At 69.6% G+C, this 56,547-nt stretch carries 54 protein-coding genes, 1 tRNA gene and 3 pseudogenes (1 of these 58 only partly in view); 26 read left to right on the top strand and 32 right to left on the bottom strand.

What is annotated here, in order from left to right:
• Together GPY60_RS05590 and GPY60_RS05585 are read left to right on the top strand one after the other, a co-directional pair.
• Positions 1-228, top strand: partial view of an LCP family protein gene (locus GPY60_RS05590; RefSeq protein WP_156686640.1) — the end only. Its footprint begins 1,380 nt before the window's first position; only the last 228 of its 1,608 coding nucleotides appear in the window; its start codon lies beyond the left edge, outside the window; the stop codon is at positions 226-228.
• A 50-nt stretch (positions 229-278) separates the two neighbouring features.
• The gene (locus tag GPY60_RS05585; RefSeq protein ID WP_156686639.1) at positions 279-1,805 is read left to right on the top strand and encodes a molybdopterin-dependent oxidoreductase; all 1,527 of its coding nucleotides are present in this window, start codon (positions 279-281) and stop codon (positions 1,803-1,805) included.
• 9 nt (positions 1,806-1,814) lie between these two features.
• Here GPY60_RS05585 and GPY60_RS05580 read toward each other — a convergent pair whose 3' ends face one another.
• Positions 1,815-2,015 carry a hypothetical protein gene (locus tag GPY60_RS05580; protein ID WP_156686638.1) on the bottom strand — a complete coding sequence of 67 codons (201 nt, stop codon included), beginning with the start codon at positions 2,013-2,015 and terminating at the stop codon, positions 1,815-1,817.
• Positions 2,016-2,155: 140 nt separating this feature from the next.
• Between GPY60_RS05580 and GPY60_RS05575 the strand changes: the two are divergent.
• Positions 2,156-3,384 (top strand): annotated as a pseudogene (locus GPY60_RS05575) (cytochrome P450).
• A 138-nt stretch (positions 3,385-3,522) separates the two neighbouring features.
• Here the strand turns inward: GPY60_RS05575 and GPY60_RS05570 are convergent.
• From GPY60_RS05570 to GPY60_RS05545, 6 genes are all read right to left on the bottom strand, one after another.
• Positions 3,523-4,113 (bottom strand): TetR-like C-terminal domain-containing protein, encoded by a 591-nt coding sequence (locus tag GPY60_RS05570; RefSeq protein ID WP_231639362.1) that lies wholly within the window; start codon positions 4,111-4,113, stop codon positions 3,523-3,525.
• 80 nt (positions 4,114-4,193) lie between these two features.
• Positions 4,194-5,300 (bottom strand): bifunctional RNase H/acid phosphatase, encoded by a 1,107-nt coding sequence (locus GPY60_RS05565; RefSeq protein ID WP_156686636.1) that lies wholly within the window; start codon positions 5,298-5,300, stop codon positions 4,194-4,196.
• Positions 5,297-6,034: a zinc ribbon domain-containing protein gene (locus tag GPY60_RS05560; RefSeq protein ID WP_156686635.1), complete on the bottom strand. Its 738-nt coding sequence runs from the start codon at positions 6,032-6,034 to the stop codon at positions 5,297-5,299. Before GPY60_RS05560 ends, GPY60_RS05565 begins: the two co-directional genes overlap by 4 nt.
• Complete coding sequence (locus GPY60_RS05555) at positions 6,031-7,179, bottom strand: Nif3-like dinuclear metal center hexameric protein (protein ID WP_156686634.1); 1,149 nt, start codon at positions 7,177-7,179, stop codon at positions 6,031-6,033. Before GPY60_RS05555 ends, GPY60_RS05560 begins: the two co-directional genes overlap by 4 nt.
• Positions 7,176-8,204, bottom strand: coding sequence for an Rv2231c family pyridoxal phosphate-dependent protein CobC (gene cobC / locus GPY60_RS05550; RefSeq protein ID WP_156686633.1), 1,029 nt, complete (start codon positions 8,202-8,204; stop codon positions 7,176-7,178). The genes GPY60_RS05555 and cobC overlap by 4 nt, the downstream gene beginning before the upstream one ends.
• A 65-nt stretch (positions 8,205-8,269) precedes the next feature.
• On the bottom strand, positions 8,270-10,201 hold the full coding sequence (locus GPY60_RS05545) for a serine/threonine-protein kinase PknD (protein ID WP_156686632.1): 1,932 nt from the start codon (positions 10,199-10,201) through the stop codon (positions 8,270-8,272).
• 238 nt (positions 10,202-10,439) lie between these two features.
• Here GPY60_RS05545 and GPY60_RS05540 point away from each other — a divergent pair, with 238 nt between their 5' ends.
• From GPY60_RS05540 to GPY60_RS05530, 3 genes are read left to right on the top strand one after another with little or no spacing between them, the layout of a single operon-like run.
• Positions 10,440-11,069: an HAD-IA family hydrolase gene (locus GPY60_RS05540; protein ID WP_304610691.1), complete on the top strand. Its 630-nt coding sequence runs from the start codon at positions 10,440-10,442 to the stop codon at positions 11,067-11,069.
• Positions 11,062-11,550, top strand: coding sequence for a low molecular weight protein-tyrosine-phosphatase (locus GPY60_RS05535; RefSeq protein WP_156686631.1), 489 nt, complete (start codon positions 11,062-11,064; stop codon positions 11,548-11,550). Before GPY60_RS05540 ends, GPY60_RS05535 begins: the two co-directional genes overlap by 8 nt.
• Positions 11,551-11,558: 8 nt before the next feature.
• Positions 11,559-12,374 (top strand): SURF1 family cytochrome oxidase biogenesis protein, encoded by an 816-nt coding sequence (locus GPY60_RS05530; RefSeq protein WP_156686719.1) that lies wholly within the window; start codon positions 11,559-11,561, stop codon positions 12,372-12,374.
• 93 nt (positions 12,375-12,467) lie between these two features.
• On the opposite strand, the gene GPY60_RS05525 is transcribed toward GPY60_RS05530, so the two are convergent.
• Entirely contained in the window at positions 12,468-13,391 is a 924-nt protein-coding gene (locus tag GPY60_RS05525) for a cobalamin biosynthesis protein (protein ID WP_370462655.1), read from the bottom strand.
• A gap of 523 nt (positions 13,392-13,914) precedes the next feature.
• Between GPY60_RS05525 and GPY60_RS05515 the strand changes: the two genes are divergently transcribed.
• Complete coding sequence (locus GPY60_RS05515) at positions 13,915-14,460, top strand: cupin domain-containing protein (protein ID WP_156686629.1); 546 nt, start codon at positions 13,915-13,917, stop codon at positions 14,458-14,460.
• 57 nt (positions 14,461-14,517) lie between these two features.
• A complete protein-coding gene (locus tag GPY60_RS05510) occupies positions 14,518-14,976 on the top strand; it encodes a nitroreductase/quinone reductase family protein (protein WP_231639360.1) in 459 nt (152 codons plus the stop codon).
• An 8-nt stretch (positions 14,977-14,984) separates the two neighbouring features.
• Here the strand turns inward: GPY60_RS05510 and GPY60_RS26540 are convergent, their stop codons facing one another.
• Entirely contained in the window at positions 14,985-15,473 is a 489-nt protein-coding gene (locus GPY60_RS26540; RefSeq protein WP_197283548.1) for a MarR family winged helix-turn-helix transcriptional regulator, read from the bottom strand.
• A gap of 193 nt (positions 15,474-15,666) precedes the next feature.
• On the opposite strand from GPY60_RS26540, the gene GPY60_RS05500 reads away from it, so the two are divergent.
• A complete protein-coding gene (locus tag GPY60_RS05500; RefSeq protein WP_197283547.1) occupies positions 15,667-16,482 on the top strand; it encodes an oxygenase MpaB family protein in 816 nt (271 codons plus the stop codon).
• A 15-nt stretch (positions 16,483-16,497) separates the two neighbouring features.
• Here the strand turns inward: GPY60_RS05500 and GPY60_RS05495 are convergent, their stop codons facing one another.
• From GPY60_RS05495 to GPY60_RS05480, 4 genes and pseudogenes are all read right to left on the bottom strand, one after another.
• Positions 16,498-17,616, bottom strand: coding sequence for an epoxide hydrolase family protein (locus GPY60_RS05495; RefSeq protein ID WP_156686627.1), 1,119 nt, complete (start codon positions 17,614-17,616; stop codon positions 16,498-16,500).
• On the bottom strand, positions 17,613-17,840 hold the full coding sequence (locus GPY60_RS05490; protein WP_156686626.1) for a hypothetical protein: 228 nt from the start codon (positions 17,838-17,840) through the stop codon (positions 17,613-17,615). The genes GPY60_RS05495 and GPY60_RS05490 overlap by 4 nt, the downstream gene beginning before the upstream one ends.
• Positions 17,841-17,938: 98 nt before the next feature.
• Positions 17,939-18,790 (bottom strand): annotated as a pseudogene (locus GPY60_RS27500) (PE family protein); the annotation flags it as partial.
• Positions 18,791-19,006: 216 nt separating this feature from the next.
• Positions 19,007-19,399 carry a DUF1330 domain-containing protein gene (locus GPY60_RS05480; protein ID WP_156686624.1) on the bottom strand — a complete coding sequence of 131 codons (393 nt, stop codon included), beginning with the start codon at positions 19,397-19,399 and terminating at the stop codon, positions 19,007-19,009.
• Between the two features lie 139 nt (positions 19,400-19,538).
• Here GPY60_RS05480 and GPY60_RS05475 point away from each other — a divergent pair, with 139 nt between their 5' ends.
• The gene (locus GPY60_RS05475; RefSeq protein ID WP_156686623.1) at positions 19,539-20,564 is read left to right on the top strand and encodes an AraC family transcriptional regulator; all 1,026 of its coding nucleotides are present in this window, start codon (positions 19,539-19,541) and stop codon (positions 20,562-20,564) included.
• A gap of 37 nt (positions 20,565-20,601) precedes the next feature.
• Here GPY60_RS05475 and GPY60_RS05470 read toward each other — a convergent pair whose 3' ends face one another.
• From GPY60_RS05470 to GPY60_RS05440, 7 genes are all read right to left on the bottom strand, one after another.
• A complete protein-coding gene (locus GPY60_RS05470; RefSeq protein WP_197283546.1) occupies positions 20,602-21,531 on the bottom strand; it encodes an alpha/beta fold hydrolase in 930 nt (309 codons plus the stop codon).
• A 111-nt stretch (positions 21,532-21,642) separates the two neighbouring features.
• Positions 21,643-24,033 (bottom strand): arylsulfatase, encoded by a 2,391-nt coding sequence (locus tag GPY60_RS05465; RefSeq protein WP_156686621.1) that lies wholly within the window; start codon positions 24,031-24,033, stop codon positions 21,643-21,645.
• A 106-nt stretch (positions 24,034-24,139) separates the two neighbouring features.
• Positions 24,140-24,964 carry an SDR family oxidoreductase gene (locus GPY60_RS05460; protein ID WP_156686620.1) on the bottom strand — a complete coding sequence of 275 codons (825 nt, stop codon included), beginning with the start codon at positions 24,962-24,964 and terminating at the stop codon, positions 24,140-24,142.
• 183 nt (positions 24,965-25,147) lie between these two features.
• Complete coding sequence (locus tag GPY60_RS05455) at positions 25,148-25,441, bottom strand: DUF4235 domain-containing protein (protein ID WP_156686619.1); 294 nt, start codon at positions 25,439-25,441, stop codon at positions 25,148-25,150.
• A complete protein-coding gene (locus GPY60_RS05450; protein WP_156686618.1) occupies positions 25,441-25,764 on the bottom strand; it encodes a DUF3618 domain-containing protein in 324 nt (107 codons plus the stop codon). Before GPY60_RS05450 ends, GPY60_RS05455 begins: the two co-directional genes overlap by 1 nt.
• Complete coding sequence (locus tag GPY60_RS05445) at positions 25,751-26,158, bottom strand: phage holin family protein (protein WP_156686617.1); 408 nt, start codon at positions 26,156-26,158, stop codon at positions 25,751-25,753. Before GPY60_RS05445 ends, GPY60_RS05450 begins: the two co-directional genes overlap by 14 nt.
• Positions 26,159-26,191: 33 nt before the next feature.
• Positions 26,192-27,244 (bottom strand): YihY/virulence factor BrkB family protein, encoded by a 1,053-nt coding sequence (locus tag GPY60_RS05440; RefSeq protein WP_231639358.1) that lies wholly within the window; start codon positions 27,242-27,244, stop codon positions 26,192-26,194.
• Positions 27,245-27,683: 439 nt separating this feature from the next.
• Between GPY60_RS05440 and GPY60_RS05435 the strand changes: the two genes are divergently transcribed.
• The gene (locus GPY60_RS05435; protein WP_156686616.1) at positions 27,684-28,847 is read left to right on the top strand and encodes a hypothetical protein; all 1,164 of its coding nucleotides are present in this window, start codon (positions 27,684-27,686) and stop codon (positions 28,845-28,847) included.
• A gap of 267 nt (positions 28,848-29,114) precedes the next feature.
• On the opposite strand, the gene GPY60_RS05430 is transcribed toward GPY60_RS05435, so the two are convergent.
• The 4 genes from GPY60_RS05430 to GPY60_RS05415 form a co-directional block, all read right to left on the bottom strand.
• Positions 29,115-29,189 (bottom strand) — tRNA-Val (locus GPY60_RS05430).
• A gap of 58 nt (positions 29,190-29,247) precedes the next feature.
• Complete coding sequence (locus tag GPY60_RS05425) at positions 29,248-29,709, bottom strand: peroxiredoxin (protein WP_156686615.1); 462 nt, start codon at positions 29,707-29,709, stop codon at positions 29,248-29,250.
• Complete coding sequence (locus GPY60_RS05420; RefSeq protein ID WP_156686614.1) at positions 29,709-30,131, bottom strand: DUF3052 domain-containing protein; 423 nt, start codon at positions 30,129-30,131, stop codon at positions 29,709-29,711. The genes GPY60_RS05425 and GPY60_RS05420 overlap by 1 nt, the downstream gene beginning before the upstream one ends.
• Positions 30,132-30,222: 91 nt before the next feature.
• On the bottom strand, positions 30,223-30,816 hold the full coding sequence (locus tag GPY60_RS05415) for a hypothetical protein (protein ID WP_370462650.1): 594 nt from the start codon (positions 30,814-30,816) through the stop codon (positions 30,223-30,225).
• A gap of 152 nt (positions 30,817-30,968) precedes the next feature.
• Between GPY60_RS05415 and aceE the strand changes: the two genes are divergently transcribed.
• The 7 genes from aceE to GPY60_RS05380 all read left to right on the top strand — a co-directional run bounded on the left by aceE (position 30,969) and on the right by GPY60_RS05380 (position 40,733).
• On the top strand, positions 30,969-33,761 hold the full coding sequence (gene aceE / locus GPY60_RS05410) for a pyruvate dehydrogenase (acetyl-transferring), homodimeric type (protein ID WP_156686613.1): 2,793 nt from the start codon (positions 30,969-30,971) through the stop codon (positions 33,759-33,761).
• A 137-nt stretch (positions 33,762-33,898) separates the two neighbouring features.
• Positions 33,899-35,245, top strand: coding sequence for a PucR family transcriptional regulator (locus GPY60_RS05405; protein ID WP_156686612.1), 1,347 nt, complete (start codon positions 33,899-33,901; stop codon positions 35,243-35,245).
• A gap of 137 nt (positions 35,246-35,382) precedes the next feature.
• The gene (locus tag GPY60_RS05400; protein WP_156686611.1) at positions 35,383-36,291 is read left to right on the top strand and encodes an ACP S-malonyltransferase; all 909 of its coding nucleotides are present in this window, start codon (positions 35,383-35,385) and stop codon (positions 36,289-36,291) included.
• Positions 36,292-36,379: 88 nt separating this feature from the next.
• Complete coding sequence (gene acpM / locus GPY60_RS05395; RefSeq protein ID WP_156686610.1) at positions 36,380-36,727, top strand: meromycolate extension acyl carrier protein AcpM; 348 nt, start codon at positions 36,380-36,382, stop codon at positions 36,725-36,727.
• Positions 36,724-37,974 carry a 3-oxoacyl-ACP synthase KasA gene (kasA, locus tag GPY60_RS05390; RefSeq protein ID WP_156686609.1) on the top strand — a complete coding sequence of 417 codons (1,251 nt, stop codon included), beginning with the start codon at positions 36,724-36,726 and terminating at the stop codon, positions 37,972-37,974. The genes acpM and kasA overlap by 4 nt, the downstream gene beginning before the upstream one ends.
• A 45-nt stretch (positions 37,975-38,019) precedes the next feature.
• Complete coding sequence (gene kasB / locus GPY60_RS05385) at positions 38,020-39,279, top strand: 3-oxoacyl-ACP synthase KasB (protein WP_156686608.1); 1,260 nt, start codon at positions 38,020-38,022, stop codon at positions 39,277-39,279.
• A gap of 32 nt (positions 39,280-39,311) precedes the next feature.
• The gene (locus GPY60_RS05380; protein ID WP_156686607.1) at positions 39,312-40,733 is read left to right on the top strand and encodes an acyl-CoA carboxylase subunit beta; all 1,422 of its coding nucleotides are present in this window, start codon (positions 39,312-39,314) and stop codon (positions 40,731-40,733) included.
• Positions 40,734-40,839: 106 nt separating this feature from the next.
• On the opposite strand, the gene GPY60_RS05375 is transcribed toward GPY60_RS05380, so the two are convergent.
• Genes GPY60_RS05375 through GPY60_RS05365 form a run of 3 tightly spaced genes read right to left on the bottom strand, consistent with a single transcriptional unit; the run spans position 40,840 to position 44,542 of the window.
• The gene (locus tag GPY60_RS05375; RefSeq protein ID WP_156686606.1) at positions 40,840-42,405 is read right to left on the bottom strand and encodes an FAD-dependent monooxygenase; all 1,566 of its coding nucleotides are present in this window, start codon (positions 42,403-42,405) and stop codon (positions 40,840-40,842) included.
• Positions 42,406-42,461: 56 nt separating this feature from the next.
• Positions 42,462-43,985, bottom strand: a complete 1,524-nt coding sequence (locus GPY60_RS05370; RefSeq protein WP_156686713.1) for a glycerol-3-phosphate dehydrogenase/oxidase — start codon at positions 43,983-43,985, stop codon at positions 42,462-42,464.
• The gene (locus tag GPY60_RS05365; protein WP_156686605.1) at positions 43,973-44,542 is read right to left on the bottom strand and encodes a TetR/AcrR family transcriptional regulator; all 570 of its coding nucleotides are present in this window, start codon (positions 44,540-44,542) and stop codon (positions 43,973-43,975) included. The genes GPY60_RS05370 and GPY60_RS05365 overlap by 13 nt, the downstream gene beginning before the upstream one ends.
• Before the next feature lie 47 nt (positions 44,543-44,589).
• Here GPY60_RS05365 and GPY60_RS05360 point away from each other — a divergent pair, with 47 nt between their 5' ends.
• Complete coding sequence (locus GPY60_RS05360) at positions 44,590-46,170, top strand: FAD-binding oxidoreductase (RefSeq protein WP_156686714.1); 1,581 nt, start codon at positions 44,590-44,592, stop codon at positions 46,168-46,170.
• A complete protein-coding gene (locus GPY60_RS05355; RefSeq protein ID WP_156686604.1) occupies positions 46,167-47,072 on the top strand; it encodes a diacylglycerol kinase in 906 nt (301 codons plus the stop codon). Before GPY60_RS05360 ends, GPY60_RS05355 begins: the two co-directional genes overlap by 4 nt.
• 77 nt (positions 47,073-47,149) lie before the next feature.
• Here the strand turns inward: GPY60_RS05355 and GPY60_RS05350 are convergent, their stop codons facing one another.
• From GPY60_RS05350 to GPY60_RS05340, 3 genes are all read right to left on the bottom strand, one after another.
• Positions 47,150-47,662 (bottom strand): DUF3145 domain-containing protein, encoded by a 513-nt coding sequence (locus GPY60_RS05350; protein WP_156686603.1) that lies wholly within the window; start codon positions 47,660-47,662, stop codon positions 47,150-47,152.
• Between the two features lie 140 nt (positions 47,663-47,802).
• The gene (locus GPY60_RS05345) at positions 47,803-48,615 is read right to left on the bottom strand and encodes a serine hydrolase domain-containing protein (protein ID WP_370462654.1); all 813 of its coding nucleotides are present in this window, start codon (positions 48,613-48,615) and stop codon (positions 47,803-47,805) included.
• Between the two features lie 8 nt (positions 48,616-48,623).
• Positions 48,624-49,682: a class I SAM-dependent methyltransferase gene (locus GPY60_RS05340; RefSeq protein WP_156686601.1), complete on the bottom strand. Its 1,059-nt coding sequence runs from the start codon at positions 49,680-49,682 to the stop codon at positions 48,624-48,626.
• 135 nt (positions 49,683-49,817) lie between these two features.
• Here GPY60_RS05340 and GPY60_RS05335 point away from each other — a divergent pair, with 135 nt between their 5' ends.
• Entirely contained in the window at positions 49,818-50,903 is a 1,086-nt protein-coding gene (locus GPY60_RS05335; protein ID WP_156686600.1) for an S-(hydroxymethyl)mycothiol dehydrogenase, read from the top strand.
• Positions 50,900-51,517, top strand: coding sequence for an MBL fold metallo-hydrolase (locus tag GPY60_RS05330; protein WP_156686599.1), 618 nt, complete (start codon positions 50,900-50,902; stop codon positions 51,515-51,517). The genes GPY60_RS05335 and GPY60_RS05330 overlap by 4 nt, the downstream gene beginning before the upstream one ends.
• A 1-nt stretch (position 51,518) precedes the next feature.
• On the opposite strand, the gene GPY60_RS05325 is transcribed toward GPY60_RS05330, so the two are convergent.
• Both GPY60_RS05325 and lnt read right to left on the bottom strand, forming a co-directional pair.
• Positions 51,519-52,091, bottom strand: coding sequence for an SHOCT domain-containing protein (locus GPY60_RS05325; protein ID WP_156686598.1), 573 nt, complete (start codon positions 52,089-52,091; stop codon positions 51,519-51,521).
• The gene (lnt, locus tag GPY60_RS05320; protein WP_156686712.1) at positions 52,092-53,531 is read right to left on the bottom strand and encodes an apolipoprotein N-acyltransferase; all 1,440 of its coding nucleotides are present in this window, start codon (positions 53,529-53,531) and stop codon (positions 52,092-52,094) included. It abuts the gene before it with no gap.
• A gap of 95 nt (positions 53,532-53,626) precedes the next feature.
• On the opposite strand from lnt, the gene GPY60_RS05315 reads away from it, so the two are divergent.
• From GPY60_RS05315 to GPY60_RS05300, 4 genes and pseudogenes are all read left to right on the top strand, one after another.
• Positions 53,627-54,583, top strand: a complete 957-nt coding sequence (locus GPY60_RS05315) for an SDR family oxidoreductase (protein ID WP_156686597.1) — start codon at positions 53,627-53,629, stop codon at positions 54,581-54,583.
• 14 nt (positions 54,584-54,597) lie between these two features.
• Positions 54,598-55,692, top strand: a complete 1,095-nt coding sequence (locus GPY60_RS05310; RefSeq protein WP_156686596.1) for an SAM-dependent methyltransferase — start codon at positions 54,598-54,600, stop codon at positions 55,690-55,692.
• Between the two features lie 252 nt (positions 55,693-55,944).
• Positions 55,945-56,208: a hypothetical protein gene (locus tag GPY60_RS27670; RefSeq protein WP_370462653.1), complete on the top strand. Its 264-nt coding sequence runs from the start codon at positions 55,945-55,947 to the stop codon at positions 56,206-56,208.
• Positions 56,209-56,426: 218 nt separating this feature from the next.
• Positions 56,427-56,547 (top strand): annotated as a pseudogene (locus GPY60_RS05300) (twin-arginine translocase subunit TatC); the annotation flags it as partial.

Genomic DNA, 56,547 nt, shown 5'->3' with positions numbered 1-56,547 from the left:
GGCCTGAGCGCCGTCGCGTCCGACGCCGTCGCGCGCAACACGGTGCGCCTCACCGTCGGGACCGACTCGTCGAAGTTCGAGGGCGGCACGCGCACGTCGACGTCGTCGGTAACCACCACGGCGGCGGCACCCGTTACGACCGTGCCCGCGACCGGTACCGGCACCCAGGAGCCCGCGCCCACCAACCTCACGCGCATGTCCGCCGACGGCATCCCCTGCGTCAAATGACCTGTGCCGCAGCGGTCATCGCCGCCCCGGCACGAGTACAGTAAGCGCGCATGGCCGCGAACAACGAGCGGATGATCGCCGGCGTCGCCGCCGCGGCCGTCTCGCTCGGCGTGGCCGAGTTGGTGGGCATCCCGTTCGGTGCGCGGGCCAACGCCCGCACCGCGATCGGCTCGGCGGCCGTCGACCTGACACCGGGGCCCGTCAAAGAGTGGGCCATTCAGACGCTGGGCTCGCTCGACAAACTCTTCCTGGCGATCGTCGTGCTGGTGGTGATCGCCGCGCTCGCCGCGATCGCCGGGACCCTCGAGACGCGGCGCCGCCCCTACGGCAGCGCCCTGATCGCCGCGGCGGGCGTCCTCGGCTGCATCGCGGTCCTGTCGCGCCCGGGCGCGACGGCGCTCGACACGATCCCCACCGTCGCCGGCGCCGTGTGCGGCGTGACGGCGCTGCGTCTGCTCACCCGGCGGTCCGGACCCGGGCAATCCGAAGACGGCGCCGACCACGCGCCGGATGAGGGAAGGCGCAAGCTGCTCGTGCTCGGAATGCTCGGGTTCGGGGTGCTGAGCGGCGTCGCGGGTGCCGTCGTCACGCGGTTGGCGCATTCGGTCGCCGCCGAGCGCAACGGCGTCGCGCTGCCCCGGCCCCGCGCGGCGGCGCCCCCGATACCCGCCGACGCGCAACCCGCGGGCGTCGCGCTGCCGAGCTTCATCACCCCCAGCGGCGACTTCTACCGGGTGGACACCGCGCTCGTCGTCCCCCAACTCAGCCATCGCGACTGGCGGCTGCGCATCCACGGCATGGTGGACCGCGAAGCCACCTACGGCTTCGACGACCTCGCGCGCTTCGACGTCGTCGAAACGGTGACGACGCTGACCTGTGTGTCGAATCCGGTTGGCGGAGAACTGATTTCGACGGGAGTCTGGACGGGCTACCGGGTGGCAGATCTGCTGGCCGCGGTTGGCGTGCACAAGGACGCCGACATGGTGCTGTCGACATCGATCGACGGGTTCACCGCCGGGACGCCGGTGGACGCGCTCACCGACGGCCGCGACGCGCTGCTGGCGGTCGGCCTCAACGGTCAGCCGTTGCCCATCGAGCACGGCTACCCCGCGCGCCTGGTGGTGCCGGGCCTGTACGGGTATGTGTCGGCCACAAAGTGGGTGGTCGATCTCGAACTGACCCGCTTCGACCGGGCGAAGGCCTACTGGACGCGGCAGGGGTGGGCGGCGCGCGCGCCCATCAAGACGGAGTCGCGGATCGATGTTCCGAAAGCCGGCCAGCAGGTGCCGCGGGGGCCCGTGGTCTTCGGCGGCGTCGCGTGGGCACAGAATCGCGGGGTGCGGGCGGTCGAAGTCCGCATCGGGGAGGGCGCGTGGCAGCCCGCGCAACTGGGCGCGGCCTACTCCAACGCGACGTGGCGGTTGTGGCGCTTCCCCTGGCGGGCCGAAAGCGTTGGGCGGCAGACGATTACCGTGCGCGCCACCGACAACACCGGCGCCACGCAGACTGCCGACCGGGTTCCTCCGGCCCCCGACGGGGCCACGGGCTGGCACACCGTCGAGTTCACCGTGACTTAGGCGTGAGCCCTACTTTGACGAGAGTTTCCGCCAACTGAACACCGCGACCGCGATGCCGACGAGCGCGGTGATCGGGCCGATGACCGACCAGGTGGTGGTGTTGCTCATCGGGCTGCCCTGTAGGACTCCGAAGCCCTGCAGCGCCCAGATCAGGCCGAACAGCGCGACGATCAACCCGGCCGCGAGCGTGATGACGAAAGTCCGCCTCATACGCGGATCCTACGGGCGCGGCCGGTTGACCGCCTCGCCGAGCATGCCGCCAAGATGAGGTAGCGAACTACGCATGTGCTCAGCCGTCGCCGCCGCGAAACTCCGAAGTGAAAGCAGTCCGGCGACCTCTGGGGGCCACCATGACGATCACAGTCGACGCGCCGACCGTATTCGAGGTCGGCCTCCCCCGCATCGACTACGAGCACTGCCAAAGCCCGGCCGAGGCCCACGCGATCATCAGTCGGGCGCGCCGGGAGGCGCCGATCGCGATCGGTCCACACGGGCCGGAGTTCCTGACCTACGACCTCGTGCGCGCCGTGCTGCGCGACCCGCGGTTTCGCGTACCCCAGGGCATGTTCCTCGCCGGTCAGGGCATCACCAGCGGCCCGCTGTGGGAGCGGGTCGCGACCAACCTGATCAGCCTCGACGGCCCCGCTCATCACCGGCTGCGTCGGCTGGTGTGCCAGGCCTTCACGCCGCGGGCCACCGCACGGCTGCGCACGACGATCATCGACGTGATCACCGAACTCGTGGAGCGTCACATATCGAGGGGCCGCTGCGAGGTGGTTGCCGACATCGCCCGCCAATTCCCGATCCCGATCATCTGCGCGCTGTTGGGCGCCCCGGCCGACGACTGGAAGCTGTTTTCGGACTGGACCGACGACATCTTCAAGGCGTTCAGCTGGGAGGCCGCGGCCCACCAGCCGGCCATCTTGGCGGCGTGGGACGAACTCGACGCGTACATCGACGACATGGTCGCCCAGCGTCGGCATGCGCTGACCGACGACCTGCTCTCCGATCTGATTCGCGCCGAGGACGGCGGCGACCGCCTCAGCGCCGACGACCTGCGCATGTTGGCGGCGGGCCTGCTGATGGCCGGTACCGACACCACCCGCAACCAGCTCGCCGCGTCGGTGCACGTCCTGTGCGATCACCCCGAGCAGTGGGCTTTACTGGCTCGGCAGCCGGAGCTGGCGAACAACGCGGTCGAGGAGACCATGCGGCATTCGCCGATTGTCGCGGCCACCCTGCGCACCGCCCGCGAGGACGTCGAGATCGCCGGGGTGATGATTCCCGCCGGCACGCTGGTGATCGCCAACACCGCCGCGGCCAACCGCGATCCCGTCATGTACGACGACCCCGATCGACTCGACATCACGCGCGAAGGAGCGCCACCGATGCAGACGTTCGGCGCCGGGATGCACTACTGCCTGGGCTCGAACCTGGCCAGGCTCGAGCTCGCCGAAGCCCTCGCCGTGATGGCGCGCCGGATGCCCAATCCGCACCGCACCGGGCCGGCCCCGTGGAAGCCCCTCACGGAATCAGCGGACCCGTCACGCTGACGATCAAATTCGACCCCGGGCACTAGGAGTCATGGCGTCGCCTCGCCAATAGTCGCGCACATTCGAGCCTGAGCTGGGCGCATCGAGCCTGCACCCAGCGTGCGAATCCGCCCGAAATCACGCGCTGGGTGCAGGATCGAAGCCCAGGTTGCAGTCTCGGCGGCCTACCGGGGGGCGAGCGCGTGCCACGCGAGGTCGGCGACGGCCTCGCAGTAGGTGTCGTCGACGGGGGCGTCGGAGTAGAGGGCGCGGATGTTCAACGGCGCCAGCACCATCTGCACGGCGGCGAGCGTGCTCACCCCGTCACGAACTTCGCCGCGCTCCCTGCCCCGGTCCACCACCGCCCGCACGAGCGCGAAATGCGCCCGCCAGAACCGAACCCGGACCGCTTCGTCGTGATACCCGCGTCGGTCCATGACCAGGGCCCGCAGCAACGTCCGGCCGACCTCGCTGTTGGCGCGGTCGGTGACGCTGCGGGCCAGCGCCAGCAGGTCGCCCCGCAACGAGCCCGTGTCGCGGGGGACCGTGTAGTTCTCGACGTCCGCCAGGGCGGCGTCGACGATCAGTCGTTCCCGGTCACCCCAATACCGGTAGATCAGCGCGGGATCGAGGCGGTGGCGCTCCGCCAGCGCCTCGACGCTGAATCGCTCGACCCCCCAGCGTGACAGCTCGTCGATCACCGCCGGCATCACTCGCGCCCGGACGTCCGCGGAAACGACGTCCGGGTGCTCCTCGGGAGGTCGAGACGGTTGCACAAGTCTCCTTCACCGGACCGCTTTCGGGTAGCTACTTAACCCGAAATCGGTCCCTGAAGGGTCGAATGCGCAAAAGAGCACTAAAGATATCCGGTCTGATTCACCAGCCGCACCGAGGACGCCCCGTCGGGGTAGAACTCCGCGATGCTCAGCGAGGCCAGATCCAGGTGCAGCCGGTACAGGATGCCCGGCCCGGCGTCGAGGGCGAGCCGCAGCAGCATCTTGATCGGCGTGACGTGCGAGACCACCAGCACCGTCGAGCCCCGGTGGCCGGCCTCGATGCGTCCGCGCGCCCGGAGGACACGGTCGAGGACGTCGTCGAAGCTCTCCCCGCCCGGCGGCGTGATGCTGGTGTCGCGCAGCCAACGGCCGTGCAGGTCGGGGTCGCGCTCGGCGGCCTCGTTGAAGGTCAGCCCGTCCCAGGCCCCGAAGTCGGTTTCGATCAGGTCGTCGTCGACGGTCACATCCAGGCCCAGCGCCTTGGCGGCCGTCGCGGCCGTGTCGTAGGCCCGCTGCAGCGGCGAGGCGAACACCGCCGCGATCCCGCCCCGCTCGGCCAGGTAGCGCGCCGCGGCGGCGGCCTGTTGCCGGCCGACGTCGGTGAGCGCCGGGTTGCCCCGCCCGGAGTAGCGCCGCTGCGCCGACAACTCGGTCTGGCCGTGCCGCAGCAGCAGGAGCCTGGTCGGAGTGCCGCGGGCGCCGGTCCAGCCGGGCCCCGTCTTAGCCTGTGCGGCAATGTCTTTCACAGCCTCCGCCTCGATCCGCTCCGGCGGGTCGTCAGTTGCCGCGGCCGCGTCCATCGCCTCGTTGGCGAGCCGGTCGGCGTGCGTGTTGCGCTCGCGCGGGATCCAGGTGTAACTGATCCGCTCGAACCGTGACGCCAGCCGGCGCGCCTGCGCGTGCAGTTCGACCAGATCGGGGTGTTTGACCTTCCACCGCCCGGACATCTGCTCGACCAGCAGCTTGGAGTCCAGGAAGACAGCGGCCTCGGTGGCCCCCAGTTCCAGCGCGTGGTCAAGACCGGCGATCAGGCCCCGGTATTCGGCGACGTTGTTGGTCGCCCGCCCGATGGCCTGCTTGGCTTCCGCGAGCACGCTCGAGCGGTCGGCGCTCAGCACGACGGCGCCGTACCCGGCCGGCCCGGGGTTTCCGCGCGAGCCGCCGTCGGCCTCGATGATCACCTTCACTGCTCGGAGCCCATGACGCGCAACAAGATTGCGCCACACTCGGGGCAGCGCACCACGTCGTCCTCGGCCGCGGCCGAGATGCGCGCCAGCTCCCCCCGGTCGATCTCGAGCCGGCAGGCGCCGCAGCGCCGGCCCAGCAGTTGTGCGGCGCCGGGCCCGCCGCCGGCGCGCTGCCGCTCGTACAGCGTGGACAGGGCAGGCTCCAGCGCGGCCGCCAGCTCGTCGCGCCGGGACGATTGCTGGCGGCGCGCCTCGTCGATCTCGGCGGCGGCCGCGTCGAGGGCCTGCCGGGCGGCGGCCAGGTCGGACTCGAGCGCCTCGACCTTCCCCTCCTCGGTGGCCAGCCGCGCCTGCAGTTCCTCGCGGCGCTCCATGACCTCGAGCAGCACGTCCTCGAGGCTCGACTGGCGTCGCTCCAGCGTCTCCAGTTCGTGCTGCAGGTCCGACAGCTGCTTGGCGTCGATCGCTCCGGACTGCAGCATCGACCGGTCGCGTTCTTCGCGCTGACGCACCGCCTCGATGTCCGACTCGAACCTCGCCACCTCCGCGTCGAGGTCCGCCAGCGCGACGCGGCTCGCGGCGGCCCGATCGCCGGCGGCGGTGTGCTCCACCCGCATCCGGTCGTAGGCCTCCTGCTCGGGCAGGTGGGCGGCGCGGTGCGCCAGGCGCGACAGCTCCGCGTCCAGCTTGGACAGCTCGAGCAGCGAACGCTGCTGTGCAACATCGGCTTTCATGACCGCCCTGCCTCCGCCTCGTCGCCCACGTCGCCCACGTTCCAAGGGTCGGTGCGCAGCGTGCACACGCGCACGGGCAGCGCCGCGCCGAACCGCGACCGCAGGAGACCGGCGACCTGCTCGCACCAGGGGAATTCGCTCGCCCAGTGGGCCACGTCGACCAGGGCCACGTCCGAGGCCCGGCGATGCTCGTCGGCCGGATGGTGGCGCAGGTCGGCGGTGACGTAGGCCTGCACGCCGGCGCGGGCCACCGCGCCGAGCAGGGAATCGCCGGCGCCGCCGCACACCGCCACCCGGGAGACGGGCGCGTCCGGGTCCCCCGCCGCCCGTACGCCCCACGACGTCCGGGGCAGCGCCGCCTCGACGCGAGAAACAAGAGCGCGCAACGGCTCCGGACGCGGCAGCGTGCCGATGCGGCCCAGCCCGGTGTCACCGGGGGGCGGCACCAGCGCGAGGATGTCGAACGCGGGCTCCTCGTACGGGTGGGCCCCGCGCATCGCGGCCAGCACGGCGCCACGGGCCCGCGCCGGCGCGACCACCTCGACGCGGTCCTCGGGCACCTGCTCGACAGTGCCGACGCTGCCCACCGCGGGCGAGGCCCCCTCGTGGGGCAGGAACTGCCCGATCCCGGCGACGCTCCAGCTGCAGTGAGAGTAGTCGCCGATGTGGCCGGCGCCGGCCTCGAACACCGCGGCCCGCACGGCGTCGGCGTTGTCGCTGGGGACGTAGATCACCCACTTGTCCAGGTCGGCCGCCGCGTGGGCGGGTTGGAGCACGGCGTCGACGGTCAGGCCCAGCGCCTCGGCGAGCGCGTCGGACACGCCGGGCCTGGCCGAGTCCGCGTTCGTGTGCGCCGTGAAAAGCGAACGCCCGGTGCGGATCAGGCGGTGCACCAGCGCGCCCTTCGGCGTGCTGGCCGCCACCGTGTCCACCCCGCGCAGCAGCAACGGGTGGTGAGCCAGCAGCAGTCCGGCCTCGGGGACGCCGTCGACGACGGCGGGCGTCGCATCGACCGCGACGGTCACCGAGTCGAGGACGTCGTCGGGGTCGCCGCACACCAGTCCGACCGAATCCCACGATTCGGCGAGGCCCGGCGGGTAGGCCTCGTCCAGCACCTCGATGACCTCGGCCAGGCGCACGCTCATCGCGTCGCCTCTGCGATCGTCTGCACCAGCAGCGGCCATTCCCGGCGCACCGCGGCCCGCAGGTAGCGGCCGTCGAGGCCGACGAAGGTGTCGCAGCGCCGCACCGCGATCCCCTTGCCCCGCAGCGTCTTCCGCAGTTCCTCGGCGTCCGGTCGGCGGAACAGGATGAACGGCGCCCGGCCGTCGACCACGTCGGTGCCGACCGACGCCAGGCCCGCGGCCATCTGGTCGCGCACCGCCGCGAGCCGCGCCGCGTCGGCGGCGGCGTCGGCGACGGCACCGGGTTCACAGCAGGCCGCGATCGCGGTCAGCTGCAGGGTGCCCACCGGCCAGTGGGCACGCTGAGCGGTCAACCGCGCCAACAGTTTTGGCGCGCCCAGGGCGTAGCCCACCCGCAGCCCCGCCAGCGCCCACGTCTTGGTCAGGCTGCGTAGCACCAACACGTCGGGCAGGGGGTCGCCGGCCAGCGACTCCGGTTCGCCGGGAACCGCGTCGGCGAACGCCTCGTCGACCACGAGGATCCGCCCGGGCCGCCGCAGCCTCAACAGCTCCGCCCGCCCGTGCAGCACGGACGTGGGATTCGTCGGATTGCCGACCACCACGAGGTCGGCGTCATCGGGCACGCCAACACCGTCGAGGCGAAACGGCGGGTCGAGGACGACGTGGTGGACGGGCACCCCGGCGGCGGCCAGCGCCGCGGCGGGCTCGGTGAACGAGGGCGCGACGACGGCCGCGCGCGCCGGACGCAGGTTGGCCAGCAACGCGAACCCCTCGGCCGCACCGGCCAGCGGCAGGACCTCGTTGCGGGCGCGGCCGTGGCGGGCGGCCACCGCGTCCTGGGCGCGGCGCACGTCGTCGTCGCTCGGGTAGCGCGCGAGGTCCGGCAGCCGCGCGGCCAGCCGCCGCATCAGCCACTCCGGGGGCTGCGCGTGCCGGACGTTGACGGCGAAGTCGAGCATTCCCGGCGCGACGGCCTGATCGCCGTGATACCGCACCGGAGGCGGGCTTGAGTCCACGGTCGCCATCCGAGAAACACTAGTGCGCCGCCATCATCGGGAGCGGACGACCCGATCCGGCGGCTCGGACCCGCTCAGCGCACCGCCACTTTGAGCACCCGGTTGTTGTTGTGGTCGGCGACGTACAGGTTGCCGCTCCCGTCGAGGATTACGCCGCAGGGATTGCTGAGGCCGGTGAACGGCAACTCGGTGGCGGTCGACGAGCCGGCCGGCAGCTTGATGACCCGGTCCAGGTTGCCCTCGCTCACGTACAGGGTTCCGGCCTCGTCCACCGCGACATCGGTGGGGTCATTGATGCCCGTGGAGGGCGGTATGGTCGCGGCGGGCTCCCCCGCCGGCAGCTTGACCACCCTGTTGCTGTCGGCGACGTAGACGGTGCCCGTGCCTGACACCGCCAGGCCCACCGGGGCGACCAGCCCGGTGAGGGGCAGCACGTTCGGCGCGGACGAGCCCGGTGCCAGTTTCAGCACCCGGCTGTTTCGATGGTCGGCGACGTACAGATTTCCGGCACCGTCCACCGCCAGAGCGGCGGGAGTGCCCAGTCCCGACATGCGGACGGTGGGTGTGGTCGAGCCCGGTGCCAGCTCCAGCACCCGGTCGTGGCCGAAGTCGGCGACGTAGACGTTCCCGGTGCCGTCCACCGCCACGCCCTCCGGACTCGCGAGGTCGGTGAACGGCAGGGCGGTCGGGGGTGCACCCTCCGCCAGCTTCATCACCCGGTTGTTGCTGGTGTCGGTGACGTAGACGACGCCGCCACCGTCCACCGCCACCGCCGAGGGACCGTTGAGATCGGTGAACGGCAACACCACCTGAGGGCTGGGCGCCGGGGTCGGCGGCGCGGGCGGTTGTGACGGCGGCGGTGCGGCCGGGGGTTTGGTGGTGAGTGCCGGTATGCCCAACGCCGCCACGATCACCGCGACCACGGCGACGCCGCCCGCGACGAGGGCGATCCTCGTGCGCCGCCCGCGCGCCGTCGGCGCGTCCTCCGGTGTGGGCGCGTCGTCCTCCGGCGCCTCGACGGTCGGCCGGTCGTGCATGCCGGGCGAACCCGCAGCCGCCGCCTCCCCGACGAGCGGCCCCGCGCCGCCCAGGACCTCCGTGGGAGCCGACGCGTTCACCATCGCCTGCTGACGTACGCCCTGGTCGATCACCTGGGTCCGGGCCTGATCGGCCGTCGCCAGCGGCTGACCCGCGGCGTCAATCGCTTCGCGCGCGGCGTCGGCGAGCTCGGCCGTCGTCGCGTAACGCGCGTCGGGGTCCTTCGCCATGCCGCGCGCGATCACCTCATCGAATTGCGCGGGCACGCCGGCGTTGATCAGCGACGGCCGCGGCGGCGGCGAGTTCAGGTGGGCGGCGACCAGTTGTGCCAGCGTTTCGCCCACGAACGGCTGCTCGCCGGTCAGGCACTCGTACAGCACGCACGTGAGCGAATAGATGTCGGCGCGGGCGTCTTCTTCCGCCCGCGTGCCGAGCCGCTCGGGCGCGACGTAGTTGAAGGTGCCGACGGTGTTGCCGGACTGGGTCAGCCTTGTCTCGTCGGCGGCGCGGGCGATGCCGAAGTCGATCAGGTAGGCGAAGTCGTCGTCGTTGAGCAGGATGTTGGCGGGTTTGATGTCGCGGTGGATCAGACCGACCTTGTGTGCGGCGTGCAACGCCTTCGCGATCTGGTCGATGATGTGCACCGCCCGCGCAGGCTCCAGCGGTCCCCCGGCCAGCTCGGCGCCCAGGTCGCGGCCCTCGATCAGCCGCATGTCGACGTAGAGGCGGCCGTTGATTTCGCCGTAGTGATGGATCGGGATGACGTGGGGGTCGTTCAACCGCGCCGCCGCGTGCGCTTCCCGGCGGAAACGGACCTGGAAGTCCTCGTCCTCGGACAGGTTCGGGGGCAACAGCTTGAGCGCGACGATGCGGTCGGTCTCGCTGTCGTAAGCGCACCAGACTTCGCCCATCCCGCCGCGCCGCAGCAGTTCCAGCAAGCGGTAGCGTCCGAACGGAGTCCCGTCCACATCAGCCTCCCGAGGCCTCCCGGCGTCAAAGGATCCACACACGATAAGCCCGGCGATGACATGGCAACGGCAAAAGCGCCGCACAGGCCATACGCAGGGGCGTTCCCATGCGCCTCCCGGTTGGTGATCGCGGGTCATCACCGACAATGGAACGGTGACAGACACGATGCGGGCGGGAGGCGAGTGGCGTCCCGGGGTCGACGCCACACCGTCAGGCACCGCTGCGCTCCCGCAGCTGGTGATCTTCGATCTCGACGGCACGCTGACCGACTCGGCGGAAGGGATCGTCGCCAGCTTCCTGCACGCGCTGTCCCACATCGGCGCACCCGTGCCGGACGGCGACCTGGTCGCGCGGATCGTCGGGCCGCCGATGGACGACACCTTCCGCTCCATGCTCGGGGAGGACGCCGAGGACGCGATCGCGGCGTTTCGCGCCGAGTACGGCTCGCGGGGCTGGGCGATGAACACGCTGTTCGACGGCATCGAGCCGCTGCTGGCCGACCTGCGCGCGAACGGGGTGCGGCTGGCCGTGGCGACCTCCAAGCTCGAACCCACGGCGCGGCGCGTCCTGGCGCATTTCGGGCTGGACGGGTATTTCGAGGTCGTCGCCGGCGCGGCACCCGACGGCTCGCGCAAGACCAAGGTCGACGTGCTGGCCCACGCGCTCGACCAACTGAAGCCGCTGCCCGAGCGGGTGCTGATGGTCGGCGATCGCAGCCACGACGTAGACGGGGCGGCCGCCCACGGCATCGACACCGTGGTCGTCGGCTGGGGCTACGGCAGGGACGACTTCCCCGACGGCTTCGCGCCCACCGGCGTCACCCACGCCGCCACCGTCGACGAGTTGCGGAGGGCCCTCGGTGTCTGAGCTGCACGTCACGTTCGTCTGCACCGGCAACATCTGCCGCTCGGTGATGGCCGAGAAGATGTTCGCCGATCAGGTGCGCCGCCGCGGCCTGGGCGACGTGGTGCGGGTGACCAGCGCCGGGACGGGCAACTGGCACGTCGGCAGTTGCGCGGACGAGCGGGCCAGCAAGGTGCTGCGCGAGCACGGCTACCCGACCGATCACTGCGCCGCCCAGGTGGACACCGACCACCTGGAAGCCGACCTGGTGGTGGCCCTCGCGCGCAACCATGTGCGCATGCTGCGCCAGTTGGGTGTCGACGAGCACCGCATCCGCATGCTGCGCTCGTTCGACCCCCGCTCGGGCGCCCACGCCCCCGACGTCGACGACCCCTACTACGGCGACGCGGCCGACTTCGAGGAGGCATTCGCCGTCATCGAGGCCGCGCTGCCCGGCCTGCACGACTGGGTCGACGCGCGGCTCGCGGAGAACGGATCGGGCTGATGCCCAGCATCAGAAGGCTCGGATTCCTGTTGCGGCCGGGGTGGATAGCGCTGGCGCTGGTCATCGTCGCCTTCACCTATCTGTGCTTCATGGTGCTGGCGCCCTGGCAGCTGGGAAAGCATTACCGGACGTCGCGGGAGAACCACCAGATCGAAACCTCGCTGAACACGGCCCCGGTTGCCGTGACGACCCTTCTGCCGCACCAGGATTCGTCGGCCCCCGCTGCGCAGTGGCGCCGGGTGACCGCGACCGGGCACTATCTGCCCGACGTGCAGGTGCTGGCGCGGCTGCGGGTGGTCGAGGGCAGGCCGGCATTCGAGGTGTTGGCCCCCTTCGCCGTCGACAACGGGCCCACCGTCCTGGTCGACCGGGGCTACGTGCGTCCCGAGGAGGGCTCCCGCGTGCCGCCGATACCGCGCCCGCCGGCCGACACCGTGACGATCACGGCGCGACTTCGGGACTCCGAGGGCACCGCGCCCGGCAAGGATCCCTTCTTCGCCGACGGTGTGCCGCAGGTGTATTCGATCAACACCGCCCAGGTCGCGACGCTGACCAGGGTCCCGTTGACCGGTTCCTATTTGCAGCTGACCGACGATCAGCCCGGCGGCCTCGGCGTGCTCGGCGTGCCGCACCTGGACGCCGGACCGTTTCTCTCCTATGGCATCCAGTGGATCTCGTTCGGCATCCTGGCGCCGATCGGCCTGAGCTACTTCGCCTACTCCGAGATCCGCGCCCGCCGTCGGGAGAAGGAACAGGCACCGTCGCGGGCTGCCCCGGCCACCGTCGACGAGAAGCTGGCCGACCGCTACGGGCGCCGGCGGTAGGGCCCTTCCGCTGACCCTGCGCCCGGCGCGCCGAGCCTGCGCTAAGCGCGCGTTTGACGGCTCACACGCGCTCTGTGTGCAGTTTCGATGCCGTCAACGCAGGCTCGGTGAGCGCGCCGACCGCACTTGCCGCCGGTACGACAACGCCGCCGCCAGCAGAGCGGCGCCGGCCTGCACCAGCCGCGACAGCGCGACGGCGCGGCGCAGGTCGGCCACGCTGGGCGGCCTCCCGTCGCCGAGGGTCGGCCGGATCTGCAGCTCGTGGTGATACTGGGTCGGCCCGCCGAGCCGAACCCCCAGCGCGCCCGCGAACGCCGCCTCGACGACGCCAGCGTTGGGGCTGGGATGGCGCGCCGCGTCGCGGCGCCAGGCGCGCAGCGCGCCGGCCGGTGACCCGCTGACGAACGGCGCGCACACCACCACCAGGGCCGCGGTGACCCGCGCGGCGGCATAGTTGGCTGCGTCGTCCAATCGCGCTGCGGCCCAACCGAATCTCCGATAGCGTGCGGTTCGGTACCCGATCATCGAGTCCAGAGTATTGACCGCCCGGTAGGCCAGCACGCCAGGCACGCCGCCGACCGCCGCGCACAGCAGCGGCGCCACCTCGGCGTCGGACGTGTTCTCCGCCACCGATTCCAGCGCCGCGCGGGTGAGCCCCGCCGCGTCCAGCCGCGCGGGATCTCGCCCGCACAGCGACGGCAACAGCCGCCGCGCGGCCCCCACGTCGCCGCCCTCGAGCAGGTCTGCCATGGCCAACCCCGTGCGCGCGAGCGAGGTGCCGCCCAGCGATATCCAGGTGGCGGCGGCCAGACACCAGGGACCCCGACGGGCGGCCGCGCCCAGGAGCGTCACCGCGCCGACCAGAAGGCCCACGTGCAGCACGCCCGCGGTCTTGGTGTCCCGGTACGTGATGCGCTCCCACGCCGCGGCGGCCCGCCCGAACACGGCGACCGGATGGCCCCGCCGCGGGTCGCCGAGTGCGACGTCGGCCGCGTACCCGACGAGCACGCCGATCATTTGGGGTTGGGCCGCGAACACCCCGGCAGCGTCTCATACGGCGTGGGGGCGCCGACGTCGGCCGCGCGATGGCGGCGAGTGTGGCGCGCGACCCGGCGAGCCCCGCACCGAAAGTCCGGCGCGGCCGGCCAGATTTGTACCACCAACAGAACTATTGCTTACAGCTATAGTTCGTCACCAAATTGACTTCGCTGTGCACTCGTGCGGACCAATCCTGAATTTTTGCAGGTGTTTTGCAGGCCACACAAATGCCGCGGATCGCAGAACAAGAAAGACCGATAGTTCACTCGCTAACCTCTTGTATTCGTACCTTAAGCTGCATAACGTTCTTCACGGGCACGGCGTTCAACGAACCTTCCCCGGAAAGGACTGCATTTGACCGCAGCATCGCGTCTTGCCGGCAAGCGCGCACTCGTCACCGGGGCCAGTCGGGGAATCGGCGCCGCGATATCGCGCCGGTTGGCCCGACCTCGCGTGGGCAAAAAGGACTTCCCGATCCAAATTTCGCTAGGTAGGTGACTCCATGATTCCCCTCGTCAGCACGCCCTTTATGAAGAGCCGCGAGAATGCGCCCGCCTACTGGCTCATCGACATCGTCTGGTACATCCTGGTCGACGGCGAGGACACCGGCGGCAGTTTTTCGCTGATCGAGCAGTACATGCGCGAAGGGTCGGGGCCGATCCCGCATGTTCACGCGTTCATCGACGAATGGTTCTACGTTCTCGAAGGAAGAGTCGACTTCACCGTCGGCGGCGACCGCATCACGGCGGGGCCCGGCGATTCGTTGTGGATCCCGCGAAACACCGTGCACGTCTTCACATCCCTGACCGACTGCCATGTTCTCAACGCCTACACGCCCGCCGGTTTCGAGCAGGTGGTCAAAGGATCGGCGACTCCGGCCGCGGCGCGTGAACTGCCCCCCAAGGACTTCCCGCCTCCCAGTGAGGAGGTGTTTCGTCTGTTCTACAACAACTATTGGTGCGTGCAGGCCGAGAAGGACTGGGCGCAACCGAAGTTCGGCATGAGTCCCGGCGACCGTGCCACCCACGACACCGGCAGCGCCCGATAGACGATCAACTGCCGACGCAGTGACAGCTGACGCCGGCCGGCGTGAGAGGAGAAACGCATGGACGCCCGAGAGATGGTCGACAACCCCGAAGCGATGCAAGAGCACAACTCCCGCAACATCGACGAGTTCCGCGCCAACGGGGGGCGGATCGCGGCGTTCGGCGACGACCCGTTGCTCATCCTGCACTCGACGGGCGCCAAGTCGGGACGAGAACGGCTCAATCCGATGGCATATCAACCCGTGGGAGATGGCTGGGCCGTGTTCGCCAGCAGAGCTGGGACCGCCAGGCATCCCGATTGGTACTACAACTTGAAGGCCCACCCGGACGCGCTCATCGAAGTCGGCTCGGACGGTGGTATCGACACCATCAAAGTGACGGCCCGGGAACTGATCGGCTCCGAGCGTGACGAGATCTGGGAGCGCCAGAAACAGCTGGCCCCCGGCTTCGCCGCCTACGAGACGCAAACGGAGGGAAGGGTGATCCCCGTGCTGTTGCTGACAAAAACGGACGGCTAGCGGCCGGCTCAGCGATTCTCGGCTGAGACCCGCGCGTGCGACCGTGTCCCTTCTCGGCCGTCGTGCGCGGTCCCCAATTTGCGCCAGATGCGGCGCAGGGCATCGAGGTCTTCCTCGGACAGCGGGTCCAGAAAATCGCGCCGAATGATCGCGGTGACCGTCTCGTTCGCGCGGCGCAGCACCTTCCATCCCTGCGGGGTGATGCCCGCAAACCAGCCACGGCCGTCGATGCTCACGGGCTCGCGTTGCACCAGCCCGTCGGCTTCCAGGCGGTCGACGACCCCGCTGAGGCCCGAACGGGTGATCATCACTCGCTCCGCCAACTCGTGCATCCGCAGGCGCTTGCCGTCCGCCAGGGCCAAGTGCCGCAAGACGTCATAGCTGGTGAGCGCGAGCCCATGTCGATCCTCGAGTTCCCTGCCCATGACGGTCATCATCGCCTTGTGCGTACGCAGCAGTCCGCCCCATGCAGCACCGTCGGGCGGGGGCAGGCTCATCAATTGGTCCGCTCGTGACATCACCCGGGAGGATACGCGGTGCAGCTGGGAGAAACCGGTACTTGCCAACGCGATCGGCCGATTCGTCAGCCGACACCGCCGCGGACCCCCCACGACAACGCTCTCCGGTGGCGCCTCCATCGACCGAATGCCTCCGTCGTGGTTCACTCGACCCCATGAGGCAGGACCCGCGATGAGGCGGCCCGCGACCCGGGTCGCCGACCTGCTGAACCCGGCGGCGCTGCTGCTGCCCGCCGCGAACGTCATCATGCAACTGTCCCTGCCCGGCGTCGGCTACGGCGTGCTTGAAAGCCCGGTCGACAGCGGCAACGTCTACAAGCACCCGTTCAAGCGGGCCCGCACCACCGGCACGTACCTGGCCGCCGCGACAATCGGCACCGACGACGACCGCGCCCTCATCCGCGCCGCGGTCGACGGCGTCCACCGGCGGGTCCGCTCGATCCCGTCAAGCCCGTTGCGCTACAACGCCTTCGACCCCAAGCTGCAGCTCTGGGTCGCCGCCTGCCTGTACAGGTATTACGTCGAGCAGCACGAATTCCTGCACGGCCCGCTCGACGATGCCAGCGCCGACGCCGTCTACCGCGACGCCAGCCGGCTGGCCACCACGCTGCAGGTGCCCGAGAGTTCGTGGCCGACCGACCGGGCGGCGTTCGACGAGTACTGGAAACGCTCCCTGGACGGGCTGCGCATCGATCCGCCGGTGCGCGAGCATCTGCGCGGGGTCGCCTCGCTGGTGTTCCTGCCGTGGCCGTTGCGGTGGCCGGCGGGCCCGTTCAACCTGTTCGCGACGACGGGCTTCCTGGCGCCGGAGTTCCGGGCGCTGATGCGGCTGGACTGGTCGGCGCGCCAGCAGCGCCGGTTCGAGTGGCTGCTGGCCGCCCTGCGGCTGGCCGACCGGCTGATCCCACATGGGGTGTGGATTCTGAGCTATCGGCTTTATTTGTGGGACATGCGTTCTCGCGCACGACGCAACCGGCGCATCGTCTAGCCTCGCCGGCCGGCGTCAGCGCACGGTGGCGAAGAACGCCCGCACGTCGTCGACGAACAACTCCGGCTGCTCGAACGCGGCGAAATGCCCGCCGCGCGGCATGTCCGTCCAGTGCGTGATGTTGTAGACCGGCTCGCACCACCGTCGCGGTGCCTTCAGCAGCTCACCGGGGAAAGCGGCCACTCCCGTGGGCAATTCGACGCGGTCCAGTTGCCCCCAGACCCGGAAGCTCTCCCAGTACAGGCGGGCCGACGAGGCGGCGGTCGCGGTGACCCAGTACATCATCACGTTGTCCAGCAGTTCGTCGCGGGTCAGCACGTTCTCCGGGTGTCCGTCGCAATCCATCCAGGCCCAGAACTTCTCGACGATCCACGCCAGCTGGCCCACCGGCGAATCGACCAGCCCGTAGCCCAGCGTCTGCGGCCGGGTCGACTGCTGCTTGGAATAACCGGTGCCCCATTTGCGATGGAACGCCAACGCCTCCAACGCCTTCCGCTCGTCCTCGGTCGGATTCTCGAGGGCCTCGGGGGTGGGCCGGCCGATCGGCATGTTCAGGTGGATGGCCGCGCAATGACCCCGATTGCGTCCGATCTGCGTGGTCACCGCGGCACCCCAGTCCCCGCCCTGGGCGCCGTAGCGGTCGTAACCGAGGCGCAGCATGAGCGTCTCCCAGGCGTTCGCGATGCGTTCGACGCCCCAGCCGGTGCGGGTGGGCTTGCCCGAGAACCCGTAACCGGGAAGCGACGGGCAGACGACGTGGAAGGCGTCCTCGGCTCGTCCCGACGGCGGGTTGGTCAGCGGCTCGATCACCTTGTGGAACTCCACGATCGAGCCGGGCCAGCCGTGGGTGATGAGCAGCGGGAAGGCGTCGTCGTGCGGCGAGCGCTGATGGATGAAGTGGATGTCGAGCCCGTCGAGCTCGCTGAGGAAGTGGTCGAATCGGTTCAACGCGGCCTCGCGCGACCGCCAGTGGTAGTCGTCGGCCCAGTAGTCGGCCAGGTCCCGGGTGTAGGCGAGCGGGATGCCCTGGCTCCAGTCGTCGACGCACTCGGCCTCGGCCCACCGCGTGCGCGCGAGCCGGGAGCGCAGGTCGTCGAGCACGTCGTCGGGGACGTCGATGCGAAAAGGTCTCACGGAGTGCACCATTCGTCGTCCTCGAGGCGCGGCCGCCGGCTGGCGCGCTCGAGCTCGCTGGCGCGGCGGTCGACGTCGGCGATCAGCGTGCGGGCCATGCCCATGAGTTCATGGATGTCATAGCGTGTCCGCGGCGGCGCAGAGGTCGCGTTTGGTCGCGGGCTGCCGAACGGCCGCCCGGGCGCCGTTTCTCCCGGGGCGGAGAACTCGGCATCGTCGCGCACGCCCCCGACCTTGCCATACCGGTAGGCGCCGGACAACGGAGCGCCTGCGGTCGTCAGCCCGACAGGCCGTTGCGTCCGTTGATGCCGCCGATGAGATACCCGCCGAAGCCACCGGGGCCGCCGACGCCCGCGAGTCCGTTGCTGAAGTTGAGGCTGGACCCACCGGCGCCACCGGCGCCGCCCAGGCCGTAGATCAAGCTACTGCCGTAGCCACCGTCGCCGCCCCACCCGGCGACGAAGCCGTTGCCGCCGGTCCCGCCGATGCCGCCGATGCCCATGAGGAACCCGCCGCTGCCGCCGAAGCCGCCGTCACCGGCGACGCCGCCGGGACTTGCCCCGCCGGTCCCGCCGGGACCGCCGTTGCCGAAGAGCCCGACGGCGTTGCCGCCGTTGCCGCCGAACCCAGCCTGGCCCGCACCGATGGCGACCCCGCCGGTCCCGCCGCGACCGCCGTTGCCGTACAGGAACCCCCCGCTACCGCCGCTGCCGCCGTTCTGGCCGGGTCCCCCGGACCCGCCGGCGCCGCCACTGCCCCACAGCAGGCCGCCGTTTTGGCCGTTGGCCCCGGTTCCCGGCGTGCCGTCGGCGCCGTCGCCGATCAGCGGCCGCCCCAGGAATGTGTTGAATGGTGCGTTGATCGCGTCGAGCAGATTTTGCAGCGGGTTGGCGCTGGCGGCCTCGGTGGCGGCGTAGGCGCCCGCCCCGGCGTTCAGGAGTTCGACGAACTGCTGGTGGAAGGCCGCCGCCTCGGCGCCGAGGGCCTGGTACGCCTGCGCGTGCGCGCTGAACAGCGATGCGACGGCCGCGGAAACCTCGTCACCGGCGGCGACCGCCAAAGCCGACGTCGGCCCGGCCGCCGCCGCGTTGGCCGCCGTGATGCTCGACCCGAGTTGCACCAGGTCCGAGGCCGCCGCCGTCACATACTCCGGTACCGCAATGACATAGGACATTCCGACCTCCGACCGACACGGCGACCGCCCGATGGTCGCCGATGCGCCAAAGCGTATTCCTCGGCACGCCTACCGATCCCAAGTTTCGGCAGATACCGGGCGACGTCCAAGCGGCGCTCGAGTTGGCCGCGAGGCGACGGAGCCGCTTGGCTGTGCGGGCGGCTCCGCCGCGGCGAGGATCGCCGGCGCCGCGCGCGGCGATCAGAATCGTCGCGATCAGCCGAACTGCTCGGCGGCCGTCCATGTCGACGTGGCAATCAGGTCGCCGCGGTCGAGCGCCGCGGCGCGGTGCTCGTGAACCCGGGCGTACTCCTCGGTGGTGACCATCTCCAAAAACGCTGCCGGCGTGGGATATTCGACGATGAGGATCGCGTCCCACCACGGCTTACTGCCGTCACCGATGACGACGGCCGGCGCGGCGCCGCCGTAGCGGATCTTGGCGCCGACACGCTCCAGGTGCGGCGCCACCTCCTCGCCGTATTTCAGATAGCTCTCGAGGCCGCCGGGCTTCTTGAACTGCAGCAGATTGACCATCAGCACGGGGGCGTCGGCCGGTCGCGCCGCGAGTGCGGCCACCTGCTCGGGGGTGGTCTCTATCGAGGTGGTCATGAGCTACTCCTTCCGGGTGTGGTGGCGTTTCACGAACCACCGACTCCACCATGCCGGGCCGGCGCATCCGCCGTCTTGACCGTTTAGGACAACGTTTTCGCCTTTGAGGACACGCGGCCTCCGACTAGCATCACGTGACGTGTCGGTCGTGCGCGGCACCGCGCTCACGGACTACCCGGACCTGGTCACCGAACTCGGAGGTGACCCGACCCGGTTGCTGCGTCGTGCCGGAATACGCCGACAGGACATCGGCGAGTACGAAGTCTTCATCTCGCTGCCGCGCGCGATCCGAGCCATCGAATCGGCGGCCGACGAAACGCGCGTGCCCGATTTCGGCCGGCGGCTCGCCCTGCGCCAAGGCATCGAAATCCTCGGCCCGGTCGGCGTGGCGGCACGGACGGCGGCCACCGCGGGCGATGCCCTGGGGATCTTCGGCACCTTCATGGCCGCCTACAGCCCCGCCATCGTCGCGCACGTCGCGCCGATGAGCGACAGGCCCGAACGCTCCTTCTTGGAGATCCGGTACCTCCTGCGCCCGATGCCGCCTTCGACACAAAGCATGGAGCTTTCCCTCGGCGTCGCGCTCAAGGTATTGCGGCTGCTACTCGGCGGGCATTACTGCCCGCTGTCGGTCCACCTGCCACACCAGCCCGTCACGCCGACCGCTGCGTATCGCGAATACTTCGGCTGCAACGCCCGTTTCAGCGAGCCCGCGGCCGGGTTCACCCTGCGATCCGCCGACCTGGCAGCGCCGCTTCAGCACGACGAGCTGGCGCACCGGGCCGTGGTCGAATACCTCAGCACCCTGATCGGGCGGCGCGACCCGGACATGAGCCAGTCGGTGCGCACCATCGCCCGGCAACTGCTGCCCACCGGCGCCGCCAAGCTCGACGTGATCGCGGCGCAGTTCAACGTGCATCCGAAGACGCTGCAGCGCAGGTTGGCCGACGAGGGCACAACGTTTTTCGCGCTCGTCGACGACCTGCGCCGCGACACCGCCGAGCACTATCTGCGCGACACCGACATCGACCTCTCGCACCTGACGCGCGAGCTCGGCTACACCGAGCAAAGCGTGCTGACGAGGTCGTGCAAGCGCTGGTTCGGGACGGGCCCGTCGGCCTACCGGCGTGCGCTTCGGTCGCGGAAACGTTCGGCGAATCCCTGATGGACGTTCCAGCTCCTCGAGCGACGCGCGGGGATCCTCAGACGCGGGCGAGGAAGACGCGAAGCCGGTCGAGCAGGATGTCGGGACGTTGTTCGGGAAACCAATGTCCCACCCCGTCAACCAGTTCGACGTCGAAGTCTGTGGTCCGCTTCTCATAGCCGCGCAGCAGCGTCGGCGTGAGCACCGGGTCTGCGGTGCCGTGGAGCCAGCGAACCGGCACCCGGACGCGCGCATCGGCATACGTACCACCGAGCCAGGGTAGGAACTCGCGGACGAGAAAGGCTCGATACCAACGCGATCCGGCGACCGCGTGGCCGCGTTCGCTAAAGCGTTGCGCATAAAGCCAGAAGTCACCGTCGCCGATGGCGAAGCCCCCGCCCACCCACGAGGTGAGCACACGGAAGAACCGGCCCTTCGGGTCGGCGATGAGCCGCGGGCCCACCAAAGGCAGTGCGATCGGGACCTGGTACCAGAAGCGCCACAGGTGGCGAAGCGTCGCCAGATCCGGCTTCAGCCAGGGCGCGACGGTGTTGACGCCGAAATAAGCGGTCACACGTTCGGGGTGGCGCAGCATCATGATGAACGAGACCGGCCCGCCCCAGTCGTGGGCCACCAGCCTGACCGGCCCGACGCCCATCCGGTCGAGCACGGCAGCGAGGTCGTCGGCCATTTCGACCTTCGTATACCGGCAGTCCGGCGCGGAACTCCAGCCCGCGCCTCGCAGGTCCGGGCACAGTACCCGATAGCCATCGTCCGCGAGGGGCCCGATGATCTCGCGCCACTCCCACCAGTTCTGCGGAAAGCCGTGCACCAACATGATCGGCGGCCCGTCGGCCGGTCCGGCCTCGGCGACGTGGATGGTGACTCCGCCACCCAGTTCGACGAAATGGTGGCGCACACCCACTAGTCGCGGCATAGATTCCGCCGAGGTCTCGTCGGGTCGAGCCGGAACTGCATTGTGCGCCATGGCCTTACCTGTCACTCTGTGTGGTCAACGCACACAGCATGCGGCAGCGCAGTACGTCCCGTCTTGACAGATTGAGACTGCTATTTGATTTTCAGAGACAGGCCGGGGTCGTCACTGCTTGACCATCGCGGCGTGGATGCGGTCCTCGGGCTTGATCAGGTGGTCGTGACTGTCGTCGCCGATTGCGAGCTGCACCCAGGCGATCTCGCCGTTGAAGCCGTTTCCGGCCGGACCGTAGTCGGGCGAGGCGGGCGAACCGGTGTCGGCGCCCACGTCACAGGCCTCGTCGGCGGAATAGGCCATCGGGATGGTGATCTCGACACGGCCGCTGCCGACTGGCTCGCCGTCGTAGTACAGGGTGACGGTGCCGCCCTTGGCCAATCCTCCACCGTCGTAGGCGAATTCCATGCGCACCTGGTGCTCGCCCGCGGGAATCGGCCGCTCGGCGGTGACCATGAAGTACTGGATGCCGAAGAAGTTGTAGCAGTACTTCAGCCGGCCCTCGTGGGCGTAGAGCGACCAGCCGCCAACGCTGCCGCCCTGCGTCACGATCACCCCCTGGGCGCCGGCGTCCGGCACGGTGATGTCGGCGGTCACCGAGTGCGACTTGTTCTTCATCACCAGGATGCAGTTCTCGCTGACCCGCATGCCGGGGAACAGCAGCTGCGTGTCGCCGCGGATCAGCTGCGGCCGCCCGGCCAGGTCGGCGTTGATCCGCTCGAAGGACCGGTCGTCGAGCGGCACGACGTTGTACTTGACCGCCTCGATCAGCCACAGCCGCTGCAGTTCGGCCAGCTTCTCGGGCATCTCGGCGGCCAGGTCGTGGGACTGCGTCCAGTCGTCGGGCGCGTAGAGCTCCCACACGTCCTCGTCGAACGGCGGGGCGTCGACGAGCCACGGGGTGCGGTGCTTGGTGACCGCGGTCCAGCCCTGGTGGTAGATGCCCCGGTTGCCCATGATCTCGAAGTACTGCACGTCGTGGGTCTCGGGGGCGTTGCCGTCGCGCAGCATCGGCAGCATCGACACGCCCTCCAGCGGGGCCTGCTGGATGCCGTTGACTGAGGTGGGCTCGGGCAGCCCGGCCGCCTCGAGGATCGTCTTGGCGACGTCGATCACGTGGTGAAAGTGGTTGCGGGACTGGCCTTTGTCGACCAGACCGCGCGGCCAGTGCACGACGGTGCCGTTGCGGGTCCCGCCCCAGTGCGAGGCGATCTGCTTGGTCCACTGATACGGGGTGCACAGCGCGTGCGCCCAGCCGACCGCGTAGTGGTTGTAGGCCCGCGGCGTGCCGAAGTCGTCGATCTTGGAGAGCAGGAACTCCGTGGTCTCGATGCCCGGCATCCCATTGAGCGTGGTCATCTCGTTGAAGCAGCCGTTGGGCGTGCCTTCGGCCGAGGCGCCGTTGTCGCCGATGATGTAGTAGACCAGCGTGTCGTCGAGGGCGCCGAGGTCGTCGATCGCGTCGATCACCCGGCCGACCTCGTGGTCGGTCTGCTCGAGGAATCCGGCGTAGATCTCCATCTGCCGCGCCAGCACCGGTTTCAGGTCGGCGGGCATGTCGTCCCACGCCGGAATCTCCTTGTGCCGCTTGGTCAATTGCGCATCCGCCGGAATCACGCCCAGCTTCTTCTGCCGCGCGAAGATCTCCTCGCGCAGCGCGTCCCAGCCCCGGTCGAACTTGCCCCGATACCGGTCGGACCACTCCGCGGGCACGTGGTGCGGGGCGTGGGTGGCGCCGGGAACGTAGTACATGAAGAACGGCTTGTCCGGGGCGAGCGCCTTCTGCTGGCGCACCCATCGGATCGCGTGGTCGGCGAGGTCCTCGTTGAGGGTATAGCCCTCCTCCGGGGTTTTTGGCGGCTCGACCGGCTGGGTGCCCTCGTACAGGCCCGGGTAGTACTGGTTGGCCTCGCCTCCGACGAAGCCGTAGAAGTACTCGAATCCCGACCCGGTCGGCCATTGGTGGAACGGCCCGACGGGCGACACTTCCCAGGCCGGCACCTCGTGGCACTTGCCGAACTGCGCCGTCGAATAGCCATTGAGCTTGAGGATTTCCGCGATCGGCGCCTTGTTCTTGGGCCGCACACTGCTGTTGCCGGGAGCGGAGGTGGCCATCTCGGTGATCGCGCCCATCCCCACCGAGTGATGGTTGCGCCCGGTGAGCAACGCCTGCCGGGTCGGCGAACACAGGGCGGTCGTGTGGAAGCGGTTCAACTTCAGGCCGCCGGCCGCGAGCCGGTCGGCGGTCGGCGTGTTGCAAGGACCCCCGAACACCGAGGCGGCGGCGAACCCCACGTCGTCGAGCATCACGATCAGCACGTTGGGGGCGCCCGCCGGCGGGCGCAGCATGGTGATCGGCGGGTACTTGGTGTTCGGGTCCTTCGCGTCATAGGTGGTCAGCCCGATGTGCCGGGGATCCGGGAGCGGCAGGGTCTCACGCAACAGAGGCGGCACCGATGCGCCGTTCGTTTCGCCATGGCCCTGAGCCGAGGAGTCCGTCATCCCGTTGCCCTTCTCGAAAATTGCTGGTCGACCGTCCTTTTGTGATACCTGCGGCCTTCCCGATTTCCAAGGGCCTTTGGTTAGTAGTGCGCTCCCCCTGTTCGGGTCAGCCGTGGGCCAGGACCTTCGGGAGCGCGCGGGCCAGCGGCTGCACCAGTCTCGGCGAGAGCCGGTGCAGCAGGTAGGGCGCCAGCACATGGGTCCGGGGCGAGGCGACGATCAGCCGCGGGCGCGCGATCGCGTCGAGCACCGCGGCGGCGACGGTGTCCGGCGACGCACCGTGCTTGTCGTAGAACGCCGCGATCCTGGCCTGTTCGGCGCTCAGCTCACCACGCATGATGCCCTCCCGGATGATCGGGGTGTTGATGATGCCCGGGCACAGCGCGACGACGCGAATGCCACGCGGCCGAAGCTCGGCATTGAGCGCTTCGCTCATTCCCACCACGCCGAACTTGCTCGCACAGTAGGGGGCCATCCGTGCGACCGGGTGCAGCCCGGCCTCGGACGCGGTGTTGATGACGATGGCCTTGCGGCCCTGCTCGAGCATCCGGGGGACGAACGCCTGAACGCCGTACGCGACGCCGAGCAAGTTGATCCCGATGACGCGCTGCCAGTCCTCGACCGTGGTGGCGTCGATGTCGGCCCCATGGCCGATCCCGGCGTTGTTGTGCAGGACGTCGACGTGACCGTCTTGATCGAACACGGCCTTGGCCAGCGCCTCGACCTCGTCGGGCCGGCTCACGTCGATTGCGTGATCGACTGCGCCGCGGCCGATCTCATTCGCGACGGCGGCTGCCGCGTCCGCGTTGATGTCGGCGATGTGGACCTTGGCCCCGCGCCGCGCCAGTAGCCGCGCGGTGGCCGCGCCGATCCCCGAGCCGGCGCCCGTGACGACCGCCGTCTTGCCCGTCAGGTCGATGTTCTTTGCCATGGTGGTTCCTTCTCGACAATGTGGATTCCCGCCGCCTCATGGTGCGCGCGACCCGGACCAGGAATCTTCACAGAAGAAGACAACCTTTTAGCACTTAGAGACGGGCGTTGGGCCAACACTCGGCTTGTCGCCACTTGCACATCGCGGGAATCACGTTGTCTCGCAGCGCGATATATTTACCCCTCAGTCACCCGGCCACTCGCCGGTCCATTTCTCGAAGAGCCGGGCGCCTTGCCGGTCGATCACGGTCTTAACCACCGAGTAGATGGCGCCCTCGACCGCCGCGGCAAACACGACCTCCTTGAACGGGTAGCCGGTGCTCAACGCGTTCGGCGGTTCGGACTGCTCGTCCGGGCTGGCCCGGCGCCAGACCTGCTTGAAGACCATCCCGGCGACCAGCCCGCCCAGGGTCGAGCTGACCAGCCCCACGGGTCGGTAGAGGATTTTCGCCGATGCGCTGGTCTTGTTGCCGGACACTAGTTGTCCCGGCGGCGGAGCCAGACGACCACGCCGATCGCAACGGCCGCGGCGATCGCAATGACGGGCACCGAGGGCTTCAGCGCGCCGCGTTCGTCGGTCGCCTTGTCCACCACCAGGTCCTTGGCCTCCCGAGACTTCTCGGCCACCCGCTCCTTGGTTTCGGCGGCCTGCTCCTTGGCGCGGCCCTTGACGTCGAGCTTGGCCGTCAGTGCGCCGACGGTCTCGCCGAGTTCCTCCCGCGTCCGCTCGATGTCGGCCTGGATGTCCTCGACGCTCGCCTCCTGCCCGGGTTCCGGCGGCGTGCGGTCAGGTCCTGTCATGGCGTGCGTCCTTCACTTCTCGGATGTCTTCCTTGACGCTGGCCACCGTTCGCGGTGCCGGTGCGACTTGGCGTACCTGACCCCTGCTGACCAGCGCGGCTATACCGGCGACGACGAACAGCACCGCGGCGACGATGACGGCGGCCGCCCAGACGGGCAGCGCCAGCGACAGGGCCGCCACCGCCGCGGCGATCACCGCGCCCAGTCCGAAGAAGGCCAGCAAACCGGCAACGCTGAACAAGCCCGCGCCGAGGCCGGCGTGTTTGGCGGAATCCTGGAATTCCTTTTGCGCCAGCCGCATTTCGTCGCGCACCAGACGAGACGTCTGCGCGGACAGCTGGCTCATCAACTCGCCGATCGACGCGTCGGCGCTCGACGATGAATCGATGCTCATCGTGCTCCTTTCCCGCCGGCCGAGTCTGGCCGGCTATTCCATGCGGCCGTGGGAGCTTCGCAGCCGACGGCCGAGCTCGACGTCGCGCTGCTTCTTGGCTTCCTTCTTCTTGGCCACCCGGGTATCGCGCATGGGCAGCTGAAGCTCGCGCTCGGCGGGCATGCCCGCCTGCAACTGTCGCCCGCGTTCGAGTTCCGCATCGAGTTCGGCTCCGAACAACAACGCCAGGTTGATGATCCACAACCACAGGAGGAACACGATGGCGCCGGCGAACGTGCCGTAGGTCTTGTTGTAGCTGCCGAAATTCGCGACATAGAGCGCGAACAGCAGCGACGCGCCGATCAGCACGACGATGGCGATCGCCGCGCCCACGCTGATCCACCGGAACTTCGGCTGGCGCACATTCGGAGTCGCGTAGTACAGGATCGCCACCGCCGCGATCACCAGCACGAGCAGCACCGGCCAGCGGGCGATGCTCCACACCGTGAGCGCCGCGTGCCCGAGCCCCATGGCGTCACCGACGGCTCGGGCCACCGGACCGCTGACCGCCAACAACAGGGCCACCACCCCCGCCATGACGATGCCGGCGAGCGTCAGGCCCAGCTGCAGCGGACGCAGCTTCCAGACCGGGCGCCCTTCCTCGATCTCGTAGATGCGGTTCATCGCGCGCCCGAACGCGCCGATGTAGCCCGACGCCGACCACAGCGCGCCCACGATGCCGGCCACCAGGGCGAAACCGGCCGACGGCGAGTTGACCAGCTGCTCGACCGGCCCACGCAAGGCGTCGACAACGGACGGCGGCCCGACCTCGCCGACGATTTGGAGCACCGCGTCGGTGGTCCGCCTGCCCTGACCGAACACCCCGAGCAGCGAGACCATCACCACCAGCGCCGGAAACACCGACAGGACGGCGTAATACGTCAGCGCGGCGGCCAGGTCGGTGCACTGGTCGTGGCCGAACTCGCGGGCGGTCTTGCGCAGCACGTACAGCATCGACGGCCTGGTCAGGTCGGTTGGCGACTCCGGCTTCAGCTCGTGGTCCGGGTCGGTTACGGCGACGTCACCGCGCGGTTCTGCATCGCTCACAGGGGGCCGGGTACCCAAACTGTCGGCGATGGAACGTCGGGGGGCAAATCGATGCACACCCCAGGCTGTGACTGCCGGTTGTTGCGGGGCCCATGAGATGGCCGGCGCGATTTCCCCACCGAGGACCGAGTTCCCGATCCGTTGCGAATGCTACTGAGCCGCAACGTTTTTGGAGATCCGCATTAGTTCGTCCAAGCGGCACGATGCGTGAGCCGAAAGCAAGTAGCGCTGGGCTGAATCGCAGCCGCCGCCAGCGAGACTGCTGCTAGCGGTTGCGAAGTGTTGTTCACCAATCGCATTCGTCCGGGATAGCACCGGAAATCGGTTCGGAAGCGGACAACGTGGGTCACTACGCCCACCCCGCGGGCCGAACCGATGTCGGAGGGCTTGCGCCGCTGGGCCGATGCGATGAGGGTGGGCGATCGGAAGCATGACAGCTGTGAATCAGAAGCAGACCCGTGACGCGTCACCCGTTCAAACGGTCGCAGTAATCTGCGACCCCGACGCTGCTCCGGCGGAAATCGCCGACCACCTCCATCGGGAGCTGCCGACGCTGTTGGCGGAGGCATGCAGCGGATCCGCGACGTTCGATGTATGCCTGCACCGCGAACGACTACCGATCGGTCCGCAGGGAGACAATCAAGCCTTGATTGAGCGCGCAGGGCAGATGAGGCGACAGCATGGCTGGGACGCGGCCGTTTGCGTCACGGACTTGCCCTTATGCGGCGAACGCAATGAACCTTTGGTCGCCGATTTGAATATTAAGAGCAGCGTCGCGGTCTTATCACTTCCGGCTTTTGGAGCCCCTAGATTGCGGCCGCGAGTCACCGACGTGATGGTGCACATCTTCCAGGAGCTCATTCCGGCCGTCTGTAAGCCTGCCCGGACTGATCGGCCAACTCCGTCATTAAGAGGCCGAAACCTGCCGGGCCCGTTCCGGCTCGTCGAACCCGAGGCCGCTGGTATCGATGCGCAGGTGGTAGCCACTCGGGGCCTGTGGCGCCAGCTTCTCGGGATGGTGCGAGCCAACCGGCCATGGCGGTTATGGCTCGGATTGCGGCGAGGTGTGGTCGCAGCGCTGGCGTTCAGCCTTCTTTTGCTCATCAATCCGACGGTGTGGGAGCTAGGTACAGACCAGAGCTGGTATCGCCTGCTGACGATCTCGCTGTGTCTGGTCGCTGCAATGGTGACCTGGCTGATTTTCTACCACCACCTGTGGGTGAGCCGGGATCAGGAAGTCGCGGATCGCCTGCAGCTCTTCCTGTTCAATGCGTCCACCGTCATCACTTTCATCGTCGGCTTGAGCGTCGCTTTCGTCGGGTTGTTGGTCCTGAATTTCCTGGTTTCTCTTCTAGTGCTCTCCGACAACGTGCTGGCGAGGCACTTCGGGTCCTCGCCCAGCCTCTTCGAGTACTTCAAATTGTGCTGGATGGCGACTGTGGGCGCGTCAGTGGTTGGCGCACTGGGAACGGGATTCGAAAGTGAAGAAGACATCCGGCAGGCTGCGTACGGCCGCCGCGAGGCGGAGCGACGCAAACAGTGGGGTAGTGCGATGAACACAGGATCCGAGTCCTCCTCGGACACCGAGGACGTCCAGGATTGATGGCGGCACCGATTCACACCTCATCCAGCCGCGGGAACAGCACCTCGGGCAGGATGCGTTGGATTGCGACCGCCAGTCGCTTTCGGAGCTGTCCGCTGACGTCGACAGGGTCACTGCGATCTAGCCCGCAGCGTCACGTCCCGCGCAATGGTGGCACTCCGTCAGTCGTACCGACCGACCGAACGCCGTCGGCACATCCTTGGCACAACGGGGGTTCGCATATCAGAGTGATCTTGACCGCGGTATGTCGCTGACCTCGATGAAGCCTGGTGGGCGCGGACGGTATCGAACCGCCGACCGCTGGTGTGTAAAACCAGAGCTCTACCACTGAGCTACGCGCCCCGTGAGCCCGGAAGGCCCGCGCCGCAGGCTACCCGTCCCGGGCCCGGACACCCAAACTTCAGCTGCGCAGCGCCGCCAGAGCTTGCGACCACAGTCGCTGGTCGCGGGACTCGCCGGGCTGCTTCATCTCGGCGAACCGGATGATGCCCGACCGGTCGACCACGAACGTGCCGCGGTTGGAGTAGCCGGCGTCGGCGTTGAACACGCCGTAGGCCTGGCTGACCTCGCCGTGCGGCCAGAAGTCCGACAGCACCGGGAAGGTGAACCCGCTCTCGATCGCCCAGATCTTGTGCGTCGGTGGGGGCCCCACCGAGATGGCCAGCGCCGCGCTCTCGTCGTTCTCGAATTCCGGCAGATGGTCACGCAGCGCGTCCAGTTCGCCCTGACAGATGCCCGTGAAGGCCAGGGGGAAGAACACCAGCAGCACGTTCTTGGCGCCGCGGTAGGAGCTCAGGGTGACGCGTTGCTGGTTCTGGTCGCGCAGAGTGAAGTCGGGGGCGGGGGCGCCGACGTCCAGCATCAACGCTTCCCGGTCCGGGACTTCGGCTGCACCAGGCGGCTGGCGCTCCAGTCGCCCAGGTTCACCGACGACGTCGGCATCAGCCCGGCGGTGGGGGCGGCCTCGGCGATGTCGGACGGCAGCACATGCCCGGCCTTACCGGTCTTGGGCGTCAGCACCCAGATCACGCCGTCCTCGGCCAGCGGGCTGATCGCGTCCATCAGGGTGTCCACCAGGTCGCCGTCCCCGTCGCGCCACCACAGCAGGACTACGTCGACGACCTCGTCGGTGTCCTCGTCGAGCAGGTCGCTGCCACAGGCTTCCTCGACCGCCGCGCGGATGTCGTCGTCGGTGTCCTCGTCCCAGCCCCACTCCTGGACGACTTGGTCCCGTTGGATGCCCAGTTTGCGAGCGTAGCTCGGGGCGTGATCCGCCGCGACCACCGTGGAGCCTCCTACTTCTGTCCGAGCCGTGCGATGGGGATTATCGTCGCATAGCCGCGACGCGGTCCACACCCGTGCCTCATGGGGGCCATCAGAACGAAGCCACGCACAGCTTGATCGCCTTCGTCTTGGCGTCGTTGAGCGCATCGACGCGCTTGTTGAACTCCCCCGTCGACGCGTGCGTGCCGATCGCGTTGGCCACCCCGTGGGCGGCGTCGATGTACGCGTTGAACGAATCCTTCAGCTGCTGCGAGAGCGCGTCGCTGAAGCTGTTGGAAACCGTTGAGGCGCTGTTGTTCAGGGCGTCGATGGCCGGGCCTTCGGTGGGGCCCGTGTTGCGGCCCGCGTTGTAGGCCCCGACGAACGCGTTCACCTTGTCGATGGCGTCCTTGCTGGTGGTCGCCAGGTTGTCGCACGAGGTGCGCACCGCCCGGGTCGTCAGCGACTGCTGGCGCTGCGACTCCCGGATGCTCGACGTCGCCGACGAGGCCGACACCGACGCCGAGACGGATTGCCGGTAGGCCGGCGCCACCTTGGTGTCGGGCGTGGCCGTGCCGTTGGTGACGCTGGTACAGCCGACGATGCCGATCAGCGTCACCGCTACACAACCGAGCGCCTGGGCGCCTCGCTTCCTGGACACCCCCGCGGCTTCCCGCGCAAGGACGGTACGCCATCCGATCCGCACGGTTGCTGACGTTACCGGGTGCTCCCGGGGCCGCGGGAGCACACACACCGACTCGATATCCCTAGATTGCCCGCTACCCGCCGGAAACGTCGGTGCGGCACGATAGAGGGACCCGGCACGAGCGGAGAACCCGCCAACCACAGGAGCACCCGTTGACCACCGAGTTCGCGCGCAACGATCTGGCCAAAACCCCTAGCAGCGCAAGCGAACCCGACCGGGTTCGGGTCATCCGCGAGGGCGTGGCGTCCTACCTCCCCGACATCGACCCCGAGGAGACGTCGGAGTGGCTGGAGTCCTTCGACCAGCTCCTCGAGCGCTCGGGGCCGGCGCGGGCCCGCTACCTGATGCTGCGCCTGCTCGAGCGGGCCGGCGACCAGCGGGTGGCGATCCCGTCACTCACGTCGACCGACTACGTCAACACCATCCCGACCGAGCTGGAACCGTGGTTTCCCGGCGACGAGGACGTCGAGCGTCGCTACCGGACGTGGATCAGGTGGAACGCCGCGATCATGGTGCATCGGGCCCAGCGCCCGGGAGTCGGCGTGGGCGGCCACATTTCGACCTACGCCTCCTCGGCGGCGCTGTACGAGGTCGGGTTCAACCACTTCTTCCGCGGCAAGTCGCATCCCGGCGGCGGCGACCAGGTGTTCATCCAGGGCCACGCATCCCCCGGCATCTACGCGCGCGCCTTCCTCGAGGGCCGGCTCAGCGAGGACCGGCTCGACGGCTTCCGCCAGGAGCACAGCCACCCCGGCGGCGGGCTGCCGTCCTATCCGCACCCGCGGCTGATGCCCGACTTCTGGGAGTTCCCCACCGTGTCGATGGGCTTGGGCCCGCTGAACGCCATCTACCAGGCGCGGTTCAACCACTACCTGCACGACCGAGGCATCAAGGACACCTCCGACCAGCACGTGTGGTGCTTCCTGGGTGACGGCGAGATGGACGAGCCGGAGAGCCGCGGGCTGCTGCACGTCGGGGCGCTCGAGGGCCTGGACAACCTGACGTTCGTCGTCAACTGCAACCTGCAGCGCCTCGACGGGCCAGTGCGCGGCAACGGCAAGATCATCCAGGAGCTGGAGTCGTTCTTCCGCGGGGCCGGCTGGAACGTCATCAAGGTGGTGTGGGGCCGCGAGTGGGACGCCCTCCTGCACGCCGACCGCGACGGCGCGCTGGTCAATCTCATGAACACCACCCCCGACGGCGACTACCAGACGTACAAGGCCAACGACGGCGCGTACGTGCGCGACCACTTCTTCGGCCGCGACCCGCGCACCAAGGCGCTGGTCGAGAACATGACCGACGCGGAAATCTGGAACCTCAAGCGCGGCGGCCACGACTACCGCAAGGTGTACGCCGCCTACCGCGCCGCCGTCGACCACAAGGGTCAGCCGACGGTCATCCTGGCCAAGACCATCAAGGGCTACTCGTTGGGCGCGCACTTCCAGGGCCGCAACGCCACCCATCAGATGAAAAAGCTTGCGCTGGAAGACCTCAAGCACTTCCGCGACTCCATGCGCATCCCTGTCAGCGACGCGCAACTCGAAGAGAACCCCTACTGCCCGCCCTACTACCACCCCGGGCCCGACGCCCCGGAGATCCGCTACATGCTCGACCGCCGGCGGACCCTCGGAGGCTTCGTGCCCGAACGCCGGACCAAGAGCAAGGCGCTGCGGCTCCCGGGCCGCGAGACCTACGCCGCGCTGAAGAAGGGGTCCGGGCAGCAGGAGGTCGCCACCACCATGGCGACCGTGCGCGTGTTCAAGGAAGTGATGCGGGATAAGGAAGTTGGCCCGCGCATCGTGCCGATCATTCCCGACGAGGCCCGCACCTTCGGCATGGACTCGTGGTTCCCGTCGCTCAAGATCTACAACCGCCTGGGCCAGCTCTACACCGCCGTCGACGCCGACCTGATGCTCGCCTACAAGGAAAGCGAGGTCGGGCAGATCCTGCACGAGGGCATCAACGAGGCCGGGTCGGTGGGCTCGTTCATCGCCGCCGGGACGTCGTACGCGACGCACAACGAGCCGATGATCCCGATCTACATCTTCTATTCCATGTTCGGGTTCCAGCGCACGGGCGACGACCTGTGGGCCGCCTCCGACCAGATGACCCGCGGCTTCCTGCTCGGGGCGACGGCGGGCCGCACCACCCTGACCGGGGAGGGCCTGCAGCACGCCGACGGCCACTCGCTGCTGCTGGCCGCCACCAACCCGGCCGTGGTGTCCTACGACCCCGCGTTCGCCTACGAGATCGCCTACATCGTCGAAAGCGGGCTGGCCCGCATGTATGGCGAAGGCCCGGAGAACGTGTACTTCTATCTCACCGTCTACAACGAGCCGTACCCGCAGCCACCCGAACCGGAGAACTTCGACCCCGAGGGCCTGCTGCGCGGCATCTACCGCTACCGCGCGAGCACCGAGCAGCGGTCCAGCAAGGCCCAGATCCTGGCGTCGGGGGTGGCCATGCCGGACGCGCTGAAGGCCGCCGAGATGCTGGCCGCCGAGTGGGACGTCGCCGCCGACGTGTGGTCGGTGACCAGCTGGGGCGAGCTCAACCGCGACGGCGTGGCCGTCGAGAAGGAGAAGCTGCGCCACCCGGACCGCCCGGCCGGAACGCCGTACGTCACGCAGGCCCTCGCGAAGGCCGAGGGGCCGGTGGTCGCCGTGTCCGACTGGATGCGCGCGGTCCCCGAGCAGATCCGGCCCTGGGTGCCGGGCACCTACGTCACGCTGGGCACCGACGGGTTCGGCTTCTCCGACACCCGGCCGGCCGCGCGGCGGTTCTTCAACACCGACGCCGAGTCCCAGGTGGTCGCGGTGCTCGAGGCGCTGGCGCGCGACGGGGAGATCGACCCGTCGGTGCCCGTCGCGGCCGCCCGCCAGTACCGGATCGACGACGTCCAGGCCGCCCGCGGGCAGAGCGCCGAGGCGGGCACGGCCACCTGAGGCTTGCTTCGCCGAGCGTTACGCCAGCGTGGCGCTCGCCGCCCAGCGTCACACCAGCGTGACGCTGGCGGCGGCAAGGCGCCACGGCCGGGCCTCGCTTTAGCGGTAACCCCCAAAAAGAGGCGTAGGTTTTAGGGGTGAATGACAACGCGTTCGCCGGGCCGTTCGCCAAACACCCCCGCTCGCCGCTCGAACTGCTCGACACGGTGCCCGAGTCGCTGCTGCGCCGGTTGAAGCAGTACTCCGGCCGGCTGGCCACCGAGGCCGTCTCGGCGATGCAGGACCGCCTGCCGTTCTTCGGGGAGCTGGAGGCGTCGCAGCGGGCCAGCATGGCCCTGGTGGTGCAGACCGCCATCAACAACTTCGTGGAGTGGATGCAGGACCCGCACAGCAACGTCAGCTACACCGCGCAGGCGTTCGAGCTGGTGCCCCAGGACCTGGCCCGGCGGATCGCGCTGAGCGACAGCGTCGACATGGCCCGGGTCACCATGGACTTCTTCGAAGAGGTGGTGCCGCTGGTCGCGCGCTCCGAGGAGCAGCTGACCGCCCTGACCGTCGGCATCCTCAAATACAGCCGCGACCTGGCGTTCACCGCCGCCTCGGCCTACGCGAACGCCGCCGAGGCGCGCGGCAGCTGGGACAGCCGGATGGAGGCCAGCGTGGTCGACGCGGTGGTGCGAGGCGACACGGGCCCCGAATTGTTATCCCGGGCGGCCGCGCTGAACTGGGACACCACGGCCCCCGCGACGGTCGTGGTGGGCATCCCGGCGCCCGACCGCGGCGACTTCAAGGGCTCGAACGGCCAGATCGGCACCCAGCGCGCCAGCCAGCACGTCCGCGACATCGCGGCGAGCCACGGCCGCGCGGCCCTCACCGACGTTCACGGCACCTGGCTGGTGGCCATCGTGTCCGGCCAGCTGTCGCCCACCGACAAGTTCCTCGGCGAACTGCTGCAGGCGTTCTCGGACGGGCCCGTGGTCATCGGCCCCACCGCGCCCATGCTCACCGCGGCCTACCACAGCGCCAGCGAGGCGATCTCCGGGATGAACGCCGTCGCCGGCTGGCGGGGGGCGCCGCGGCCCGTGCTCGCGCGCGAACTGCTCCCCGAACGGGCTCTGATGGGCGACGCGTCGGCCATCGTCGCGTTGCACACCGACGTCATGGGGCCCCTGGGCGACGCCGGGCCCACCCTCGTCGAGACCCTTGACGCTTTCTTAGACTCCGGCGGCGCCATTGAGGCGTGCGCCAGGAAATTGTTCGTTCATCCAAACACCGTCCGCTACCGGCTCAAGCGGATCACCGACTTCACCGGCCGCGACCCCACCGACCCGCGCGACGCATACGTGCTGCGTGTGGCCTCGACGGTGGGCCAGTTGAATTACCCCACGACTCCCCCAAGTCCGCCCGGTTTCGGCACTACAACGGCGCCGCCGGTGCCGCTGCCGGTCAACGGCGCTGCGCGGGCCAAGACCGCTCGTCAGTGATCCACGCAACAGATAGCGGCTCTGTATCAAACACGTAGCTTACGGAGCTATTTTGTAGGGAGTAAACAAAAACCTAAGACGAGGTTCATAATCTGATACACCCGCCAAAACCGTTTCCACAGTGTTCTCTTAGACACGTGATCGCATTGCTCGCGCCCGGACAGGGCTCGCAGACCGAGGGGATGCTCTCGCCGTGGCTGGAGCTGCCCGGCGCCGCCGACCAGCTGGCGCTGTGGTCGAAGGTAAGCGGCCTGGACCTCGCCCGCCTGGGCACCACCGCGTCGGCCGAGGAGATCACCGACACCGCGGTCACCCAGCCCCTGGTCGTCGCCGCAACCCTGCTGGCTCACCAGGAGATGACCAAGCGCGGGCTGCTGGCCGGCAAGGACCTCATCGTCGCGGGCCACTCCGTCGGCGAGATCGCGGCGTACGCGATCGCTGGCGTGATCTCCGCCGACGACGCCGTCTCCTTGGCGGCCACCCGCGGCGCCGAGATGGCCAAGGCGTGCGCCATCGAGCCCACCGGCATGTCCGCCGTGCTGGGCGGCGACGAGGCCGAGGTGCTCAGCCGCCTCGAGCAGCTCGACCTGTTCCCCGCGAACCGCAACGCCGCCGGGCAGATCGTCGCGGCCGGCTCGCTGACCGCGCTGGCGAAGCTGGCCGAGGACCCGCCGGCCAAGGCCCGGGTCCGCGCCCTCGGCGTGGCCGGCGCCTTCCACACCAAATACATGGCTCCGGCCCTCGACCGCTACGCCGCCGCGGCGGCCGCGGTCGCCACCGCCGAGCCCACCGCCACGCTGCTGTCCACCCGCGACGGGCAGCCCGTCGCGTCCGCGGCCACGGCAATGGAGACGCTCGTCGCGCAGCTCACCCAGCCCGTGCGCTGGGACCTGTGCACCGCGACGATGCGCGAGCGCGAAATCGAGGAGATCGTGGAGTTCCCGCCCGCGGGCACTCTCACCGGTATCGCCAAACGAGAGCTTCGGGGGGTTACGGCCCATGCCGTCAAGTCGCCCGCAGACCTGGACGCGCTGGCCGAAATCTAAAGCCGGCCCGTCCAGTTGTAAGAACCAGCACAACCACATAACACGTCTGTTCTGTTATCACACAACACATTACGAAGGGAAGCACGTCGTGCCCGTCAGTCAGGAAGAAATCATCGCCGGTATCGCCGAGATCATCGAGGAGGTCACCGGTATCGAGCCCTCCGAGGTCACCCCGGAGAAGTCCTTCGTCGACGACCTGGACATCGACTCGCTGTCGATGGTGGAGATCGCCGTGCAGACCGAGGACAAGTACGGCGTGAAGATCCCGGACGAGGACCTCGCCGGCCTGCGCACCGTCGGTGACGTCGTCGCCTACATCCAGAAGCTCGAGGAAGAGAACCCCGAGGCCGCGCAGGCTCTGCGCGCCAAGCTGGAGACCGAGAACCCCGACGCCGTTGCCAACGTCAAGGCGAGGATGGAAGCGGACAGCAAGTGAGTAAACCTTCCACTGCTAATGGCGGTTACCCCAGCGTTGTGGTAACCGCCGTCACGGCGACGACATCGATCGCGCCGGACGCCGAGAGCACGTGGAAGGGATTGTTGGCCGGCGAAAGCGGCATCCACGTCCTCGAAGACGAATACATCACCAAGTGGGACCTGCCGGTGAAAATCGGCGGGCACCTCAAGGAGCCGGTCGACAACCACATGGGCCGGCTCGACTTGCGGCGGATGTCGTACGTCCAGCGGATGAGCAAGCTGCTCAGCGGGCAGCTGTGGGAGACCGCGGGCAGCCCGGAGGTCGACCCCGACCGGTTCTCGGTCGTGGTCGGCACCGGGCTGGGCGGCGCCGAGCGGGTCATCGAGAGCTACGACCTGATGAACGAGGGCGGCCCCCGCAAGGTGTCGCCGCTCGCCGTTCAGATGATCATGCCCAACGGCGCCGCGGCGGTCGTCGGTCTGCAACTGGGCGCCCGCGCCGGGGTGATCACCCCGGTGTCGGCCTGCTCCTCGGGCTCCGAGGCGATCGCCCACGCATGGCGCCAGATCGTCATGGGCGACGCAGACATCGCCGTCTGCGGGGGCGTCGAGGGCCCGATCGAGGCGCTCCCGATCGCGGCGTTCTCCATGATGCGGGCCATGTCGACCCGCAACGACGAGCCCGAGCGGGCGTCGCGGCCGTTCGACAAGGACCGCGACGGCTTCGTGTTCGGCGAGGCCGGGGCCCTGATGGTCATCGAGACCGAGGAGCACGCCAAGGCCCGGGGCGCCAAGCCGCTGGCCCGGCTGCTCGGTGCAGGAATCACCTCCGACGCATTCCACATGGTGGCCCCGGCCGCCGACGGCGTGCGTGCCGGTCGCGCAATGACGCGCGCCCTGGAGCTGGCGGGCCTGTCCGCCAAGGATGTCGACCACATCAACGCGCACGGAACGGCGACGCCGATCGGTGACAGCGCGGAGGCCAACGCCATTCGCGTCGCCGGTTGCGAGCACGCCGCGGTGTACGCGCCGAAGTCGGCGCTCGGCCACTCCATCGGAGCGGTCGGCGCGCTGGAATCGGTTCTGACGGTGCTGACCCTTCGGGACGGTGTCATCCCACCGACGCTGAACTACGAAACCCCGGACCCCGAGATCGACCTGGATGTCGTTGCGGGCGAACCCCGTTACGGCGAGTACCGCTACGCCATCAACAACTCGTTCGGGTTTGGCGGCCACAACGTGGCACTCGCATTCGGGCGCTACTGAGCACGGCGCGTCCGGATAGACAGGGAAGGAACTTTCGCTACACCCATGACGAAGCTGGTTACCGGGGAAACGCTCCCGAACGTAGTCGTCACCGGCATTGCCATGTCCACCGCGCTGGCCACCGACGTCGAGAACACCTGGAAGTCGTTGCTCGACAGCCAAAGCGGGATCCGTGTCCTCGACGACCCGTTCGTCAAGGAGTTCGACCTGCCGGTTCGCATCGGCGGGCACCTTCTGGAGCAGTTCGACGACCACCTCACGCGCGTCGAACTGCGCCGGATGGGCTACCTGCAGAAGATGTCCACGGTCCTGAGCCGGCGGGTGTGGGAGAACGCCGGCACGCCCGAGGTGGATAGCACCCGGCTGCTGGTGTCCATCGGCACGGGCCTGGGCTCGTCGGAAGAGATGGTCTTCAGCTACGACGACATGCGGACCCGTGGGATGAAGGCGGTCTCCCCGCTCGGGGTGCAGAAGTACATGCCGAACGGAGCCGCCGCGGCGGTGGGGCTGGAGCGGCACGCCAAGGCCGGGGTCATCACCCCGATCTCGGCGTGCGCGTCCGGGTCCGAGGGCATCGCCCAGGCGTGGCGCAACATCGTCTTCGGCGAGGCCGACATCGCCATCTGCGGCGGCGTGGAGACCAAGATCGAGGCGGTGCCGATCGCCGCGTTCGCCCAGATGCGCATCGTGATGTCGACCAAGAACGACGACCCCGAAGGCGCCTGTCGCCCGTTCGACCGCGACCGGACCGGGTTCGTGTTCGGCGAGGCCGGCGCGCTGATGGTGATCGAGACCGAGGAGCACGCCAGGGCGCGCGGGGCCAACATCCTGGCCCGGATCATGGGCGCCGGCATCACGTCGGACGGCTACCACATGGTGGCCCCCGACCCCGACGGTGTGCGCGCCGGAGATGCGATGACGCGGGCCATCCAGCTCGCGGGCCTGACGCCCGGCGACATCGACCACGTCAACGCCCACGCCACCGGCACGGCGGTGGGCGACCTCGCCGAGGGCAGGGCCATCAACAGGGCGCTGGGCCCGCACGGCGGCAACGCGGCGGTATTCGCACCCAAGGCCGCGCTCGGCCACTCGGTGGGCGCCGTCGGTGCGGTGGAGTCGATCCTGACCGTGCTCGCATTGCGCGATCAGGTCGTCCCGCCGACGCTGAACCTCGAAAACCTCGACCCGGAAATCGATTTGGACGTGGTCGCGGGCAAGCCGAGGCCGGGCACCTACAACTACGCCATCAACAACTCGTTCGGATTCGGCGGGCACAACGTCGCACTCGCCTTTGGGCGGTACTGATACCACGCTTTACCGAAAGAAGGAGACCTGCGGTGACAATCACGGCCCCCGAGTCGGTCGGCGAGTCGCTGGACCCGCGTGACCCGATGTTGCGTCTGAGCAACTTCTTCGACGACGGCAGCGTCGAGCTGCTGCACGAGCGGGACCGCTCGGGAGTGCTGTCGGCCGCGGGGACGGTGAACGGTGTGCGCACGATCGCCTTTTGCACGGACGGCACCGTGATGGGCGGCGCCATGGGCGTCGAGGGGTGTGCGCACATCGTCAACGCCTACGACACCGCCATCGAGGAGCAGAGCCCGATCGTCGGGATCTGGCATTCCGGTGGGGCGCGGCTGGCCGAGGGTGTGCGCGCATTGCACGCTGTCGGAACGGTTTTCGAGGCGATGATCCGCGCGTCGGGCTACATCCCGCAGATCTCGGTGGTGGTCGGCTTCGCCGCCGGCGGCGCCGCTTACGGCCCGGCCCTGACCGACGTGATCGTCATGGCGCCGGACAGCCGCGTGTTCGTCACCGGACCCGACGTGGTGCGCAGCGTCACGGGCGAGGACGTCGACATGGCGTCGCTGGGCGGACCGGAGACCCACCACAAGAAGTCGGGTGTGTGCCACATCGTCGCCGACGACGAGCCCGACGCCTACGAACGCGGCCGCCGGCTCGTCGGATTGTTCTGCCAGCAGGGGCATTTCGACCGCAACAGGGCCGAGGCCGGTGACACCGACATCAGGGCGCTCCTACCCGAGTCCGCCCGCCGCGCCTACGACGTGCACCCGATCGTGGAGGCCGTCCTCGACTCGGACGCGCCCTTCGAGGAGTTCCAGGCCAAGTGGGCGCCGTCGATGGTGGTCGGCCTGGGCCGGCTGTCCGGCCGGACGGTGGGCGTGCTGGCCAACAACCCGCTGCGCCTGGGCGGCTGCCTGAACTCCGAAAGCGCCGAGAAGGCAGCGCGTTTCGTGCGCCTGTGCGACGCGTTCGGGATTCCGCTGGTGGTCATCGTCGACGTGCCCGGCTACCTGCCCGGCGTCGACCAGGAGTGGGGCGGCGTGGTGCGCCGCGGCGCCAAGCTGCTGCACGCGTTCGGCGAGTGCACGGTTCCACGGGTCACATTGGTCACCCGGAAGATCTACGGCGGGGCCTACATTGCGATGAACTCCCGCTCGCTGAACGCGACGAAGGTGTTCGCCTGGCCGGACGCGGAGGTCGCCGTGATGGGCGCGAAGGCGGCCGTCGGCATCCTGCACAAGCGCAAGCTGGCGGCCGCGCCGGAGCACGAGCGCGAGGCACTGCACGACGAGTTGGCCGCCGAGCACGAGCGGATCGCCGGCGGTGTCGACAGCGCGATCGAGATCGGCGTCGTCGACGAGAAGATCGACCCGTCGCACACCCGCAGCAAGCTGACCGAGGCGCTGGCCCAAGCGCCCGCCCGCCGCGGCCGGCACAAGAACATCCCGCTGTAGGGTTCCGTCTGCCCGCGAGCTGGGGGCACCACCCGCTTGCGGGGGAACGCAAAAGCCGCTCGACACGCCGTGTTTCGAGTGCTTTTGCGTCTTCTCGCGGGATGGATCAGCGGCCCAGGATCGCCGAGAGCGCCTCTTGCAGTTCCTTTTCGGGCTCCGCGGGCATGGCGTCCGAGCGCCAGCCGACGAAGTCGTCGGGGCGCACCAGCAACGCGGCATCCGCCGCCAGGCCGGGGATCGCGTCGGCGGCGCACGCCGTGGCGAGCGGAACACCAAGCCCCGCGGCAACTTTCGCCGCCGCCGCGCGCCAACGCTCGTTGCCGGTGACCAGGGTGAAGCCTGGACGACCCAGGATGTCCAGCGTCGACACGCCCGGGCGCACCCATGCGTGCGGGAGCCGGGTGCCGGGCTGGGCGTTTAGCTCCGGCACGAGCAGCGAATCGTCGGCGTCCGCGGACACGACTGCCGTTGAGCGATAGCGGTATCCGATCAGCAACTCGAACATCGAGCACTCTTCCTCAGCGGGCAGCCGTGGCCCGTCACCACTCGGAGCAAGCAGGGCCAGCGAGGGGCCGGTCAGGGATTGGTGGGCCGCGAATCGGCCCACCGCGTGGCGTTCGACGTGATAGGTGTCGAGCAGCGCGGGGCCGGCGGTGCCGTGGAGGACGGCGGCGATTTTCCAGGCGAGGTTGTGCGCGCTCTGCAGGGCCGTGTTGGCGCCGCCCGCCTTGAACGGCGGCATGGTGTGCGCCGAGTCGCCGACGAGAAACGCTCGACCGCAACGGAATTCCTCGGCGACCTGTTCGTACGGCTGCCAGGCAGCGACCTCGATGACGTCGATGTCGATCGGCTCACCGAAGGCTTTGGTGAGCAGGTCGCGGCATCGGTCGGCCGTGAACTGGTCCGCCGTCTCCCCCGCGGACGGGAAGTACGCGGTGATGAACATCCCGAGATCGTCGTCGACCACCAGGAAGATGCCGTCGACGTCGTCGTTCTTGACCTGCACGCCGTCGCCGTCGGCCAGGTTCGCCACGAACCTGTGCCACGGCGCCCGGAAGTAGATGAAGACGAAGTACATGGGGATGGCGCCGTAGCCGGAGGTGCCGATCCCGAGGCGGTTCCGTACCGGGCTGTGCACGCCGTCGGCGGCGACGAGGTATTCGGCGCGCACGGTCTCGACGTCGCCGGAGTCGCGATCGCGCACCACCGCGGTGACGCCCTCGTCATCCAGATCGAACGAGGACAGTTCCGTCGCGTAGCGCACTTCCCCGCCCCGCCCGCGCGTGTCGGCGAGCAGGATCGGCTCGAGCCTGCTCTGCGGGCAGTACTGGGCGGCCGGTTCCGGGCTGAGGCCGTCCAGGTTGGCGAAGATGGCGTTGACGTCGAGGGCCACCCGTTCCTCGGTGCTGTTGAGCGCCGGCCGGACCATCATCGTGGAGACGTGGTCTCCGACGGCGTGCACCTGGTCGCTCAGCCCGAGGCCCCGCAGGATCTCCAGGCTGCGGAAGCTCAGGTTGCGGGCCTTCGGGTAGATGAACACCTCGCGCCGCTTCTCGACCAGCAGGGAGCGCACTCCCTGTTGCGCGAGCAGGGCCGAGGTGGCGAGCCCGCCGACACCGGCACCGACGATGAGCACGGGAATGCGCGTCTTCATGACAACCCCTCTCCGCATTTCTGACAGTGACTATCGTCTTACAGTCTCTGCCAGAAATCCAGCATCGGGATGGCCTATCCAAATCGCGCCAGGAACTCCTCGGCCACCGCCACCACCCGCTCGCGGTCACGCGGCACCAGCCCGATCCGCGTCCGCCGGTCCACAAGGTCTCCGACCTCCAGCGCGCATTCGTGCGTCACGGCGTACTCGAACTCCGCACGCGTGACGTCGATGCCCTCGGCGACCGGGTCGGCCGGGCGCTCACACGTGGCGCAGCCCACGACCTCGGCCGCCTCGGCCCCGTACCTGGCCACCAGGGACGCGGGCAGTCCGCCGCGGGCAAGGGGACCCGCCCCGATGAGGGGAAGATTGCGCGTTCGGCACCGCCCGGCCGGCAGATGCCGCAGGCTGACGGCGCGGTCCAGGACGTCCTCGGCCATGTAGCGGTACTCCGTCAGCTTGCCGCCGATCACGCTGATCACCCCGGAGTCCGACTCCACGACGGCATGGTCGCGCGACACGTCGGCGGTGCGGCCCTCGCCGGTGTCGATCAGGGGCCGCAGCCCCGCGTAGGCGCCGACGACGTCGCCCGCGCCCAGCGCGGTCCCCAGCGCGGTGTTCACCGTGTCGAGCAGAAACGCGATCTCGTCGTCCGACGGCTCCGGCACGTCGGGGACCGGGCCGGGAGCGTCCTCGTCGGTCAGCCCCAGGTAGACGCGCCCGAGTTGCTCGGGCATGGCGAATACGAAGCGGTTGGTCTCGCCGGGGATCGGAATGGTCAGCGCCGCAGTCGGATTCCCGAAGGAGGCGGCGTCGAACACGAGGTGCGTGCCGCGGCTGGGCCGCAACCGCAGCGCCCCGTCGATCTCGCCCGCCCACACCCCGGCCGCGTTGATAACTGCGCCCGCCGCCACGTCGAACGACTCGCCCGTGCGCCGGTCGGTCAACCGCACCGACGTCCCGGTGGCCCTTGACGCCTCGACATAGGTGAGGATGCGGGCGCCGTGCCCCGCCGCGGTGCGCGCGACCGCGGCGACCAACCGGGCGTCGTCGATCAACTGCCCGTCGTAGGCGAGGAAGCCCCCGTCGAGGCCGTCGCGGCGCACGGTCGGCGCCATCTCCACGACGCGCCCCGCTGACACGCGCCGCGATCGGGGCAGCGTCGACGACGGCGTCCCGGCCAGCGCCCGCAGCGCGTCGCCGGCGAGGAACCCGGTGCGGATCAGGGCGCGCTGGGCGCGCCCCATCGACGGCAGCAGCGGCACCAACTGGGGCATCGCGCGTGCGAGGTGAGGGGCGTTGCGGCGCATCAGGATTCCCCGTTCGACGGCGCTGCGCCGGGCGATGCCCACGTTGCCGGTCGCCAGGTACCGCAGGCCACCGTGGACCAGCTTCGAGCTCCAGCGACTGGTGCCGAACGCCAGGTCGTGCTTCTCCACGAGCGCCACCCGCAGGCCGCGCGAGGCCGCGTCCAGGGCGATGCCGGCGCCGGTGATGCCGCCGCCGATCACGACGACGTCCACCGGTTCACCGTCGGCGAGCGCGCCGAGCTCGGCCGAGCGGCGGGCGGCGTTGAGCGCCCCGCTCACGACAGGTATCCGTTCAGCGCGCGGGCGAGCTCGCCGTCCAGCGTGTCGGCGTCCAGGATCGGCCGCACGATCCGCTCCGACTGAATGGTCGACTGGGTGATGAGCAGGACCATGGTCGCCATCTGCAGGGGGTCGCCGGCGCGGACGCTGCCGTGGCGCTGGGCCACCCGCAGGCGCTCGGCCAGGGCTTCGATCAGCATGTGCTGGCTGGTGCCGAGGCGCTCGGTGATGTAGATCGGCGCGAGTTCCGAGTGCAGCACCGACATCACCAGCGCGTCCTGCCGCAATAGATCCGCGACGGTGATGATCTGGCGCACAAGCGATTCGCGGTCTTCGCCCAGCAGCGGCGCGTCGCGCATCACGTCGGTGATGTGGCGGGTGAGGAGCGCCGCCACGATCGACGGCGTGTCCGGCCAACGGCGGTAGACGGTCGGGCGGCTCACCCCGGCGCGCCGCGCGATCTCCGCGAGGGTCACCCGGTCGACGCCGAAGTCCACCACGCAGCTGGCCGCCGCCGCGAGGATCCGGTCCGCGGTGCCGGATTGTGCGTTACTGATTGACAGCATGTGTAATACTGTAACGCATGACGAACCGCGAGGCACTCCTCCCGCCGATGAAGTGGAACGCCTGGGGCGACCCCGGCGCGGCCAAGCCGCTGTCCGAGGGCATCCGATCTTTGCTGAAACAGGCTGTGGGGGTCGAGGATTCGCAGGAGCGCGAACTGCGGCCCGAGGAGGTGCGGCTCCGCCCGTCGGCACTGTCCGAGGAAGACCGGAGCGCGCTGGAGGCCATCGTCGGCGCCGACTACTGCCGCACCGGCGACCTCGACCGCCTGCTGCACGCGGGCGGCAAGTCCACGCTCGACCTGCTGCGGCGCAAGGACACCGGCATCCAGGACGCGCCCGACGCCATCCTCCTTCCCGGCGACGACGACGCCGTCTCCAAGATCCTGCGCCACTGCTCCGAGCGCCGCATCGCCGTGGTCCCGTTCGGCGGCGGCACCAGCGTGGTCGGCGGGCTGGATCCCGTCCGCGACGGCTTGCGGGCCGTCGTGTCACTCGACCTGCGCCGCCTCGACCGGCTGATCGAGCTCGACGAGGTGTCCGGCCAGGCGGTCCTCGGCGCGGGCGTGACCGGGCCGGACGCGGAGCGGTTGCTTGGCGCGCACGGCTTTTCGCTCGGACACTTCCCGCAGAGCTTCGAGTACGCGACCATCGGTGGCTTCGCGGCGACCCGGTCCTCGGGGCAGGACTCGGCGGGCTACGGCCGGTTCAACGACATGGTCCGCGGGCTGCGTGTGGTCACCCCGGTCGGCGTGCTCGATTTGGGGCGCGCACCCGAATCGGCCGCCGGCCCCGACCTGCGCCAGCTGCTGATCGGCTCCGAGGGCGCCCTCGGCGTCATCACCGAGGTGCGGGTGCGGGTGCACCGCATCCCGGAAGCAGTCCGCCACGAGGCGTGGTCGTTCCCGGACTTCGAGACCGGGGCAGCCGCACTGCGCGCCGTCACCCAGACCGCCACCGGCCCGACCGTCATCCGGCTCTCCGACGAGGCGGAGACGGGCGTCAACCTGGCCACCACCGAGTCGATCGGCGAGAACACGATCACGGGCGGCTGCCTGGCGATCACCGTCTTCGAGGGCACCAAGGAACACGTCGAGAGCCGGCACGCCGAAACCAGCGCGCTGCTCGCCGCACGGGGCGGCACCTCGCTGGGCGAGGGCCCGGCGCAAGCCTGGGAGCACGGCCGCTTCGGCGCGCCCTACCTGCGCGACTCACTGCTCGCCACGGGCGCGCTCTGCGAGACGCTCGAGACCGCGACCGACTGGTCGAACGTTCCCACGCTGAAAGCCGCTGTCACCCAAGCACTTACCAACGCACTTGCCGAGACCGGCACACCGGCGCTGGTGATGTGCCACATCTCGCACGTCTACCCCACCGGCGCGTCGCTGTACTTCACCGTGGTCGCCGGGCAGCGCGGCAATCCCGTCGAGCAGTGGCGGGCCGCCAAAAAGGCGGCGTCGGACGCCATCATGGCCAACGGCGGGACGATCACCCACCACCACGCGGTCGGGGCAGACCACCGGCCCTGGATGCGCGAGGAGGTCGGCGACCTCGGCGTGCAGGTGCTGCGCGCGGTCAAGGCGACACTCGACCCGGCCGGAATCCTCAACCCGGGCAAGCTGATTCCGTGAGGCGCGAGATAGGGAAGGTCATCGCGCTGACCAATCCTGCCTCGGGGCACGGCGCCGCGATCCACGCGGCCGAACGGGCGATCGCCCGGCTGCACCACGCCGGCGTCGAGGTCATCGAGATCATCGGCGACGACGCACAAGACGCGCGCGACCTTGTCGCCGCCGCCCTCGACAAGGGGGCCGACGCGGTGATGGCGACCGGTGGTGACGGCGTCATCTCCAACGTGATGCAGGTGCTCGCCGGAACCGACGTCCCGCTCGGCATCATCCCGGCGGGCACCGGCAACGACCACGCCCGCGAGTTCGGGGTCCCCACCAAGGACCCTGAGGCCGCCGCCGACGTCGTCGTCGCGGGGTGGACGGAGACGATGGACCTGGGGCGAATCCGGTGGTCAGGGGGCGAGAAGTGGTTCGGCACGGTGGCCGCCACGGGGTTCGATTCGCTGGTGACCGACCGCGCCAACCGGATGAGTTGGCCGCATGGGCGGCTGCGCTACTACCTGGCGATGCTGGCCGAGCTGTCGCAGCTGCGGCTGCTGCCGTTCCGGATGGTGCTCGACGGGACTCGCGAGATCGACGACGACCTGACGCTCGTGGCGTTCGGCAACACCCGGAGCTACGGCGGCGGGCTGCTGGTCTGCCCGGCCGCCGACCACGCCGACGGCCTGCTGGACATCACGATGGTGCACGAGGCGTCGCGCACCAAGCTCGTCCGCCTCTTCCCGACCGTCATGAAGGGCACGCACGTCAACCTCGACGAGGTGAGCACGGCGCGCGCCGCGTCGATCCACGTCGAGTGCCCGGGCATCAACGTCTACGCCGACGGCGACTTCGCCTGCGCGCTGCCCGCGGAGATCAGCGCGGTGCCGGGAGCGCTGACGGTGCTACGCCCGCAGGGGTGAAGCGCGGATTCGATATCGCATCCGCTATCGGATCCGGGAGTTACCTATCCCCCGGAGAGGCTTGGTCCCGGAGAGCCCTACCCGACGCCCCTGCTGAGCCACGCCACCTCGCCGGCGTCGCCGCCCTCGCGGTACACCTCGAGCGCCTCGTCCCACGCGGTGCCTAGCACCGAGTCCAGCTCGGCGGCCAGCGTGTCGGCGCCCTGGGCCATCATCGCCCGCAGCCGCATCTCGCCGACCATGACGTCGCCGTTGGCGCTCATCGCCCCGCTCCACAGCCCCAGCTGCGGGGTGTGGCTGAACCGCTGGCCGTCGACGCCCGGGCTCGGGTCCTCGGTGACCTCGAACCGCAGCACTGACCAGGAGCGCAGCGCGTTGGCCAACCGCGAACCGGTGCCCACCGGCCCGACCCAGTTGGTGACAGCGCGCAGCTGCCCCGGCATCGCCGGCTGCGGCGTCCACACCAGGTTGGCCTTGGACTGCAGGGTCGACGACAACGCCCACTCGACATGCGGGCACACCGCCGCGGGCGAGGCGTGGATGTAGACCACGCCGCTCGTCACGTCGGCGAACTGATTCGACGCACGCATCTCCTGCTCCTTTGGTTCCACGAGGGACGTCTTCCCCAACGACCTGGTGGACCCGGCGAGCGGGCGATTCGTGCATTTTTATGTGTCGTGCGTGTCTATTGTGCCCTGTGATGCCCATGTTGCGCTAGTGTGCATTTTTCTCACTGTCCGAATTCGGCCAGGACGGCGTCCGAAAGGGCCGGCCACGGCTCGTGCGCCCACTCCCCGAAGGCCCGGTCGGTGAGGGCCACCAGCGCCAGTTCCGCCTCGGGATCAGTCCAGATGAAACCGCCCGCCTGGCCGAAATGGCCGAACGTCCGGCCCGAGTTGCGCCCACCCGTCCAGTGCGGCGACTTGGCGTCCCTGATCTCGAACCCCATGCCCCAGTCGTTGGGACGCTGCACGCCGTAGCCGGGCAGCACGCCGTCCAGGCCCGGGAACTGCACGGACGTCGCCTCCGCATGCAGGGGCGCCGACACCGTCGACGGGCGCAGCAAGTCCCCCGCGAACGCCGCCAGGTCCGCGACCGTCGACGTCGCGCCGAATCCCGCGGCCGGTGCGCCGCCCTCGAGCCGGGTCGCGGCCATGCCGAGCGGTTCGCACACCGCCTCGGCCAGGTAGCGGCCGAACTCGATCCCGGATTCGCGCTCGACGGTCTCGGCCAGGACCGTGAAGCCATAGTTGGAGTAGATCCGCCGCGCACCGGGCTGGGCCAGCACGCGGTCGGAGTGCATCGACAACCCCGACGCGTGCGCCAGCAGGTGGCGGACCGTCGAGCCCGGCGGTCCCGCCGGGGTATCCAGCTCGACGACGCCCTCCTCGACGGCCACCTGCACGGCCCGGGCCACCAGCGGCTTGGTGACGGACGCCAGGTCGAACACCCGCCCGGCGTCGCCGTGGGTGGCCAGCACCCCGCCCGGCCCGATGACCGCGGCGGCGACGGCCGAAACCGGCCAGCCGGTCACCAGGTCGATAGCGGCCGTCACTTCCGGGCGATGTAGTAGGCGTTGATCGGATCCGACTCGATCTCGGCGACCCGCACGTCGGCGAACCCGGCGTCGCCCAGCATCGAGGTGGCCAGCTGCGTGCCCCAGGCGGTGCCCAGCCCCGCGCCGCCGAGCGCCAGCGACACCGTCATGCAGTGCATCAGCGAGGTCGTATACAGATAGGTGCTCATCGGAACGCCGACGTTCTCCTCCAGCCGGCTCGACGCCTTGATGTCGGCCATCAACAACACGCCCCCCGGGCGCAGCGCCCGGTGGATGTTCGCCAGCACCCGCGCCGGCTCCGCTTGGTCGTGGATGGCGTCGAACACGGTGATGACGTCGTACGCCTCGGCGCGGTCCAGCCGCGCGAGGTTCTGGCTCTCGAAGCCGACGTTGGCCAGGCCCAGGCGCCGGGCCTCCTCGACTCCGGCCGCGACCGCCTCGTCGGAGAAGTCGATGCCGGTGAACCGGCTGGCCGGAAACGCCTGCGCCATGACGTTGATCGCGTGGCCGCTGCCGCAGCCGAAGTCGGCCACGTCGGCCCCATCACGCAGGCGTTCCACGAGGCCGTCGGCCAGCGGCAGCACCACGTCGACGAGCGCGTTGTCGAAGACGGCGGCGCTCTGCTCGGCCATCAGCATGTGGAAGCGGGGGTATTCGCTGTACGGCAAACCGCCGCCCCGGCGGAAGCACTCGATGATCTTCTGTTCGACCTCGCCGAGGAGCGGGATGAACATCGACGCCAACGCCAGGTTGTGCGGACCGGCCGCGCGGGTCAGCACGGCGGCGCGATGCCCGGGCAACGAGTAGGTGGCCGCATCGGCGTCGTACTCGACGACGTGCGCGGTTGTCATGCCGCCCAGCCATTCCCGGACGTAGCGCTCCTCGAGGCCGGCGGCCTCGGCGATGCGCGCGCTGCTGGCGGGCGGCAGCCCGGCCAAGGTGTCCAGCAGGCCGGTCTGATGCCCGATGCTCAACAGCAGCGCCAGGCTCGCGCCGTCGATGGTCGAAACCATGCGCCCGGCGAACTCTTCGACCGTCTCGGGTGGCGTCATGGTCAGCGACGCTACACCGGAATCGCGTGGCGCCGAGCCTGCGTCCACTGCCCCCGATTCGCCCCGATCCACGCACTCAGCGCAGACTGGACGCCGCCACCGCAGGCTCGAGCCCCCGACGATAGGTTGTAGGCCATGAGTCAGACAGTGCGCGGCGTGATTTCGCGGAAAAAGGGCGAGCCCGTCGAGTTGGTCGACATCGTCGTCCCGGACCCCGGCCCCGGCGAGGCCCTCGTCGACGTCATCGCCTGCGGGGTGTGCCACACCGACCTGACCTACCGCGAGGGCGGCATCAATGACGACTACCCGTTCCTGCTCGGCCACGAGGCCGCCGGCACGGTCGAGGCCGTCGGGCCGGGCGTGACCGCGGTCGAGCCGGGCGACTTCGTGATCCTCAACTGGCGCGCCGTGTGCGGCCAGTGTCGGGCGTGCAAGCGGGGTCGGCCGCACCTGTGCTTCGACACCTTCAACGCCGCACAGAAGATGACGCTGACCGACGGCACCGAGCTGACCCCGGCGCTGGGCATCGGGGCGTTCGCCGACAAGACGCTCGTGCACTCCGGCCAGTGCACCAAGGTCGATCCCGCCGCCGATCCCGCCGTCGCGGGCCTGCTGGGCTGCGGCGTCATGGCCGGCATCGGGGCGGCGATCAACACCGGGGCGGTGACCCGCGACGACACCGTCGCGGTGATCGGCTGCGGCGGCGTGGGCGACGCCGCGATCGCCGGGGCCGCACTGGTCGGGGCGCGGCGGATCATCGCGGTCGACATGGACGACACGAAGCTCGAGTGGGCCCGCAAGTTCGGGGCGACCCACACCGTCAACGCCCGGGAGGGTGACGTCGTCGAGGCCATCCAGGGCCTCACCGACGGGTTCGGCGCCAACGTGGTGATCGACGCGGTGGGCCGGCCCGAGACGTGGAAGCAGGCCTTCTACGCCCGCGACCTGGCGGGAACCGTTGTGCTGGTGGGGGTTCCGACGCCCGACATGCGCCTCGAGATGCCGCTGGTGGACTTCTTCAGCCACGGCGGTTCCCTCAAGTCGTCGTGGTACGGCGACTGCCTGCCGGAGCGCGACTTCCCCACCCTGATCGACCTCTACCTGCAGGGACGGCTCCCGCTCGAGCAGTTCGTCTCCGAACGGATCGGGCTCGGCGACGTCGAGGAGGCCTTCCACAAGATGCACGACGGCAAGGTGCTGCGCTCGGTGGTGATGCTGTGATCGACCGCGTGGTGACCCATGGAACGTTCGAACTCGACGGCGGCAGTTGGGAAGTCGACAACAACATCTGGCTCGTCGGCGACGATTCCGAGGTGGTGGTGTTCGACGCCGCCCACACCGCCGAACCGATCATCGACGCCGTCAAGGGCCGCAAGGTGGTCGCCGTGGTCTGCACGCACGGCCACAACGACCACGTCACCGTCGCCCCCGAGCTCGGCCGGGCGCTCGACGCGCCGGTGCTGCTGCACCCCGCCGACGAGGTGCTGTGGCGAATGACCCATCCGGACAAGGACTTCCGAGCCGTCAACGACGACGACACACTGACCGTCGCGGGCACCCGGCTGCGCGCATTACACACGCCCGGGCACTCGCCGGGCTCGGTGTGCTGGTACGCCCCCGAGCTGGCAACGGTGTTCAGCGGCGACACCCTGTTCTCCGGCGGCCCGGGCGCGACGGGCCGGTCGTACTCCGACTTCCCGACCATCCTGCGGTCGATCTCCGGACGCCTGGGCACGCTGCCGGGCGACACCGTCGTGCACACCGGTCACGGCGACAGCACCACAATCGGCGACGAGATCGTCCACTACGAGGAGTGGGTGACCCGCGGCCACTAGCTCAGAGCTGGTAAGGCCCGGCCGCCAACACCGCCGTGCGCCGGGTGCGCCCCAGCCACAGCCCCGACAGCACCGTGGCGCCCAGCCCCGCCACGAACAGCCCGACGAACACCCACAGCAGTGGTCCGGTGGAACCCTTGTGCCCGAAGGCAAGTCGCGGCTCGATGTATCCGTTGACCTGGCCGTCGGTCGTGACGTTGTAGGTGGCCGCGGCGGGGACGTGCGCCACCCACACCCGCACGTGCGCGTCGTTGTTGACCGTCGTTGTGCTGCCCATGCTTTCGGTGATCGCCGGCTGCGCCACGCCGTCGGGCGGGGTGATCGTCAGGCCGAGCGGCGGCACGGGCAGCCCGCCGTTCGGGCTGCCGATGACGACGGTGTGAAAGCTGATCGTGACGTCGCCGGCGGGCAGGCTCACGCTGCCCGAGCCCGGGACCGGCACCTCCCCGTAGACGTTGTACTTGTCGAGGACAAACGCGTTGAGCACCAGCACGGTGACGAAGCCGGCGACTGCCACGACCATCACGACGATGGCGCCGGCGAGGGAGAACTTCGCGAGCCGTCGGCTCCTCATTCAAGGCAGTGTCTCAAAGCCCGTCGGGCGGCGCCAGCGGACCAGGGCGCCGGCCGAGAGGACGAGAGAGACCGCGGGCACCCAGTCACCCAACCGCCGGTACGGCGTCACCGTCGACGCGAGCGGCACGTCGACCAGCACCACGCCGCGAAAGCCGGACCCGCACCACGCCAGCCGGCGGCCGCGCGCGTCGAAAGCCGAACTGTCACCGGACGATCCGGCATGCACCGCGGGGAGTCCCGCCTCGACGGCGCGCACCGCGGGTTGGGCGCCCAGCTGCGGCTGCGCCCAGCTGCCCTGGAACGACGACGTCGAACTCTGGTACGCCAGGAGCCCGGCACCGAGGAGCGCCTCGCGGCGCGCCAGGTCGGGAAAGAGCGTTTCGTAGCTCACCAGGGGCCCGATCGCGAGCGCGTCCGCGCGCAGCACGACGGGCCCGCCGCCCCGCTCGCGGTCCTCGGCCGCGGCGCCGCTGAACCGGGTGATCCACCCGAAAAGCGGTCGCAGCGGCACGTATTCACCGAAGGGCACCAGCCGGGTCTTCCGGTAGCTGCCCAGCGATCCGGTCGGGCCGACCAACACCGCCGACTTGCGGATCCGCCCGTCGGGCGCGCGGGCGTCGACGTTGACCAGGATGTCGGCGCCCACCCGGCGCGACAGCTCCGAGAGGCGGGCCAGCGCCTCGGGGTGGCTGTCGAGGTCCGCGCCGACGCTGCTTTCGCCCCAGACCACCAGGTCCACCGGTCGTCCCGCGAGTGACGCGGTCAGTGCCTCGCCCGCCGCCTCGCGCTCACCGGAGTCCACGATGTCGCCGGGCTGCACCAGCGCGACGCGCACCGTCCGTCCGCCCTCCGGCGCCGAAAGCAGGTACCAGACCGGGCCGACCGCCACCGCCGCCACGATGCACGCCAACGCGCCGAACCGGACCCGCAGGACCCGGCACACCAGCAGGACAACGACGGCCGTGTTCGCCGCGGCCACAAGCCAACTCGTCAACCACACCCCACCCAACGACGCCGACGCCAGCGTCACCCTCCGGGCCCACTGCGAGGCCCCCAGCGGCGCCCACGCCCCGCCCAGCGGCGGCCAGGACCGCGCGGCCTCGGCCGCCACCCACGCGCAGGGGAGCGTGACGACCGCGGCGAAGGCGCGCCCGGCGCTCGGCGGTGCGGCCAGGAGCCGATGTGTCAGGAACGCCCACGGCAGCCACAGCGCGGCGACTCCTGCCGCCAGGGGCACCAACACCGGGCCGACGCTGCCCGCCAGCCAATACTGGGTGGCCAGCACGAACCCGGTCACCCCGCACCAGCCGCGCTCGCACGCGTGCCACGGCCGGGGCGCCGCCCGCACCAGCATCAGCAGCGGCATCAGGGCGAACCACGCGAGCCACCACCATGCCGGCGCGGGGAACGCGAGAGCGGGCAGCGCGCCGGCGACCAACCCCGCCGCCGCGCCGCGGATGCGCTCGGGCTTCGCGGACGGCGACACAGAGAGCACACTAGGACGTGGCTTATACCGATTGAGGAGTGATGCGCATGGCCCAGGATCTCGTCGCGACCGTGCCCGACATGTCGGGGAAGCTGGTCGTCATCACCGGCGCCAACAGCGGCCTGGGCTTCGGCCTCGCCCGGCGCCTCTCGGCCGCCGGGGCCGACGTCGTCATGGCGATCCGCAACCGCGCCAAGGGCGAGGCGGCGATCGCCGACATCCGCGCCACCGTTCCCGATGCGAAGCTCACCATCAAGTCCCTCGACCTGTCGTCGCTGGCCTCGGTCGCCGCGCTGCGCGAACAGCTCAACGCCGAGGGCCGCCCCGTCGACGTCCTGATCAACAACGCCGGGGTGATGACGCCGCCCGAGCGCGACACCACCTCCGACGGCTTCGAATTGCAGTTCGGCAGCAACCATCTCGGGCACTTCGCGCTCACCGCCCACCTGCTTCCGCTGCTGCGCGCCGCCAACCGCGCGCGGGTGGTCTCATTGAGCAGCCTGGCCGCCCGGATGAACGCCAGGATCCACTTCGACGACCCCCAGTTCGAGAAGTCCTACAAGGCGATGGCGGCCTACGGCCAGTCGAAGCTGGCCACGCTGATGTTCGCCCTGGAGCTGGACCGGCGCAGCCGCGCCGCCGGCTGGGGCATCGTGTCCAACGCCGCGCACCCGGGACTGACCAAGACCAACCTGCAGATCAGCGGCCCCTCGCACGGCCGCGACAAGCCTTCGGTGATGCAGCGCCTGTATACGACGTCCTGGCGCTGGGCGCCGTTCTTCTGGCAGGAGATCGACGACGGAATCCTGCCGGCGCTGTACGCCGCGGCCACGCCGCAGGCCGAGGGCGGCGTGTTCTACGGGCCGCGCGGCTTCTACGAGGCCGCCGGCGGCGGGGTGAAGGAGGCCCATGTGCCGGCCCCCGCCCGCAACGAGGACGACCGCCGCCGGTTGTGGGAACTGTCCGAGCAGCTCACCAAGGTCAGCTACCCCAAGCCAGCCTGACTATCGTTTCCTCCATGCGGCCGGAGCCACGAATGCCTGAGTCGAGCATCGTCGTCCGGCCGGAGCCGACGGACAGCGCGACGTTCACGCCGTCGTCGCGCCTGCAGGCCGCCGGCCTGTCACAGGCCATCGCGCTGCTGGAACGCGCCGCGGAGAGCGTGCCGCTGCCGGCCCCGCCGCAGCCGATCGTCATCGCCGACTACGGCGCCGCCAACGGCCACAACTCGCTGCGACCGATGGCGGAGGCGATCGCGGTGCTGCGCCGGCGGACCCGCCACGATCACGCAATCCTGGTGGCGCACACCGACGCCCAGCACAACGACTTCACGGCGTTGTTCCGGACCCTGAACGAGGACCCCGACAGCTACCTGCAGAAGGACACGGCGAGCTTCGCCTCGGCCATCGGCCGGTCCTTCTACGGGCAGATCGTGCCGTCCAAGACCGTCAACCTCGGCTGGTCATCCTGGGCGACGCAGTGGCTGAGCCGCGTCCCCTGCGAATTCGACGGCCACGTGCACGTGTCGCGCTGCCACGACGAGGCGGCGCGGACGGCCCACGCCGACCAGGCGGCCATCGATTGGCACAACTTCGTCGCGTTCCGGGGCCGCGAGCTGGCGCCTGGCGGCAGGCTGGTCGTGGTGACGCTGGCGGCCGACGACGAGGGCGGCGCCGGCTTCGCGCCCCTGCTCGAGGCCATGTTCGCCGCCCTGCGCGAGCTGGCCCGCGACGGCCTCTTCGGCCGGGATGAATTGCGGCGCATGGCCATTCCGACGCAACCACGCAACGAAAAGGACTTGCGCGCGCCATTCGCCCCGAAGGGTCGGTTCGAAGGGGTGACGATCGACCACCTCGAGACGTTCGACGCCGAGGACCGGTTCTGGGCGCGGTTTCAAATTGACGAAGACGCAAACGCTTTCGGCGCGCAGTGGGCGGCGTTCTCGCGTGCCGCGTTGTTCCCCGCGCTGGTCTGCGGGCTCGACGGCGGGGCCGGCGACCCGCGCGCGCCGGAGTTCGCCGAGCAGTTGGAGACGGCCATCGCCGAGCGGCTCGCCGGCTCCCCCGAGCGGATGCGGATCCCGCTGGCGCTCGTCGAACTTGTCAAGCGGTGAGTTTCGACACAACGGCGCAGCGGGTAACCGTCGGGGAATGGTCGAAACTCGCGACTACGAGGGGATAGCAGCATGACCGTGCAGCACGACAAGGACGCCGACCGCGACGAGACCCGGCAGCCCACCGAGCAGGACGAACAGCGGTCGAACGACCCCGAGCAGTCAGAGGACCAGGAGCAGTCGACCGGCGGCGAGGACCGGGCGACCGAAAAGCCGGAGCCCGACGAGGACGACAAGAAGGCCGCCGCCGAGATGATGGAGGCCTATAAGGACAAGCCCACCATCGTGTTGCCCGGCTCCGGCGGCATGGTCTCCGGCACGGCCGTCAACGAGTGGCTGGACGACGACGGCAACCCCAAATACGAGATCCCCGACGACGCCTCCGACGATCAGAAATCCAAGGCCGAGGAAGCGCGCAACGACGAAGAGAAGAAAGATCAGGTCGAGAAGGACAAGGAGCTCAACGAGAAGCTCCGCGAGGCCGCGGATCAGGAAAACAAGGGCGAAAACGACTGACCGGCAACCGCGTTCAGCGAGCGATCCGCCCGAACTCCTGCAGGATCTGGTTGAGGCGGTCGAGCCCGGGGATCGGCTCGTTGATCCCGGGGATCGGGGGCAGCTGAGGAAGCGCGGGTATCCGCGGTAAAGCCGGCAGGGGGGGCGCCCCAAGCCGGCCCGCCCGTCGTCGCGGCGCGCCCCTCGTCGCGGTGGCGGGGCCCCGTAGTCCCGTGGTCGTGAGGACCCCGCGCTTTTCCGCGCGCCTGGCGGGCTTGGCCAACCGGCCCAACCCCCGCCAGCGGCGCAGCCGACCCAATCCCGATGCGACGATGTCGCTCGTCGATCACCTCACCGAGC

The organism is Mycobacterium sp. Marseille-P9652 (genome assembly GCF_902652685.1).
Lineage (GTDB): Bacteria > Actinomycetota > Actinomycetes > Mycobacteriales > Mycobacteriaceae > Mycobacterium.
This window is presented reverse-complemented; position numbering and strand designations above follow the sequence as displayed.

Coding starts and splice junctions, on each gene's coding strand:
- GPY60_RS05585 (WP_156686639.1), top strand. CDS start 279: ATGGCCGCGAACAACGAGCGGATGATCGCCGGCGTCGCCGCCGCGGCC.
- GPY60_RS05580 (WP_156686638.1), bottom strand. CDS start 2,015: ATGAGGCGGACTTTCGTCATCACGCTCGCGGCCGGGTTGATCGTCGCG.
- GPY60_RS05560 (WP_156686635.1), bottom strand. CDS start 6,034: ATGAAAGCCGATGTTGCACAGCAGCGTTCGCTGCTCGAGCTGTCCAAG.
- GPY60_RS05555 (WP_156686634.1), bottom strand. CDS start 7,179: ATGAGCGTGCGCCTGGCCGAGGTCATCGAGGTGCTGGACGAGGCCTAC.
- cobC (WP_156686633.1), bottom strand. CDS start 8,204: ATGGCGACCGTGGACTCAAGCCCGCCTCCGGTGCGGTATCACGGCGAT.
- GPY60_RS05525 (WP_370462655.1), bottom strand. CDS start 13,391: ATGATCGGCGTGCTCGTCGGGTACGCGGCCGACGTCGCACTCGGCGAC.
- GPY60_RS05515 (WP_156686629.1), top strand. CDS start 13,915: ATGATTCCCCTCGTCAGCACGCCCTTTATGAAGAGCCGCGAGAATGCG.
- GPY60_RS05510 (WP_231639360.1), top strand. CDS start 14,518: ATGGACGCCCGAGAGATGGTCGACAACCCCGAAGCGATGCAAGAGCAC.
- GPY60_RS26540 (WP_197283548.1), bottom strand. CDS start 15,473: ATGAGCCTGCCCCCGCCCGACGGTGCTGCATGGGGCGGACTGCTGCGT.
- GPY60_RS05500 (WP_197283547.1), top strand. CDS start 15,667: ATGAGGCGGCCCGCGACCCGGGTCGCCGACCTGCTGAACCCGGCGGCG.
- GPY60_RS05480 (WP_156686624.1), bottom strand. CDS start 19,399: ATGACCACCTCGATAGAGACCACCCCCGAGCAGGTGGCCGCACTCGCG.
- GPY60_RS05470 (WP_197283546.1), bottom strand. CDS start 21,531: ATGGCGCACAATGCAGTTCCGGCTCGACCCGACGAGACCTCGGCGGAA.
- GPY60_RS05465 (WP_156686621.1), bottom strand. CDS start 24,033: ATGACGGACTCCTCGGCTCAGGGCCATGGCGAAACGAACGGCGCATCG.
- GPY60_RS05460 (WP_156686620.1), bottom strand. CDS start 24,964: ATGGCAAAGAACATCGACCTGACGGGCAAGACGGCGGTCGTCACGGGC.
- GPY60_RS05450 (WP_156686618.1), bottom strand. CDS start 25,764: ATGACAGGACCTGACCGCACGCCGCCGGAACCCGGGCAGGAGGCGAGC.
- GPY60_RS05445 (WP_156686617.1), bottom strand. CDS start 26,158: ATGAGCATCGATTCATCGTCGAGCGCCGACGCGTCGATCGGCGAGTTG.
- GPY60_RS05425 (WP_156686615.1), bottom strand. CDS start 29,709: ATGCTGGACGTCGGCGCCCCCGCCCCCGACTTCACTCTGCGCGACCAG.
- kasB (WP_156686608.1), top strand. CDS start 38,020: ATGACGAAGCTGGTTACCGGGGAAACGCTCCCGAACGTAGTCGTCACC.
- GPY60_RS05375 (WP_156686606.1), bottom strand. CDS start 42,405: ATGCGGAGAGGGGTTGTCATGAAGACGCGCATTCCCGTGCTCATCGTC.
- GPY60_RS05365 (WP_156686605.1), bottom strand. CDS start 44,542: ATGCTGTCAATCAGTAACGCACAATCCGGCACCGCGGACCGGATCCTC.
- GPY60_RS05360 (WP_156686714.1), top strand. CDS start 44,590: ATGAAGTGGAACGCCTGGGGCGACCCCGGCGCGGCCAAGCCGCTGTCC.
- GPY60_RS05350 (WP_156686603.1), bottom strand. CDS start 47,662: ATGCGTGCGTCGAATCAGTTCGCCGACGTGACGAGCGGCGTGGTCTAC.
- GPY60_RS05340 (WP_156686601.1), bottom strand. CDS start 49,682: ATGACGCCACCCGAGACGGTCGAAGAGTTCGCCGGGCGCATGGTTTCG.
- GPY60_RS05335 (WP_156686600.1), top strand. CDS start 49,818: ATGAGTCAGACAGTGCGCGGCGTGATTTCGCGGAAAAAGGGCGAGCCC.
- GPY60_RS05325 (WP_156686598.1), bottom strand. CDS start 52,091: ATGAGGAGCCGACGGCTCGCGAAGTTCTCCCTCGCCGGCGCCATCGTC.
- GPY60_RS05315 (WP_156686597.1), top strand. CDS start 53,627: ATGGCCCAGGATCTCGTCGCGACCGTGCCCGACATGTCGGGGAAGCTG.
- GPY60_RS05310 (WP_156686596.1), top strand. CDS start 54,598: ATGCGGCCGGAGCCACGAATGCCTGAGTCGAGCATCGTCGTCCGGCCG.
- GPY60_RS27670 (WP_370462653.1), top strand. CDS start 55,945: ATGATGGAGGCCTATAAGGACAAGCCCACCATCGTGTTGCCCGGCTCC.